Origin of the sequence: Stenotrophomonas sp. JAG2 (assembly GCF_041080745.1) — a bacterium.
GTDB lineage: Bacteria > Pseudomonadota > Gammaproteobacteria > Xanthomonadales > Xanthomonadaceae > Stenotrophomonas > Stenotrophomonas maltophilia_AA.
Window position 1 is genome coordinate 55,732 of record NZ_JBEUMH010000010.1, and the last position, 56,708, is coordinate 112,439.

The window sequence follows — 56,708 nt, forward strand, 5'->3', positions numbered from 1 at the left end:
CAGCTGCTGCTGGCGCGTGACGAGGCGATGCAGGTCACCGTGGTCTCGGCGATGAAGGGCGTCACCGATGCGCTGATCGCGGTGGCGACGTTGGCGGCCGACGATGGCTCGGCCTGGCGCGAGCAGTGGCATGCGCTGCGGGCGCGCCATCGCGGCGCGGCGGTGGCCCTGCTGGGGGAGCACGCCGGCACGACGGTGGAGTGGCTGGATCAGCGCTTCGACGCGTTGGCCGAGGTGCTGGGCGCGCTGGCGGTGATCGGTGGCTTGCCCACCGAGGTGCTGGACCGCGTGCAGGGCATGGGCGAGGTGTATTCGGCGCAGCTGCTCGGGAAGTACCTGCAGACGCTGGGGGAAGACTGCGCGGTGCTGGATGCGCGCGATGTGCTGGTGATCGAGCGCGGTGAACTGGGCGTGGATGTGGACTGGGTGCGCAGCGCCGAACGCCTGGCCCAGTGGCGCCTGCAGCACCCGCAGGTGCGCATCGTGGCGACCGGCTTCGTCGCCCGCGACCGCCAGGACCGCATCACCACGCTCGGCCGCAACGGCAGCGACTATTCCGGTGCGATCTTCGCCGCGCTGTTCAACGCCGATGAGCTGCACATCTGGACGGATGTGGACGGCGTGCTCTCGGCCGACCCGCGGGTGGTGCCCGAGGCGGTCCAGCTGGAAGCGCTGAGCTATGACGAGGCCTGCGAGCTGGCGTACTTCGGCGCGAAAGTGGTGCACCCGCAGACGATGTCCCCGGCGATCGAGCGTGGCCTGCCGATCATCATCCGCAACACGTTCCATCCGGATCATCCGGGGACGCGCATCACCGCCGAGCGCACCGTTTCCGGCCCGATCAAGGGGCTGACCCTGAGCCCGGACCTGGCCGTGCTCAATCTGGAAGGCACCGGTCTGATCGGCGTGCCGGGCACGGCCGAGCGCGTGTTCGCGGCGTTGCGCAATGCGCATGTGTCGGTGGTGATGATCTCGCAGGGCTCCTCCGAACATTCGATCTGCTGCGTGGTGAAACAGGCCGAGGCTGTGCGTGCGCGCGAGTCGCTGCTGCAGGCCTTCGCCCACGAGCTGAGCCTGGGCCAGGTGCAGCGCGTGCAGCTCACCGACAACGTCAGCGTGCTGGCCGCGGTGGGCGATGGCATGGCCGGGCAGCCCGGCGTGGCCGCGCGCCTGTTCGAATCGCTGGGCCGCGCACAGGTGAACATCCTGGCGATCGCGCAGGGCTCGTCCGAGCGGAACATCTCCGTGGCCGTGGACAGCCGTCACGCCACCAAGGCCCTGCGTGCGGCGCATGCCGGCTTCTGGCTGTCGCCGCAGACGTTCTCGGTCGGTGTGATCGGCCCGGGCAACGTCGGTGCAGCGCTGCTGGACCAGCTGCAGGCGGCGCAGGGGCAGTTGCTCGGCCGCGCCAACGTGGATCTGCGCCTGCGCGCGGTCGCCTCGCGCACGCGGATGGTGCTGGACGAGCGCGGCCTGAAAGGCGACTGGCGCGCGGCGCTGTCCGGTCCTGCGCAGCCGAGCGATCTGGACGCATTCACCGAACACCTGCTCTCCGCACATCTGCCGCACGCGCTGATCATCGACTGCAGCGGCAGTGCCGACGTGGCCGACCGCTATGCCGGCTGGCTGGCGGCGGGCATCCACGTGGTCACCCCGAACAAACAGGCCGGTGCCGGTCCGCTGGAGCGCTATCACGCGATCCGCGAGGCGGCCGCCGGCAGCGGCGCGCGCTTCCGCTACGAGGCCACGGTGGGTGCCGGCTTGCCGGTGATCACCACGCTGCGCGACCTGGTCGATACCGGCGATGAAGTGCTGGCGATCGACGGCATCTTCTCCGGCACGTTGGCGTGGCTGTTCAACAAGTACGACGGCCAGGTGCCGTTCTCCGAGCTGGTCAGCCAGGCGCGGGGCATGGGCTATACCGAGCCGGACCCGCGTGATGACCTGTCCGGCGTGGATGTGGCGCGCAAGCTGGTGATCCTGGCGCGGGAGGCGGGCCGTGAGCTCAGCCTGGAGCAGGTACGCGTGGAGAGTCTGGTGCCTGAAGCACTGCGCCAGGCCAGCGTGGACGATTTCATGGCCGGCCTGTCGCAGATCGATGAGGTGTTCGCCGAGCGCCTGGCAGTCGCCAACGCGGACGGCGCGGTGCTGCGCTATGTGGCGCGCCTGACGCCGGACGGCGCTGAAGTCGGCCTGGTCGCGCTGCCGGCCGGGCATGCCTTCGCCAACCTGCGCCTGACCGACAACGTGGTGCAGTTCACCACGCGCCGCTACTGCGACAATCCGCTGGTGGTGCAGGGCCCGGGCGCCGGGCCGGAGGTCACCGCCGCCGGCGTGTTCGCCGATGTGCTGCGCGTGGCAGTGGGCGAAGGAGCACGCCTGTGAGTGACGGCAGCATCGTTGAAGCACGTGCGTTCGCGCCGGCCTCGGTCGGCAATGTAGGAGTGGGATTCGACATCCTCGGCCACGCCATCGAGGGCGTCGGCGATACGGTGACGGTGCGGCGTATCGCGGCGCCCGTGGTACGCATCCACGTGATCCGTGGCACCACGGTGAATCTGCCGGGGGTGGCCGAGGACAACACCGCCGGCGCCGCGTTGATCGCGCTGCGCGCCGCGCTGGATCTGCCGTTTGGATTCGAGCTGGAGATCGACAAGGGCATCGCGCTGGGCTCGGGGATGGGCGGTTCGGCCGCCTCGTGCGTGGCGGCGCTGGTCGCGGCCAATGCGCTGTTGCCGCAGCCGCTGGCGCGTGAGGCGCTGTATCCGTTCGCGTTGACTGGCGAGGCGGTGGCCAGTGGTGGCCGCCATGGCGACAACCTCGGCCCGATGCTGCTGGGTGGCTTGGTCTTGAGTACCGCCGATCGCCTGGTGCCGGTGCCGGTCCCGGCGGCGTGGCACAGCCTGCTGGTGCATCCGGATGCGGTGCTGGAGACGCGTCGCGCACGCGCCGCGCTGCAGGGGCATTACGCCCTGGGCGAATTTGTTGCGCAGAGCGCGAACCTGGCGCTGGTGCTCAGTGGCTGCTACACCGCCGACGCCTCGCTGGTCCGCGCCGGCCTGCGTGACGTACTGGTCGAGCCGCGTAGGGCAGGTCTGATCATTGGATTTGCGGCCGCGCGCGATGCGGCACTCGCTGCCGGGGCGATGGGCGCCAGCATCTCCGGCGCGGGGCCGAGCGTGTTTGCCTGGTTCGAGCGGCGTGATGCTGCGCTTGCTGCTCAAGGCGCGGTCCAGCAGGCGTTCGCAGACGCAGGCTTCGCGAGTCAGGGCTGGGTGTCGCCCTTGAATGCCCCCGCCGCGCGCCTGCTGTGACGCTTCCACTCTTTCTACGTTGGGATATCCGATGAAGTTCGTTTCCACGCGTCACGCTGCACCCGCCGCTTCGCTCAGCCAGGCGCTTGCCGCCGGACTCGCCCCGGACGGCGGCCTGTATGTTCCCGACCATCGCCCGCAGCTGCAGAGCTGGTCAGCGCAGGGATCCTTCGCACAGACCGCCGCGGCGGTGCTGGCCCCGTATTTCCATGACGATGCCTTGGAGAAAGCGCTGCCTGAACTGTGCGGGCAGGCATTCGATTTCGATGCGCCGCTGCGTCCGCTGGCGACGGCCGATGACCATGTCCTCGAGCTCTTCCATGGCCCGACGGCGGCGTTCAAGGATTTCGGTGCGCGCTTCCTGGCCGCATGCCTGGCCCGATTGCAGCAGGGGCGCGAACGACCGCTGACAATCGTGGTCGCCACCTCGGGGGACACCGGGGCCGCCGTCGCGGCCGCGTTCCACCGCCAGCCCGGGATCCGCGTGGTGGTGCTGTACCCGGATGGCCGGGTCTCGCCGCGGCAGGCACATCAGCTGGGCTGCTTCGGCGACAACATCCATACCCTGCGTGTGGCCGGTTCCTTCGACGATTGCCAGGCGATGGTGAAGCAGGCGCTGGGCGATCGCGAGCTGCAGGACCAGGTGCCGTTGAGCTCGGCCAACAGCATCAGCCTGGGCCGCTGGCTGCCGCAGATGAGTTACTACGCGCATGCGGCGCTGGTGCACCAGGCGCAGACCGGCCACGTGCTGAACCTGGTGATTCCCACCGGCAACCTCGGCAATGCGATGGCGGCGATCCTGGCGCGCGCGATGGGCCTGCCACTGGGTCAGATCGCGTTGGCCACCAATGCCAACGATGTGTTGCCGCGCTACTTCCACGGCGAGCCCTACCAGGCGCGGACCAGCGTGGCGACGATCGCCAATGCGATGGACGTGGGCGCGCCGAGCAACTTCGAGCGGCTGCGCTGGCTGTACAACGAAGATGATGTGGCGCTCCGCGCCGCGTTCACTGCCGAGGCGGTGGATGATGCGGCGATCCGCGAACTGATCCGCCGCCGCCATGACCTGCATGGCGAAGTCTTCTGTCCACATACGGCAACCGCAGTGGCGCGCCTGGAGCATCTGCGGGCCGCGGGCGCGCAGGGGCATTGGGCGGTCGCGGCAACGGCGCATCCGGCCAAGTTCGAGTCGGTGGTGGAGCCTCTGATCGGGAAGCCGCTGGAGGTGCCGCCGGCACTGGCCGCCTTGCTGGAGCGGCCCGCGACCGCCGAGGCATGTGCGCCGGAGTATGGCGCGCTGCGCGAGGTGCTGTTGCGCGGGTGAGGCGGCTGACGCGCGGAACGCCGGAACAGCCGGGCAGCGCCCGGCACGACTAGTAGGATTCGTCGGCCGAGAGTTTCTGCAGGCCGGCTTCGTCCAGGATCTCGACGGTGTTCAGATGGGGCAGGGCGATCAGGCCCTGCTGGCGCAGCTTGGTGAAGGTGCGGCTGACCGTTTCCATGGTCAGGCCGAGATGGTCGGCGATGTCGCCACGGCCCATCGGCAGCGTCACGCGCAGGCCGGGTTCACCGAGCAGTGCTTCGCGCGCGGCCAGGCGCAGCAGGAAATCGGCGACTTTCTCGGCCGGCTGCAGTCGGCCCAGCGCCATCGCGGCGTCCTGGGCGGCATCCAGCTCCTGGCAGGCGCGCTGCAGCAGCTTGCGTTCCAGGTGCGGGAAGCGCGAGCGCAGGTCCTTCATCTGCGGCAGGGCCACGCGGCAGACGCGGCTGTCGGCGATGGCTTCGATATCGTAACGGTGATGATCGCTGCCGCTCAGTCCCAGGAAATCGCCGGGCAGCACGAAGCCGCTGATCTGGCGCCGGCCGTCGGCCAGCGTGCGGACCAGGCGCAGCGCACCGGCCGTAATCGTATAGACATGTTGGCGCGGCTCACCGGCACGGGCCAGGGTGGAGCCCAGCGGCAGTGCCAGGGAGACGGTGACCCGTTCCAGCGCCTGCACTTCATCCGGCGACAGCGCCGAGCAGACCGCCAGGTGCCGCACCGAGCAATGCATGCAGTCGCGCAGGGGCGAGCAGCCGGGGGCGGCGGGGTCTTCAACAGCGGAAAGCGCGGTACCGGGGTGAGGCCGGGTCATGTCAGGTCAGCAAGCGGGGCCTGCCCATGATACTTCATGCCGCCCTTGGCCCGGCTCCCGGCGCCCGGATGCGGCTCGTTGCGCCGGCTGCGGCTAGAATATGCCGCTCGCTCATCCCCCCGTTTCCGCAGGAGTCCCGCAAGTGATCAAGCCCCGTACGCCGCCCGGCATCATGGAATTGCTGCCGCGTGAGCAGATCGCGTTCCAGCGCATGCTGGACGTCATCCGCCGCAACTACGAGCGGTTCGGGTTCCTGCCGGTGGAGACGCCGGTGTTCGAGCTGTCCGATGTGCTGCTGACCAAGTCCGGCGGCGAGACCGAGCGCCAGGTGTATTTCGTGCAGTCCACCGGTGCGCTGGCCAACGCCGCCGAAGCGGAAGAGAAAGCGCTGCCGGAACTGGCCCTGCGCTTCGACCTGACCGTGCCGCTGGCACGCTATGTCGCCGAGCACGAGCATGACCTGACCTTCCCGTTCCGCCGCTACCAGATGCAGCGCGTGTACCGTGGCGAGCGCGCGCAGCGTGGCCGCTTCCGCGAGTTCTACCAGTGCGACATCGATGTGATCGGCAAGGACACGCTGAGCACCCGCTACGACGCCGAAGTGCTGGCGGTCATCCATGCGGTGTTCGCTGAACTGCGTATCGGCGATTTCTCGGTGCAGCTCAACAACCGCAAGTTGATGCGCGGCTTCTTCGAAAGCCTGGGCGTGGCCGATGGCGAGCGCCAGCTGGCCGTGCTGCGGGAAGTGGACAAGCTGGACAAGCGCGGTGCCGATTACGTGCGCGAGACCCTGGTGGGCGAGGGCTTCGAGATTCCGGCCGAGCAGGTCGAACGCATCCTGGCGTTTGTGGCCGTGCGCTCGAGCAGCCATGCCGATGCGCTGGCGCAGCTGGATGCGCTGCTGGTTGATGGCGCTGCCAGCGAAACGCTCACGCAGGGCGTGGCCGAACTGCGCGAAGTGCTGCAGCTGGTCAAGGCGCTGGGGGTGCCGGAAACCGCGTACTGCCTGAACTTCTCCATCGCGCGCGGCCTGGATTACTACACCGGCACCGTCTACGAGACCACGCTGACCGACCACCCGCAGATCGGCTCGATCTGCTCGGGCGGCCGTTACGAAGACCTGGCCAGCCACTACAGCAAGTCCAAGCTGCCGGGCGTGGGCATTTCCATCGGCCTGACCCGCCTGTTCTGGCAGCTGCGCGAAGCCGGCCTGATCGCCGGTATCGAGGACAGCAGCGTGCACGCGCTGGTGGCCCTGATGGACGACAACGGCCTGCCCGAGTCGCTGGATATCGCCCGTCGCCTGCGCGTCGGTGGCATCAATGCCGAAGTGCAGATGGAGCCGAAGAAGATCGGCAAGCAGTTCCAGTACGCGGCCAAGGCGGGCATCCGCTTCGTCGTGCTGGCCGGTGAGGACGAACTGGCGCGTGGCGTGGTCGCGGTCAAGGACCTGCTGCGCGAGCAGCAGTTCGAGGTCGCCCGCGACGAGCTGGCCAGCGCGCTGCAGGTCGAGCTGGAGCAGGCCAAGGCGATGGCATGAAGCAGGCCGCCGCAGGGGCAGTGATGCTGCTCCTGCTCGCCGGCTGCCAGAGCGACCCGCAACTGCGCAGCAAACGGATCGGCCCCGGGCATTACCGGTTGACGGTGGACCGCTGCCATGTGATCAGTCGGGAACAGCTTGAGCGCGATCTACGCGAGCTGGCCAGCACCCAGTGTTCCGGCAGCGCCGGCGTCCTGGAGGCCATGGAGTCGCTTCCCAGCCGCCAGGGCAGCCTGTTCGGCGAATGCCTGCGCAGCGGTGCCCTGCGCGCCGAGGTCCGCTGCCGGTAGCTGCCGACCCGGTAGCTGCCGACCGTTGGTCGGCACGTTTCCTTGGATACCCGGAACAACGCCCGCCCATGCGGGCGTTGTTCGTTTCCGGACCCTGAACACTTCTGGTCCGCTCACTGCAGCGGTTTGACCGTGCCCCTTGCTTGGGCTAATGTAATAGCACGCTATTACATTGATACGATGAAACTACGTCCGATCCCCCGTGAAAAAGACGCCCAGGCCGATCTGGCCTCGCTGGCGCGCGCCTTTGCTGCCCTCTCCGATCCCGGGGCGGTGACCGCGTTCCTGCGCGACCTGTGCACGCCGGCCGAGCTGGAGGCGCTGTCCGACCGCTGGAAGGTCGTGCCGCTGCTGCAGCAGGGCGTGCCGTATCGCGAGATCCATGAGTTGACCGGGGTCAGCGTGACCACCACCGGGCGCGTGGCGCGCTCGCTGGACCACGGCCACGGCGGCTATGCCGCCGCCATCGCCGCCACGCCGACCTCCCCCGAATCCGAGTAGAGACCTCCCCCATGAGTGCAACCCAGACCGCCCCGGCACGTGACCGGCTGCGTATCGCCATCCAGAAGAACGGGCGGCTGGCCGAGCCTGCGCGCAGCCTGCTGACCGCCTGCGGGCTGAGCTGGCGGCAGAGCCGCGACAAGCTGTTCTGCTACGGCGAATCGCTGCCGGTGGACCTGCTGCTGGTCCGCGATGACGACATTCCCGGCCTGATCGCCGACGGTGTGTGCGATTTCGGCATCGTCGGCCGCAATGAGCTGGACGAGCAGGGCGCTGCGCGCCGCCGGATCGGTCTGCCGGACGCCTACCAGGCGCTGCGCGGCCTCAACTTCGGCCAGTGCCGCTTGATGCTGGCGGTGCCGGAGGAGTGGGAATGGACGGGCGTGGAGCAGCTGGCCGGCAAGCGCATCGCCACCAGCTACCCCGCGATCCTGGCCGACTGGCTGGCCGAGCGCGGCGTGGATGCGCAGGTGGTCGAACTGTCCGGCTCGGTCGAGATCGCCCCGCGGCTGGGCACCGCCGATCTGATCTGCGATCTGGTCTCCAGCGGCGCCACCCTGGCCGCCAACCAGCTCAAGCCGGTCGAAACCCTGCTGGAAAGCGAGGCGGTGCTGGCCGGTCCGGTACGCACGCCCGATGATGCCCGCGCCGGCCTGATGGCCATGCTGCTGCGTCGCCTCGACGGCGTGGTGAAGGTGCAGGACAGCAAGCTGCTGATGTTCCGCGCCGCGCTGGACCGGGTCTCCGAGCTGACCCGCCTGCTGCCCGATGCCGATCCGCTGGTGCAATTGCCCGATGACGGCGGCCACCTGCGTTTGCAGACCATGTGCCACGGTGCGTTGACCTGGCAGCGGTTGGAGGATCTGGAGCGCGCGGGTGCGCAGGGCTTGATGGTGTTGAGTGTGGAGCGGTCGCTGGCATGAATCGTTTGACGTGGTCCCAATTGGATGCCGGCGCCCAGGCGCAGGCGCTGCAACGCCCGGTCCAGGCCGTGGCGGCGCGCACCCGTGAGTCCGTCGCGGCCTTGATCGCGGCCGTGCGCGACGGCGGCGATGACGCACTGCGTGAGATCACCCTGCGCTTTGACGGGGTGGCGCCGGAGAGCTTCCAGGTCAGCGAGGCGGAGTTCGCCGCCGCCGAACAGGCCGTTTCGGCCGAACTGCGCCAGGCGATGATCGATGCCGCCGCGCGCATCCGGACCTTCCACCAGGCGGGCATGAGCGAGGGCTATGCGGTCGAGACCGCGCCTGGCGTGCGTTGCGAGCGCATGGTGCGCCCGATCGGTCAGGTGGGTCTGTATGTGCCGGCCGGCAGCGCGCCGTTGCCGTCGACCGCGTTGATGCTGGGCGTGCCCGCACAGCTGGCCGGCTGCCGGGAGGTCGTGCTGTGCACGCCGCCGCGCAAGGACGGCAGTGCCGATCCTGCGGTGCTGGTGGCCGCGCGCCTGACCGGCGTGCACCGCGTCTTCAAGCTGGGCGGCGCGCAGGCGATCGCGGCGATGGCGTACGGCACCGACAGCATCCCGGCCTGCGACAAGCTGTATGGCCCGGGCAACAGTTACGTGACCGAAGCCAAGCAGCAGGTGGCCCAGGACGGCGCTGCAGCGATCGACATGCCGGCCGGGCCGTCGGAAGTGCTGGTCATTGCCGACGCCGGCGCCAATCCCGCGTTCGTCGCGGCCGATCTGCTCTCGCAGGCCGAGCACGGTCCAGACTCGCAGGTGCTGCTGCTGACCGACGACGCAGGGATGGTTGACCGTGTTGAAGCGGCGGTTGAAGCGCAGCTGGCGCGGCTGTCGCGCGCGGAGATCGCCGCGCAGGCGCTGGCGTCCTCGCGCCTGATCCTGGTCGATTCGCTGGATGATGCGTTCGCGATCAGCAACCGGTATGCGCCGGAACATCTGATCCTGGCGCTGCGCGATCCGCGCGCGTGGCTGGAGAAGGTGGAAGCGGCCGGCTCGGTTTTCCTCGGCGACTACACCCCCGAAGCGTTGGGCGATTACTGCAGCGGCACCAACCACGTGCTGCCGACCGCGGGCGCCGCGCGCGCCTACAGCGGCGTCAGCGTGGCCAGTTTCCAGAACCTGATCAGCGTGCAGTCGGCCACCGCCGCCGGCATCGCCGCGATGGGCGAGTGCGCCCGCGTGCTGGCGCGCGCCGAAGGCCTGGATGCGCACGAGAATGCCGTGACCCTGCGCATGGAGGCGGCGGCATGAGCACCGGCTCCCTTCTGTCGCTGGTCCGCGAGGACCTGCAGGCGTTCACCGGGTACTCCTCGGCGCGCAGCAGCGCGCTGGTCGGCGATGTCTGGCTCAACGCCAACGAATCGGCCTGGGCCAATCCGGCTGATGTCACCGGTGGCGCGCGCCGCTACCCCGATCCGCAGCCGGCCGCCCTGCGCGATCGGCTGGCCGAGCTCTATGGTTGCGCACCGGAGCAGCTGTTGATCGGCCGTGGCAGCGACGAGGCCATCGATCTGCTGGTGCGGGCGCTGTGCGAGCCGGGTCGCGATGCGGTCGTAACTACACCGCCCGTGTTCGGCATGTACGCCGTCTGCGCCCGCCTGCAGAACGCGCCGGTGATCGAGGTGCCGCTGGTTGAGCAGGGCGATGCGCTGGTTGCCGATATCGATGCGGTGATCGCCGCTGCGCTGTCGGGCAACGCCAAGCTGGTGTTCCTGTGCTCGCCGTCCAATCCCGCTGGCAGCGTGATCACGCTGGCCGAGATCGAGCGCGTGGCCACCGCATTGCAGGGCAGGGCGCTGGTCGTGGTGGACGAGGCCTACGGTGAGTATGCGGAGCAGGCCTCCGCCAGCACGCTGCTGGGCCGCTACGAGAACATCGCCGTGCTGCGGACGTTGTCCAAGGCGCATGCGCTGGCCGCCGCCCGCATCGGCAGCCTGATCGCCGATGCCGCCCTGATCCAGGTACTGCGCCGCTGCCAGGCCCCGTATCCCGTGCCCGCACCCTGTGCGGAGCTCGCGTTGGCAGGCCTTGGCCCCGAGAACCTCGCGGTGACCAGCCAGCGCATCGTGCAGATCAAGGCCGAACGCGCGCGGCTGCAGGCCGGCCTTGCCACGCTGCCCGGCGTGCTGCGTGTCTATCCCTCGCAGGGCAACTACCTGCTGGCCCGCTTCGCCGACGCACAGGGCGCGTTCGATGCGCTGCTCGCGGCCGGTGTGGTCGTGCGCGACCAGCGTGCCGCGCCGCAGCTGGGCGATGCGCTGCGCATCACCCTCGGCAGCCCGGAACAGAACGACCGCGTACTCGCTGCCCTGACGGCCCGGAGGGCTGCCGCATGACCCCGATTCTGTTCGTCGACCGCGACGGCACCCTGATCGAAGAGCCCGCCGATTTCCAGATCGACGCCTACGAGAAGCTGCGCTTCGTGCGCGATGTGATCCCGGCGATGCTCAAGCTGCGCGATGCCGGCTACCAGTTCGTGATCGTCAGCAACCAGGACGGCCTGGGCACCGAAGGCTATCCGCAGGCCAGCTTCGACGGCCCCAACGACCTGATGCTGCAGATCTTCGCCAGCCAGGGCATTAGCTTCCGTGACGTGTTGATCGACGGCACCTGGCCGCAGGACAACGCGCCGACCCGCAAGCCGGGCATCGGCCTGATGCTGCCGTATCTGCAGGACCGCAGCATCGACTGGGCACGCTCGGCGATGGTGGGCGACCGCCTGACCGACATCCAGTTCGCCGAAAACATGAAGATTCGTGGCTTCCAGCTGCGCACCGAACAGTTCGGCGGCGACTGGGACTGGACCTCGATCGCGCACGAGCTGGCCGATGCACCGCGCCGGGCCACCGTGCAGCGTAATACCAAGGAAACCAGGATCCGGGTCGAGGTCGATCTGGATCGCACCGCCGAACCGCAGACCCACACCGGGCTGCCGTTCTTCGATCACATGCTGGAGCAGATCGGCAAGCACGGCGGCTTCGCCCTGAGCGTGCAGGCCGAGGGCGACCTGCACATCGATGAGCACCACACCATTGAAGACACCGGCCTGGCGCTGGGCCAGGCCCTGCGCGAGGCGCTCGGCGACAAGCGCGGCATCGGCCGCTACGGCTTCACGCTGCCGATGGATGAAACCCTGGCCAGCGCCGCGCTGGATTTCAGCGGCCGCCCGTATTTCGTGTTCGAAGGCGAGTTCAAGCGCGAGCGCGTGGGTGACATGCCGACCGAGCTGGTGCCGCACTTCTTCCGCTCGCTGTGCGATGCGGCCGGTTTGAACCTGCACCTGAGCGTGCGCGGCGACAATGATCATCACAAGGTCGAAGCCTGCTTCAAGGCGCTGGCGCGTGCGCTGCGCCAGGCCCTGCCACGCCAGGGCACCGCGCTGCCGAGCACCAAGGGGGCGCTGTGACCGAGGTTGCGCTGATCGATGCGGGCGGCGCCAACCTCGGCTCGGTCCGCTATGCGCTGGAGCGGCTGGGCGTGCAGGTGCGGCTGGTCCGCGATGCGCAGGGCCTGGAGGGCGTCTCGCGGGTGATCCTCCCTGGCGTCGGCGCGGCCCCGCACGGCATGGCACGCCTGCATGCACAGGGTCTGGTCCAGCCGCTGCGCGACCTGCAGGTGCCGCTGCTCGGCATCTGCCTGGGCATGCAGCTGCTGTTCGATGGTTCTGAAGAAGGCCATGTCGAATGCCTCGGCCTGTTGCCCGGGGTCGTGCGCCACCTGCGCCCTGCAACCGGCATCCGCGTGCCGCACATGGGCTGGAACCGGCTGCTGCCGCTGCGTGAGTCGCCGCTGCTGGCCGGCGTGCCGGCACGGGCGAGTGCCTACTTCGTCCACAGCTACGCCGCGCCACTGGGCGAAGACACCGTGGCCGCCTGCGATCACGGCGGGCTGTTCGCGGCCGTCGTGCAGCGCGGCCGGCACAGTGGCGCCCAGTTCCATCCGGAGCGTTCGGCCGATACCGGCGCGCGCATCCTGCGCAATTTCATCGAGAATGAGCCGACATGAGTTTCATCGTCTATCCCGCCCTGGATATCCGCGAAGGCCGCGTGGTGCGCCTGCTGCAGGGCGACTACGCGCAGCAGACTACCTACGGCGATGACCCGCTGCCGCGCGCGCAGGCGTTTGCCGCGGCGGGCGCGAGCTGGATGCATCTGGTGGATCTGGATGCGGCCCGTGCGGGTGGTTACACGCTGGCACCGCTGCTGTCCTCGATCGCGGCGCAGACCGGCCTGCAGGTGCAGACCGGCGGCGGCGTGCGCTCGCGCGATGACGTTGCGCGCATCCTCGATGCCGGTGCTACCCGCGTGGTGGTCGGCTCGGTATCGGTCCGTGCGCCGGACACGGTGATTGGCTGGCTGCGCGAATTTGGCCCTGAACGGCTCACCATCGCGCTCGACGCGCGCCAGGCCGAGGATGGTCGCTGGCTGCTGCCTGTGCATGGCTGGACCGAGACCGCCGAGGACACCTTGGACGTGCTGGCGCAGCGTTACGCCGAGGCCGGCATGCGGCACCTGCTGTGCACGGATATCGCCCGCGACGGCATGCTCTCGGGGCCGAACATCGATCTGTACCAGCACTTGGCGCGCCTGCTGCCGGGCGTGGCGGTACAGGCCTCCGGTGGCGTGCGCGATGCCGACGACGTAGCCCAGGCCAAGGCCGTCGGCTGTGGCGGCGCGATCCTCGGCAAGGCGCTGCTGGAAGGGCGCATGACCCTGGAAGGAGCGCTGGCATGCTGAGCCGCCGCTTGATCCCGTGCCTGGACGTCCGCGATGGTCGCGTGGTCAAGGGCGTGCGTTTCCGCGACCACGTGGACATGGGTGACATCGCCGAGCTGGCGATGCGCTATCGCGACCAGGGCGCGGACGAACTCGTGTTCTATGACATCGGCGCCAGTCCGGAGGGGCGCGCCGTGGATGTCGCCTGGATCGAGCGCATCGCGCGCCTGATCGACATCCCGTTCTGCGTGGCCGGCGGCATCAGCGATGTCGAGACCGCGCGGTGCGTGCTGCACGCCGGCGCCGACAAGATTTCGATCAACTCCCCCGCGCTGGGCCGGCCGGAGCTCATTGAAGAACTGGCCGATGCGTTCGGCGTGCAGTGCGTGGTCGTCGGCATCGATTCGGTGCGCGAACCGGATGGCGAATGGCGGGTGCGCCGCTTCAGTGGCGACCCGGACAAGACCCAGGCGGTGGCGGTGCGCACTCTGGACTGGCTGGTGGAGGCACAGCGCCGGGGTGCCGGCGAGATCGTGCTGAACTGCATGGACAGCGATGGCGTCCGCCGCGGTTACGACGTGGCCCAGCTGCGTCAGGCGCGCGCGCTGTGCCAGGTGCCGTTGATCGCCTCCGGTGGCGCCGGCGAAATGCAGCACTTCGCCGATGTATTCGACCAGGCCGACGTCGACGGCGCGCTTGCCGCCAGTGTCTTCCACAGTGGTGCTATCGCCATTCCCGCGCTCAAGCAGTTCCTGCGCGAGCAGCAGATCGAGGTTCGAGATGTCTATTGAAGTGCATTCCATCGACGTGCGCCCGTCGCGCGCAGCGCTGGCGCAGCTGGACTGGGGCAAGGGCGATGGCCTGCTGCCGGTGGTGGTGCAGGATACGGACACGCTGCGCGTGCTGATGCTCGGCTACGCCAATGCGGCTTCGCTGGAGCAGACCCTGGCCACGGGCCACATGACCTTCTACAGCCGCAGCAAGCAGCGGCTGTGGACCAAGGGCGAGTCCTCCGGCAATGTGCTGGCGGTGACCGCCGTGCGGATCGACTGCGACAACGACACCCTGCTGGTCAGTGCGCGCCCGGCCGGGCCGACCTGCCACACCGGCAGCGAGAGCTGCTTCCCGCAGGCGCCGGGCAACTTCCTGGGCCGGTTGGATACCGTGGTGCGCGAACGTGAGCAGCAGCGCCCGGCCGGCAGCTACACCACGTCGTTGTTCGACGGGGACATCCGCCGCATCGCGCAGAAGGTGGGCGAGGAGGGCGTCGAAACCGCGCTGGCCGGGGTCGTCCAGGACGATGACGCGCTGCTGGGTGAGGCGGCCGATCTGCTGTTCCATCTGACCGTGCTGCTGCGTGCGCGTGGCCTCTCGCTGGACGACGCGGTGGCGGTGCTGGCGGCGCGCCACGCGGGGTAAGCCCGGGCGGGACATCGTTTAACGTCGGTGAAACGCGGTGCAGGCGATGATGTGCGGCTCTACAATTCCCCACCCCCGATCGGACCGCCCTCGATGACCCGTACTGCCGCCTGGCTGGCTTGCCTGCTGTTGATGACTTCGCCTGCCTGGGCTGCCGGCACGACGATTACCGGCAAGGTCTATCAGGAGCGCGACGGCAAGCCGGGACGCGGGCCGACCGATCCCGGCCTGGCCGGCGTGCAGGTGTCCAACGGGGAAACAATCGTGCGCACCGCCGCCGATGGCAGCTACAGCCTGCCCGTGCGCGAGGGGCAGACCGTGTTCGTGATCAAGCCGGACGAGTACCGCTTCCCGGCCGCCGCCAATGGGCTGCCCTCGTACTGGCGCCACTATGCGCCGCAGGGCTCGCCGAAGCTGAAATACGACGGCATCCACGCCACCGGCGGCGCGACCCGCAACTGGGATTTCGCGCTGGAACCGGCCAAGGGCACGGACGCGGCGCGCAACGGCTTCGAGATGCTGGTCTTCACCGATTCGCAGACCGCCAGCCGCCAGGACATCGGCTACTACCAGCGCGCCATCGTCGATCCGATCATCGGCAAGCATCCGGCGCGCCTGGGCACCACTCTGGGGGATATCGTCAATGACGATCTGAGCCTGTACCCGGACATCAACAAGGTCACCGCGCAGCTGCAGGTGCCGTGGTTCCACGTGCCGGGCAACCACGACCTGGACATGGATGCCGGCAACGACGCGCATTCGCTGGACAGCTGGCGCGCCGTGTACGGCCCGGACACCTACGCGGTGGAAGAGGGCGGGGCGAGCTTCGTCTTCCTCGATGACGTGGTGTACGACCCCAAGGCCAAGCCGAGCTACGTCGGCGGCCTGCGCGCGGACCAGTTCACCTTCCTCGGCAACTATCTGAAGGGACTGCCGCGCGATCGGCTGATCGTGCTCGGCATGCACATCCCGCTGTTCGATGCGGCGCCGGGCCGCGAGACGTTCCGCCATGCCGACCGCGCGCGGCTGTTCGCGCTGCTCAAGGACTTCCCGAACGTGCTGGTGCTCAGCGGCCACAGCCACACCCAACAGCACTACTACCACGGTGCCGTCGAAGGCTGGCAGGGCAGCAGGCCGCTGCACGAGTACAACGTGGGCGCGGCCTGCGGGGCGTTCTGGTCGGGCGTGAAGGACAGCAGTGGCATCCCCGATGCAACCATGAGCGATGGCACCCCGAACGGCTATGCGGTGCTCTCGGTCAAGCCCGGTGGTGACTATGGCCTGCGCTATTACGTGGCGCGCGCACCCGACGATTACCAGATCGCCCTGCACGCGCCGAAGGTGCTGCGCCAGGGCGCGTACCCGGCCTGGGGCGTGTACGCCAACGTGTTCATGGGCCAGGCCGATTCGCTGGTGGAGTACCGCGTGGACGACGGCGCATGGCAGCCGATGAAGCGCGTCGAACAGCCGGATCCGCGCCTGCTGCAGGAAAATGTCGCCGACGATACCGCCGAGCGCCTGCGCGGTTTCGACCGTTCGCCGGAAGCCACGCCATCGCCGCACCTGTGGCGCGGCGCGCTCCCCACCCACCTTGCCGTGGAGGAGCACAAGGTGGAAGTGCGTGCGGTGCAGGGCGATGGCCCGACCGCGATGGCCAGCACCAGCTACCGCCTGCAGACCGCCAAGCCCTGATCACGCCGCAGTCGTTTCAGTACGGCGCTGTATGGCAGGCGTGGCTTTGCATTCCCCCGGCGATGCCTGAGAATCGCCGGGATTCAATCGATTCAACCAAGGCAAGCGAGTGAGCGCAGCGGTACCGGTTCCGGCTCAACCTGAGGTGTCGCGGACGGCGGCCCCGCGGGATTCCCACTCTGACACGCTGATCGTGGCCGATGTCGGCGGCACGTTCGCCCGCGTCGCGCTGGCCACCGTATGCGCGGGCGCTGCGCCACGGCTGAGCGGCCTGCGGCGTTATGCCTGCGCTGATCACCCCGGCCTGGCCGCGATCCTGGCCGACTTCATCGCCAGCCTGCCCGCAGCGCCGGACAGTGCCGTGGTCGCGATCGCCGGGCTGCTGGACGGCGATCATCTGGTCAACACCAATCTGCCGTGGCCGGTGTCGGTCGCGCAGACCCGTCACGATTCGGGGCTGGTGTCGCTGGCGCTGATCAACGATTTCGAAGCGGTCGCCTATGCGATCCCGCACGTGGCGCCGGAAACCATGGTGGCCCTCAACGGCGAACCCGGCGTGGGCCCGCGATGGCCCGCGCTGGTGCTGGGCCCGGGCACTGGACTGGGCGCGGCGCTGCGTTTCGAGGGCGGCGAGCGTCCGGTGCTGGCCAGCGAAGCCGGCCACGCCGCGTTGAACGCCTGCAATCCGCTGGAACTGGAGGTGCTCTCGCGCCTGCTGCAGCGCTGGGAGCACGTGGACAACGAGCGCGTGCTGTCCGGGGGCGGCCTGATGAACCTGTATCCCTGCCTGTGCGATATCCGTGGCGTCACCCCGCACTGGACCAGCACAGAAGCCCTGATCGCGGCCGCGCACGAAGGCGACGATCCGGTGGCGGTCGAGACGCTGGAGGTGTTCTGTGCTTGGCTGGGCAGTCTGGCCGGCGATCTGGCCACCACGTTCGGCGCGCGCTCAGTCTATCTGGCCGGCGGCATCTCCACGCGCGTGGACCGCTTCCTGCGCGATGGCCGCTTCCGCGAGCGCTTCCTGGCCAAGGGCGTGATGCAGGAGGTGCTCCGCCAGGTGCCGATCTGGCGCGTGGACCACGGCGAACTCGGCGTGCTCGGCGCGGCGGTCTGGCATGCGGAGCATCGCTGTATCGTCGCGTAGTTCTTTCATTGTCCGATAACTGGAGACGTATCCATGACTGACCGCAGGCGATTTCTCCAGGCCAGTGCCCTGGCGGCCGGCGCCCTCGCGCTGCCGACGCTGCAGGCACGCACCGCCACCGGCGCGCGCGTCGTGTCCACCTGGGATTTCGGCGTGGGGGCCAACCAGGTGGCCTGGAAAACCTTGTCGGCCGGCGGTTCCGCGCTTGATGCGGTGGAAGCCGGCGCACGTTGGGCCGAGAGCGACCTGTGCAACCCCACGGTCGGGCGCTGTGGCAATCCGGATCGCGATGGGGTGCTGAGCCTGGACGCCAGCATCATGGACGGCGATGGCCGCTGCGGTTCGGTGGCGGCGCTCAGCGATATCGCGCACCCGGTCTCGGTGGCGCGGCGGGTGATGGAACAGACCCCGCACGTGATGCTGGTAGGCGAGGGCGCGCAACAGTTCGCCGTGCAGCAGGGTTTCGAACGCAGGAAGCTGCTCACCCCGGAAGCCGAGAAGGCGTGGCGTGAGTGGCTCAAGACCGCGCAGTACACCCCCGAGATCAATGCCGAGCGACGCAGCCGCCCCGGCGACAGCAGCAACCACGACACGCTGGGCATGCTCGCCATCGATGCCCAAGGGCGTCTGGCCGGTGCCTGCACCACCAGTGGCATGGCGTGGAAGATGCACGGCCGCGTGGGCGACAGCCCGATCATCGGTGCGGGCCTGTACGTGGACAACGAGGTCGGTGCGGCAACGGCCTCGGGCGTGGGTGAGGAAATGATCCGCAATGCCGCCTCGTTCCTGGTGGTCGAGCTGATGCGCCAGGGCCGATCACCGGCCGAGGCCTGCCGCGAGGCGATCGCGCGGGTGGTGCGCAAGCGGCCTGAGGCAAGCAAGACCCTGCAGGTGTGCTTCCTCGCGTTGAATAAGCACGGTGAGGTCGGCGCCTATGCGCTGCATCGCGGCTTCGTCTATGCAGTCTGCGACAAGGACCGGCAGGACGATCTGCGCGATTCCGCCTCGGTCTACACGAGCGAGCAGACGTGAGCGCGCGGCGGCGGGTGCTGGAGATCGCCTCGAATTCGGTGGCCTCCGCATTGGCCGCCCAGCAGGGCGGCGCGGACCGGATCGAGCTGTTCGACAACCTGGCCGAGGGCGGTACCACGCCGTCGCAGGGCAGCATCGCGGTCGCCCGTGACCGCCTGCAGATTCCGTTGTTCGTGCTGATCCGGCCGCGTCCTGGCGATTTTCTTTACACCGCACTGGAGACCGAGATCATGCTGCGCGATATCGCGCACTGCCGTGCGCTCGGCTGCGATGGTGTGGTGATCGGTGCCCTGGATGCCGACGGTGGCATCGACATGGCGTTGTGCCGTGAACTGGTGGCCGCAGCAGGTCCGCTCGGCATCACGTTCCACCGCGCCTTCGATGCCGCACGCGATCTGCCGGCGGCGCTGGAGCAGATCGTGACGCTGGGCTGCCAGCGCATCCTGAGTTCGGGAGGGCAGGCCAGTGCCCTGGCCGGTGCCGATGTTCTGGCCGCTCTGGTGGCGCAGGCTGGTGACCGGATTTCGCTGATGGCCGGCGCCGGGATCACTGCGGCCAACGTCATGAAGGTGGCTGACCGCAGCGGGTGCGTTGAACTGCACGCCTCGGCGAAGGCGACGCAGCCGTCGGCAATGCGTCACCACAATCCCGCGTTGACCGGGTTGTCGCCGGGCTGGACCGTCACCGATACAGCGCAGGTCAGAGCACTGCGCGCGGCGCTTGATAATAGGGACGGAGGTAGCTAATCCGCGACGTACGTCCGCAATTAACTACCTCCGTCCCCATTAAAAAACGGCAGCCGCCTGTAAAAGCGCAGCTGCCGTGGAGGACCGTTGCCCCGCCCGGAGGCGAGGCGGGTGATGCTTAGAACTTCCAGTTCACGCCGAAGTACAGCTGGCGGCCGGCGTAGATGTTGGACAGCAGGCGGGCTTCGCTGTCACCGCCGATGTAGCTCTGCAGCTCGGACTTGGTGGCGTTCAGCACCGAGGCGGTGACCGTCCAGTCCGGGGTGATGTTGTACGCCACGTTGAGGTCGAGCTGGTCGTAGGGCTTGGTGTAGGTGGTCAGGCCGTTGTTCAGGCCGCCCACCACTTCGCCACGGCGGTTGTACGAGGCGCGGGCCAGGATTGTGTCGTTCTCGTAGAAGATCGTGACGTTGGCCTGGTTCTTGGCGCTGCCCACCAGCGGCGATGCACCGATTTCTTCGCCATCCAGCACGATCGAGGCGAGGTTGGTGTCGTTGTAGGTGTAGTTGGCCTGTACGCCGAAGCCCATGTCGAACGTGTACTGGCCGTACACCTCGACACCCTGCGAGACGCCATCACGACCGTTGGCTTCCGTGGCGTACTTCTGCACGGTGACCGTCTGGCCGCCGACCGTCATCTGCTGGTCGCGCACCACCGGCACCGTGAAGTTGTCCACGTTCTTGCGGAACAGCGCCACACCCGCGGCGGAGCCCGGCTTGAAGTACCACTCCACGCCGAGGTCGAACTGGATGGCTTCGAACGGCTCCAGGTTCTTGTTGCTGCCGGAACCGTACCAGCCCGGGGTGTCAGTACCACCGGCCACGCGGCGGTCGTTGCTGTATTCCTCGCTGATGTAGTTCAGGCCGCCCGGGTAGGCGATGCTGGTATAGCCCGGACGTGCGATGACCTTCGACGCTGCACCGCGCAGCACCAGGCTGTCGGTGATGTCCCAGGCGATGTTGAAGCTCGGCAGGAAGTCGGTATAGGTCTTGTCGAGCGAGCTGAGCGTGTAGACCTTGTCGCGGACCTGGTTGTCCGGCAGGCGCACGAAGCCACCCTGGCAGCGCAGGGTCGGATCCGCGGCCGGATCATCGCAGCTCATCGGCGAGCCGTTGGCGTTGTCGACGAAGTAATCGTTGAAGCGCTCGACCGAATCGCTGGACTGGGCGAACTGCTCGGTACGCACCACGCGCACGCCGACGTTGCCGCGCAGGCGTTCGGTACGGAAGTTGGCCTGGAAGTAGCCGGAGTAGATCTTCTCGTTGACGTCGTAGACGAAGTCTTCTTCGGTGCGGTTGTGCGAGCCGCCGTAGGTCTGGTTGAGGTAATTGATGTAGGCCGGGTAGTTGATGCCCGGGAACACGTTGGCGTTGAAGCCACCCGCGATGTTGCTGATCGGGTTGGACAGGAAGAAGCCCGGCTGCGCATCGCCGGCGGTCGAATCGCAGCCGGCCTGGTAACGGTTGTTGTCGTAGTCGGCCGGGTCCAGGCCCTGGCACACCCAGTAGGTGTTGCCGGTGTTGCGGTGGACCTTGCCGTCACGGTACTTGGTGCCGAACTGGATCGAGTCCAGCCAGCCCGTTTCGAACAGCTTGGTGAAGTCGGCCTGGAAGTAGTTCTGTTCGACTTCGGTCTGCATCCACGACGAGTCGGTCGAGCCGGTGTCGACTTCGGCGATACCGGCCATCAGCTGCTGCTGCAGGTCCGGCGAGAACTGGACCGACGGCGTGCCGGTCAGGTCCCACGCGGTGTACTGATTGCCCGACAGGTAATCCGCACCGACCTTGCGGCGCGGCTTGGCGGACATGCGGAAGTTCATCGACGGGCCACCTTCGGACCACGTACGGCCACCGGTGAAGGACGCCTTCCACAGCGGGCTGATGTCCCATTCGACGGACAGGTCGGCGGTCTGCGAAAGCGCCTTCTCCTTGCTGTAGCCACCGGTCAGCTGCGGGGTGGGGAGGGTGCAATCGTCCGGACCCCAGCCGCCCGGCGCCAGGCCGGCCGCTGCGGCCTGCTCTTCGCTGCAGATGTAGGCCTTGCCCGGCAGCTTCTCGAACTGCGCGCCGGTCACGATGCTGCCGCTGGGATCGAAGTCGAGCCCGTTGAGCAGCCGGCCGCCGGCCCAGTTACCGTCGCCGTTGAAGCGGGCCATGCTCCACTCCGGCACCTTGAGCATGTTCTGGGTGTAATCCCCCTGCAGCTCGAAGCGGAAGTAGTTGGCGGTCAGGGTCAGGTTGTCCAGCGGCTTGAACTGGAAGGTCAGCTGGCCGCCCTTGCGCTCGCGCTTCTCTTCCTTCACGGCGAAATTCACCGAGGTCGGCATGAAGAAGTCGCTGTAGTTGCCGCCGGTCTGGTTGTTGAAACCGGACTGCCCCCACCAGTAGTGGATGCCATCCTGCGGCAGCGCGTTGCCGTTGGCATCACGCGCGTCGCCGGCGCCATACCACTGATAGTCCTCGGTGCTGGCTTCCATGGTGCGGCTGGTGCGCTTCTGCTGCGTCACGCCCACCAACACACCGAAGCGTTCGTCCTTGCTGTGCCAGGAGTAGAGCGCCGAGGCCTGCGGATCGATGTCGTGGCTGGTGTCCGACGAGGTGCCTTCCAGGTTCACGTACCCGGAGTTGGCTTCCATATCGAGCGGACGGCGGGTGTGCAGGATCACCGTGCCGCCGATGCCGCCTTCGTCGATGCGCGCTTCCGGCGATTTGAACAGCTCCGCGCTGGACAGCATGTTCGACGGCAGCAGCGTGTAGTTGAACGAACGCGACGCCTCGTTGTTGGTTTCCGAGGTGGCGACGTAATTGCCGTTCAACTGGGTGAGGGTCAGGTCGGGCGCGAGGCCGCGCACGCTGACGCTCTTGCCTTCGCCGCCGCTGCGCGTGATCACCACGCCGGGCACGCGCTGCAGCGCGTCGGCAACGTTCTTGTCGGGGAACTTGCCCACGTCCTCGGCGGTGATCACTTCGACCACGGCGTTGGCGTCGCGCTTCTGCTGCAGGCTCTTTTCGATGGCGTAGCGGTAGCCGGTGACGGTCACGCTGTCGAGCGTGGTTGCATCAGGGGTACCGGTCGCGGCCGGGGTCGTTTGTTGCGCGAACGCGCTGGCGGGCATGACGGCCGCGGCCAAGGCGCTTGCGATGGCCGCGGACAACGTAACGCGGCGGTGCATGCGTGACATCTTCATTCCACTCTCTCCCTCTCCTGGATTGAAACGGTGGCGATACGAATTCTTTGAATCGATCTAATGTTTGAAGCCCATTTTCCAGAGCGTCGAGTTGCCTGGCGCGTCCCGCATGCATCGCGTGGGGCAGTCCCCCGGCTCCCCACTTCCGGCAATCGTGACCGTTTTAAGTTGGATCGATCTAAACGATTGGCGGGGGATTTTTAGCACGACCGCGCGGGCGAAGCATGCTGCTCCGCAATATGGATTCCCGGGCAGCTTTCGCTTGGCGAGGGCACGATCCCCGGCGGCACAGGCCGGACCGCCTCCGCCCGGTGGGTGGGCCGCTGACCATGGATCGGAGTTGCCACCCGGGGTGCCCAGGTGAGAGTGCGCAGCCGCATGGGCAGTGAATGGCCGCCCCAGGCAGGCTCATGTTGCAGCGCAGAATGCATCGCCTGAAATTCCCGTGCTTTACTTAAATCGATCTAAATTCACCGGGGTGTGGATTGGGTCGCCCAGTCCAGGGAACCCGCGGCGCCCACCGCCAGAGGTTCGCGCTGCCGCCACGTCCGCCAAGGAGTCCGTGTCCGTGACCCGTTTTTCCAACCGTCCTTCCGTTGTTCCCGCCGCCCATGCCGTCCCGGCCCGCCGCCGCCCGCTGGCCGGCCTGGCCTGCCTGCTGGCGCTGAGCTGCGCGCCGCTGTTGCTGCAGGCCGCGCCCGCTGCACTGGAGCGTGAGGTCAACACCTTCATCGGCAGCAAGGACGATGGCAATACGTTCCCGGGCGCCTCGGCGCCGTTCGGCCTGATCCAGGTCAGCCCGATCGGCGAGCACTACGCCGGCTGGCGCTATGACGATCCCAAAATCCGCGGCTTCGGCCACTCCTTCCTGTCCGGCGCGGGCTGCTGGGAGCAGGGCGGCCAGGTTTCGGTCCTGCCGGTGACCGGCAGCATCGGCCCGGGCGGTGACTTCAACACCGACGACGCCAAGAGCTTCGACCACAAGCGCTACGCTTCCGGCTATACGCACGACGGCGAAGTGGGGCAGGCCGGCTACTACAAGGTGCGCCTGACCAATTACGGCGGCATCGATGCCGAGGCCACCGCGCGCACCCGTGCCGCGGCCGAACGCTACACCTTCGCCGCCGATGCGACGACCGGCCACGTGCTGGTCAACCTTGGCCAGGCCAACGAGCGCCATTCGGTGATTGGCAGCGTGGTCGACGTGGTCGGCGACCGTGCCGTGGAAGGCAAGCTGGTCACCAAGAGCTTCTGCGGTGGGCATCAGTACACCACCTGGTTCCGCATCGAGTTCGATCGCCCGTTCAAGGCGTTCGGTACCTGGGGCGAGGGCGGCGGCCTGCCGGGCGCACGCCATGGCATGGAGGGCGAACTCAAGCCCAGCGGTGCCTGGCTCAGCTTCGACCTGGCCAAGGGCCGCGCCGTGACCGCGGTCAGCGCGATCTCGCACGTGGATGCCGAAGGCGCGCGTGCCAACCTGCGCAGCGATGGCATGCAGGGCGAGCACCTGCTCGGCTTCGACCAGATGCGGCAGATGGCGCAGCAGCAGTGGCGCAGGGAACTGGCCGCGGTGCGCGTGCAGGGCGGCAGCAACGATGACCGCACCGTGTTGTACACCGCGCTTTACCACGCGCTGCTGCAGCCGATGACCGGCAGCGATGCGGACGGTCGCTACCGTGGCTACGATGACACCATCCATCGTGCCGATGGCTGGACCTATTACGAGTACTTCTCGCTGTGGGATACCTACCGCGCTCAGAACCAGTGGCTGGCGCTGACCAAGCCTGAGGTGGCGCGCGATATCGGCCGGACCCTGCTGACCATCGATGCGCAGGGCGGCTGGTTGCCGCGCTGGGGCTATGCCAACTTCGAAACCAACATCATGACGGGTGATCCGGTCACGCCGTTCCTGGTGGACCTGTGGCGCTTCGGCGCGCTCGCCGGCCGCGAAGGCGAGGCCTACACCGCGCTGCGCAAGAATGCGTTCGAGGTACCGCCGATGAACTCGCGTCATGCGGGCCGTTCGGGCAACCCGAGCTACCTGGCCAACGGCTACGTGCAGTACGACCGCGCGTTCCCCTCCAAGGGCATGGACGTGGATCCGCACCACGGTGGCTCGGCGACGCTGGAATATGCGCTGGCCGACTGCGCGCTGGCACAGATGGCCGATGGCCTCGGGCATGCCGCCGATGCCGGCGTGCTGCGCGAGCGCGGCCGCAACTGGCACAAGGTGTGGGACCCGTCGGTGCGGGACGAGGAGGGCGACTTCAACGGCTTCCCGCGGCCGCGCATGGAAGATGGCGCGTGGTACCTGCCGGCCGACGGCAAGTACAGCCCGCGCTCGCACCATGGTTTCCATGAAGGCACCGCGTGGCAGTACCAGTGGCTGGCGCAGCAGGACGTGCCCGGCCTGGTCCAGGCCATGCACGGTCGTGAGCAGGCGGCCCGCCGTCTGGATACGTTCTTCGCCTATGACGCACTCGTGAAGTCGCCGCTGACCGCCGCGCGCAAGGAATGGGTGGTCGGGCCGTACAGCTATTACAACCAGTACCGCTACAACCCCAACAACGAGCCCGACCTGCACGCGCCGTGGATGTATACGCTGATCGGCCAGCCGTGGAAGACCGCGACCGTGGTGCGTGCCGCGCAGCAGCTGTTCACCAATGCGCCCAACGGCGTGACCGGCAACGATGACCTGGGCACGATGTCGGCGTGGTACCTGTTCAGTGCGCTCGGTCTGTATCCGGCGGTGCCGGGCAGTGGCGAGTTCCTGCTGCATACGCCGCGCTTCGCCCGTGCCGAGATCGATCTGGGCCAGGGCAAGACACTCACCTTGGAGGCGCCGGGCGCCGATGGCCGCCAGCTGCAGTACGTCCAGAACGTCCAGGTCGACGGCCGCGCGCATGCGCCCGTGTGGCTGGACTGGGCGCAGCTGCAGCGCGGTGGCACCATCGCCTTCGCGCTGGGCAGCACCGCCCCGGAGAACGGCTGGGGCACGCAGGCCGAGGCGCTGCCGGCCTCGTTCTGCGCCACCCCCGGCGCAGTGCTGGAATGAGCGGCGCGCCCGCCTGCGCCGAGGTCGTCCCCCCGGGGCTGACCGCCGGCACGGGCGCGGACCACTGGCCAATGCGATCGTTTAGGCTTGCACCTTGCTTGAGGAACCCGACGACCCGATGAAAGACAAGGCCACCCCCGCCGGCAAAGGCACGCGCGCGGTCACCGTGACCGACATCGCCGAAGCAATCGGCGTGTCGCGCGCGACCGTGTCGCTGGTGCTGCGTGGCAGCCCCCTGGTGAACGTCGACACCCGTGCCAAGGTGGAGGCCGAACTGCGGCGCCAGCGCTACGTCTACAACCGCGGCGCGGCCAACCTGCGTCGTCGCACGTCCTCGAGCGTGGCCCTGGTCATCAACGACCTGTCCAACCCGTTCTTCGCCGAATTCGCCTCCGGGGTGGACGAAGCGCTGGGCGGCAAGGGCTTCGTGACCCTGCTCGGCAGCACCGGTGAATCGCCGGAGCGGCAGCAGGCCGTGCTGACCACCTTGATGGAGCACATGCCGGCCGGGCTGATCCTGTCGCCTGCCGAAGGCAGCGATACCGGACAGCTGCGGCAGGTGCTCGGCCATGCCAACGTGCTGCTGTTCAACCGCGAACTGCCCGGCGCCGAGTGGGACTTCCTGACCCTGGACAACCAGCAGGGGGCCTACCTGGCCACCCGCCATCTGATCGAACAGGGCCACCGCCGCATCGCGTTCTATGGCGGCCATGCGGTCTCCAGTTCGTGCCATCAGCGTCGTACCGGGTATGCGCAGGCGCTGGTCGAGGCCGGCATGCCGGTGCAGCCGGCGTGGCTGATCGAAACCTCGCCCAGTCGCCTGGATGCAGCCGCGCGGACCGGCGAGCTGTTCGCGCTGGGTGACGTGCCGACCGCAGCGGTCTGCTACAACGACAGCGTCGCACTGGGCCTGATGCTGGGCCTGGCCTCGCGCGGCGTGCAGCCGGGCCGCGACTTCGCGGTGACCGGTTTCGATGACATTTCCGAGGCCTCGGTGGCATCGCCGCCGCTGACCACGCTGACCGTCAACCCGCGCGAGCGCGGGCGGCAGGCAGCCGAACTGCTGTTGCTGCGTCTGGACCATCCCGACGCTGCGCCGGCCCGTACCGTTGCACCGGTCCAGCTCCGCGTTCGCGAGAGCAGTGGCGCGATGACCGTCTGATGGTTCCCCCAATCACCTGCTCGCGCACTGAGGCGCGTACCTGAATGCCCATCTCTCCTACGCCCCGCCTCCCATCCTCGTCCTCCGCTGCGCCCCCGGTGAACACGCGTGTCGCGCTGGCCGTGGCGACCACCATCTTCTTCATGTGGGGCTTCCTCACCTGCCTCAACGACATCCTGATCCCGCATCTGAAGGCGGTGTTCGAACTGAACTACGCCCGCGCGATGCTGGTGCAGTTCACTTTCTTCGGTGCGTACTTCCTGATGTCGCTCCCGGCCGGCCGGCTGGTCGCGCATCTGGGCTACAAGAAGGGCATCGTGGCCGGCCTGGCGATTGCCGCGGTCGGTGCGCTGGGCTTCTGGCCGGCGGCCGAACTGCGCGTGTATGAAGCCTTCCTGGGCGCCCTGTTCGTGCTGGCCACCGGCATCACCGTGCTGCAGGTCGCGGCCAACCCGTACGTGGCGCTGCTTGGCCCGGAGCAGACGGCCTCCAGCCGCCTGACCCTGGCCCAGGCGCTGAACTCGCTGGGTACCGCGATCGCGCCGATCTTCGGCGGGCTGCTGATCCTGGGCAACACGGTCAAGAGTGCCGACGAGATCGGCGCGCTGCCGGCCGCCGAGCAGATCGCCTATCGCGTGCAGGAAGCGCAGTCCGTGCAGGGCCCGTACGTGGGCCTGGCCGTGGCGCTGTTCCTGCTGGCGGTGTTCGTCTATCTGTTCCGCCTGCCGGCGCTGACGGAGACCACCGAGCAGGCCGATACCAGCAAGCACACCCTGATGGATGCGCTGCGCCATCGCCACGTGCTGTTCGGCGTGCTGGCGATCTTCTTCTACGTGGGTGCGGAAGTGTCGATCGGCAGCTTCCTGGTCAACTACCTGTCGCTGCCCAACATCGGCGGCTTCACCGAGAAGGAAGCCACCCATTACGTCTCGGCGTACTGGACGCTGGCGATGATCGGTCGTTTCGCCGGCTCGGCGATCATGACCCGGTTCTCGCCGCGCGTGCTGCTCACCCTGTTCGCGGGCATGAACGTCGCACTGCTGGCGCTGACCATGCTCAGCCAGGGGCAGGTCGCGCTGTATTCGATCGTGGCGGTGGGTCTGTTCAATTCCATCATGTTCCCGACCATCTTCGCGCTGAGCATCGAACGCCTGGGCACGCTGACCAACAAGGCCTCCAGCCTGCTGATCATGGCCATCGTCGGTGGCGCGGTGGTGCCGTACCTGCAGGGCCTGCTGGCCGACAGCATCGGGCTGCATGAGTCCTTCATCCTGCCGCTGCTCTGCTACGGCTACATCATCTTCTACGGCCTGTCCGGTTCGCGCCCGGCCGTCGGATTCCGCCAGGGAGCTTGAGGCCACGATGTCCAAGATTGTTTGTTTCGGCGAGATTTTGATCGATCTACTTGCCCAACCGCCGGCCACCCCGGACACCCCGCGTGCCTTCCTGCAGTACGCCGGTGGCGCACCGGCCAACGTTGCCGTGGCGGCCGCAAGGCTCGGTGCGGATACCCATTTCGCCGGCATGCTCGGCCAGGACATGTTCGGCGACTTCCTTGCCGAGAGCCTGGCCAGTGCCGGCGTGGCGACCGACTGCATCGTGCGCACCGACGCGGCCAAGACCGCGCTGGCGTTCGTCGCGCTGGATGCCAGCGGCGAGCGCAGTTTCAGCTTCTACCGCCCGCCGGCGGCCGACCTGCTGTTCCGCAGCGCTCACTTCCACCCCAATTGCTTCGACGGTACGCGCAGCTTCCATGTGTGCTCCAACAGCCTGACCGAGGCGGAGATCGCCGATGCCACGCTCGAGGGCATGCGTCGCGCCCGCCAGGCCGGTGCGATGGTCAGCCTCGATCTCAACCTGCGCCCGGCGCTGTGGCCGACCGGTGTCGACCCGCTGCCGCGGCTGTGGGAAGCGCTGTCGCTGGCCGACCTGGTCAAGCTCTCGCGCGAGGAACTGGAGTACCTGGCGGCCTCGGTTCCCGGCGGTGATGCGGCGGTGGTCGAGCGCCTGCTCGCCGCGCAGGCCCAGGCGGTGGTGATCACCGACGGCGCCGCACCGATCCGCTGGCATACCCGCCACGCCCACGGCGTGCTCACCGGCTTCCGCGTCACCACGGTCGATTCGACCGCGGCCGGCGATGCCTTCGTCGGCGGCCTGCTGTTCGGGATCGGTGAGCGCGGCGGTGACGGCGCGGGCTTCGCCGCGTTCTGCCAGGACCCCGCCGGGTTGGTCGAGGCGATCCGCTTCGGCGCGGCCGTCGGGGCATTGGCCGTGACCCGCAAGGGCGCTTTCGCCGCGATGCCCAGCCTCCATGAAGTCCAGCAACTGCTGCAGCAACAACAGGATGACGCCGCATGACCACGCCGGTTCCGCCGACCCCCGACTTCCGCTCGCCCGCGTTCCTGCGCGCCCACATCGCGCAGACGATGGCGTTCTACCAGCCGCATGAAATCGACCCGAACGGCGGCTTCTTCCACTACTACCGTGACGACGGCAGCGTGTATGACGCCAGCCACCGTCATCTGGTCAGCAGCACCCGCTTCGTGTTCAACCATGCGATGGCCTACCGCGAATTCGGCAAGCCCGAGGACCTGGCGGCGGTCGAGCATGGTCTGCGCTACCTGCGCGAGGTGCATCGCAACCCGGCGACCGGCGGTTATGCATGGACGCTGCGCGATGGCGTGGTCGAAGATGCGACCAACCACTGCTATGGCGTGGCTTTCGTGCTGCTCGCCTACAGCTGCGCGCTGAAGGCCGGGATCGGCGAAGCGCGGTCGTGGATGGACGAGACCTGGCAGCTGCTGGAAGCGCGCTTCTGGGAACCGGCGTTCGGCCTGTACAAGGACGAAGCCGACGCCGACTGGCACTTCAGCGACTACCGTGGCCAGAACGCCAACATGCATATGTGCGAGGCGATGCTGGCCGCGTTCGAGGCGAGCGGTGAGCAGCGCTATCTCGATCGTGCGCTGCTGCTGGCCGATCACATGACCCGTCGCCAGGCGGCGCAGGGCGATGGCCTGGTGTGGGAGCACTACGACATCCAGTGGCAGATCGACTGGGACTACAACCGCGACGACCCCAAGCACCTGTTCCGCCCGTGGGGCTTCCAGCCGGGCCACCAGACCGAGTGGGCCAAGCTGCTGCTGATCCTGGACCGCCACGTGCAGGCCGACTGGCTGGTACCGACGGCGCGGCATCTGTTCGATGTGGCGGTGGAACGCAGCTGGGACGCCGGGCGCGGCGGGCTGTATTACGGCTTCGCGCCGGATGGCAGCGTCTGCGATGACGACAAGTATTTCTGGGTGCAGGCCGAATCGCTGGCCACCGCCGCGCTGCTGGCCAAGCGCACCGGCGACGCGGTTTACTGGGACTGGTACGACAGATTGTGGGGCTACGCCTGGCAGCACATGATCGATCATCGGCATGGCGCCTGGTATCGCATCCTGGATGCGGACAACCGCAAATACAGCGACGAGAAGAGCCCGGCGGGCAAGACCGATTACCACACCATGGGCGCCTGCTACGAAGTGCTCAACGTGGTGCGTTGATCGGCGGATCGCCAGTGGATGTCTGAACGTGCCGGCCCCGGGCCGGCCGGCATAAGCGGGTCAACAACGAGGCAGGCTGCCATGCGTCATTTCCGTGTCGTCCGTGCGGCCTGCTGGCTGCTGTTGGTGCTGGTGGGATCGTGGGTGCTGCCGGTGACGGCAGCGCCGCTGCAGGCCCAGTGGAGCTTCCGCCTGTTGCCCGGCGATGCCCAGCTGCGCGCCCATCCACAGTTGGCCGGGTGGCGCACCGCGCAGGTGCCTGGCGCGGTGCATACCGACCTGCTGGCACAGGGACAGATTCCCGATCCGTACTTCGGCGCCCCCGAGGCCGGCCTGCAGTGGATCGGCCTCGCCGACTGGGAATACCGTGCGCAATTCGATGTAGATGCGGCGACGCTGGCGCGCGCGCATGCCGAGCTGGCGTTCGAAGGCCTGGATACGTTCGCGACCGTCACCCTCAACGGCCAGCCGCTGCTGCAGGCGAACAACAGCCATCGCACCTGGCGTGCGCGGGTCGACGGCAGGTTGCGCGCCCGCGGTAATGAACTGCGCATCGTGCTGCGCTCGCCGATCCGCACGCTGCTGCCGGACGTGCAGGCGATGCCGCACACGATCGCCGGCAACTATCCCTCGCCCTATGGCGATGAACCCAAAGACGCGATGGTCGGCAATTTCGTGCGCAAGCCGGGCTACCACTTCGGCTGGGATTGGGGCCCGCGTTACGTGACCGCCGGCATCTGGCGGCCGGTGCGGCTGGAGAGCTGGGACGCACAGCGGCTGACCGCGGTGGCCGTGCAGACCCGTGCCCTGGATGCGGCCCGCGCGGACCTTGAGGTCGCGGTCGCGGTGGAGAGTGCGGCGGCGGGCACCGCCGCGGTGCAACTGGAGGTACTCGATCCGGACGGTAAGCGAGTAGCACGCATCGACCGCACGGCGATGCTGCAGGCGGGCGACAACCGCATCACGATCCCGGTGACGCTGCAGAAGCCGCGACGCTGGTGGCCGGTCGGGCAGGGCGAGCAGGCGCGCTATACCGTGCGCGCCACCCTGCCAACGGGGACCGCCGATGCGTCCCGCATCGAGCAGCGCACCGGCCTGCGCACCGTCGAACTGCGGCGGGAGGCGGACCGCAACGGCGGCCAGGGCTTCGCGTTCGTGATCAACGGCGTGCCGATCTTCGCCAAGGGCGCCAACGTGATTCCGTTCGACATGTTCCCGGCGCGCGTGGACGAGGCGCGGATCCGGCGCGAGCTGACCGCGGCGCGCGATGCCAACATGAACATGCTGCGCAACTGGGGCGGCGGTTACTACGAAGACGACGTGTTCTTCGACATCGCCGACGAGCTGGGCCTGCTGGTCTGGCAGGACTTCATGTTCGGGGGCGGCATGCAGCCTGGCTACGATCCGGCGTTCCGCGCGAACGTGGTCGGCGAAGCGCGCGACAACGTGCGGCGCCTGCGCCATCACCCCAGCGTGGTGCTGTGGTGCGGCAACAACGAAGAAGAGACCGCGTGGAAGGACTGGGGCCACGGCCGTGACCTGACGGCGGCGGACCCCGTGTTCGCCGCGAAGGTCTGGCAGGGCTACGTGGACCTGTTCGGCAATGATCTGCGCCAGGTGGTGGCCGAGGAGGGACTGGGCGTGCCGTACTGGTCGAGCTCACCGGGCAACGACCTGGACGAAAAGGCCAACGATTCCACCCGCGGCGACAAGCACTACTGGCAGGTGTGGGGCAATCCGGCGCTGCCGGTGACCGCCTACCTGCGCGAAACGCCGCGTTTCATGTCCGAGTACGGGCTGCAGGCCTGGCCGGTGCTGCGCACGCTGGACGGCATCATTCCCGCCGCCGAGCAGCAGGTCGACAGCCCGACGGTGCGCGCGCACCAGAAATTCATGGCGGGCGAGGGCAACCAGCGCCTGCTCAAGTACATCGAGGAGGAGTACGGCACGCCTCGCGACTTCCCGGCATTCGTGTACCTGAGCCAGGTGATGCAGGCCGACGGCATCCAGCTGGCAGCCCTGCATCACCGTGCCTCACGGCCGTACACGATGGGCTCGCTGTATTGGCAGCTCAACGATGTGTGGCCCGGAGCATCGTGGTCGAGCATCGACTACGCCGGGCGCTGGAAGGCGCTGCATTTCCACGCCCGGCGCTTCTTCGCCGACCACGCGGTGGCGGCGCTGCGCGACGACGGCATGACCCGGGTGAGTCTGCTCAATGATCGCCAGCAGGGTCTGCAGGCGACATGGCGGCTGCGCGTGATCGATCTCGATGGCGCGCTGCGCAGCGAGCAACGGCATACCGTGGCCCTGCCGCCGTTGTCCGCGTTGGAGGTAGGGCGATTTGCCGATGCCGACCTGTTGAAGGGGGCCGATCCGACACGCACCGTGGCGGTGGTCGAGCTGTTCGACGGCGGGAGACTGTTGTCGCAGCAGGTGGTGTATTTCGTGCCGGCCAAGGCCTTGGCGCTGTCACGGCCGGCCATCGACAGCGCACTGCGCGCCGACGGCCACGGCTACGTGTTGACGCTGCGCTCGGCCACGCTGGTGCGTGCGCTGTGGATCGCGTTCGATGGGCGGGATGCCACGCTCGACGACAACGCACTGGACCTGGTGCCGGGCGAGACGGTGACGATCCGGCTGCGCGCGGATGCCGATCTGGCGACGCTGCAGAAGGCGCTGAGGCTCACCTCGTTGGTCGATACAACCGCCGCCCTGTAGCGGCGGGAGCTGGTCAGCGCTTACGGTTGGTGAGCTATCCTCCATCGTATCGTTGAACAGGCCACGCACGTGTTTTCAGCAGACCAACGCATCATCCAGAGCAGGTGGCAGGAAGAAGCGTATCCCCGTCGGAATTCACTTGCTTTCGCGAATGGATTTTACTGCCTGTTCGAAACGTCCGAGCAGCACCCGGGGGTGATGGAGAAGACATGGATTCCGGCGTCGGATGCGTGGCAGGTGGGCGCCCATGGTTGTGAGGGGCTGGCAATACTGAGTGCCATCACGCTGTCGACAGACACGCTGATCACCTGTGGCGAGTGCTGCGCCGCAGGTGAAGATGGCTTCATCGCAGTGAGCGAGGCCGCGACCAATCGGCTGATCTGGCTGCTGGTGCTGAGCCGAACGGACCCGTTCGTCGCCCTGGCGCTGGAGGACGATCGCATCCGCGCCACCTCGTCGAGCGGCACAACGATCCTCATCCTGTTGCACCGCCCGGACCAGCTATCCATCGCTTGGGGATGAAGAGGCTGGGTGCCGCAATCGCGCGGAAGGCATCCACGCATGAATCATGCTACGTGCCCGGCGGCAGCCGCTCTGCGCATGGCGATCCGTTCATTGGATTGGCGCCCCATGGAGCCGCGTGGATCTACCCGGTTACAGCGTGATCTGCTGGAAATTCTCAACGCGGTCGTGGCCGTGCGTGGCTTCACCACTGCGCGGCAACGGGTAATCCTCAAGCCGATCCAGCAGACGGGTCTGCAGGCCCGCCTCGCGGGCAGCATCCAGCTCTTCCACCACATCGGACAGGAACAGGATCTGCCCGGGCGGCACGCCGATCGCCTCGACGATGTGGCGGTAGCTGTCCGCCTCGCGCTTGCCGCCGACTTCGGTGTCGAACCAGCCCGAGACCAGCCCCGTCAGGTCACCGGCCTCGCTGAAGCCGAAGAACAGCTTCTGCGACGGGACCGAACCGGAGGAATAGACGTACAGCGGCTTGCCCTCGGCATGCCAGCCCTTCAGCACGGCGGCCACTTCCGGGTAGAAGTGCGCTTTGTAATCGCCGTTGCGATAACCAGCTTCCCAGATCATGCCCTGCAGCGCCTTGAGCGCGGTGTGCTTGCGGTCCTGGTCGATCCAGCCCTGCAGCGTCTCCACGATCAGGCTGTCCTGGCAGGCGCCGCCGATCTCCACCGCCACCGCGTCCAGCCAGCGGCGCACCTGCGGCTCCTGGCCATGCGCGGCGACGAACGCCGGCAGCGCCTTGCGCGCATACGGGAACAGCACGTTCTTGACGAACGAAATGCTGCTGGTGGTGCCCTCGATATCGGTGAGGATGACGGTCGGATGCGGCATGGATCAATCGGCCTGGTGCTGTGCGGGGTGGTAACGCGGGAAGGTCTGGGCGATGTCGCTGCCGGTGAAATGGCCGACCCAGCCATCCGGCTCGGTGAAGAAGCGGATCGCCACGAAGCTCGGCTCCTCGCCCATGTCGAACCAGTGGGTGATGCCATCGGGCACGGCGATCAGGTCGTTCTTGACGCACTCGATCTCGTAGACCTTGCCGTCCACGTGCAGGGTGAACAGCCCCGACCCGGCAACGAAGAAGCGGACCTCGTCTTCCTTGTGGAAGTGCTCGTCCAGGAACTTCTTGCGCAGCTCGGCGCGGTTCGGGTTGTCCGGCGCGATCGACGCGACGTCCACGCTCTTGAAGCCGTGCGTGGCAACCAGCCGGTCGATATCGACCTTGTAGGCGGCGAAGACCTCGTCCTGGCTGGCGCCCGGCGCGACTTCATGGGCCGCCTGCCAGCGCTCGAAGGTGACGCCGATCGGCTTGAGTTCGGCGGCGATCGCCTCGCCATCCCGGCTGTCGAACAGCGGGACATCCGGGGCGGTGTCATCAAATATGCGGAGTCGGCTCATGGCGGCGGCATCGAGGCGAAGAGGGGAAGGAAAGGGTACCAGTGCGGCGCCGGGGTGGGGGCGACGCACTGATGCCGAAGCGCGGAATACAGATTCTCTTCAGGAATCTGAGCGCGATCAGCCGCGCAGCTTGCGCAGCTCCAGCTCACAGTGCAGCAGGAATTCGAAGGCTTCCATGTGGCGGCGCGCCTCGGCCATGGTGCGGCCCCACGCGTACAGGCCGTGGCCGTCGATCAGGTAGCCCCACAGCGGCTGGGTGTCGAGCAGGGCATCGACCTGGGCCGAGAGCACGTCCATGTCCTGGGTGTTGGCGAACACCGGCACATCGACCGCCATCTCGTGGGTGCTGTTGCCGTGGAAGGCCTTCAGCAGCTCGTAGCCTTCCAGCCGGATGTGGCCCTGCGGCGCATACAGCCGCGAGGCGATGGTCTGCACCGGCGAATGGGTATGCAGCACGCAGCCGATCTCCGGGAAACGGCGGTACAGCTGGGTGTGCAGCAGGGTCTCGGCGGAGGGGCGCAGCGGGCGGCCGACGGCCTTGCCGTCGAAATCCACCACCATGATGTCGTCCTCCACCAGCCGGCCCTTGTCCTTGCCGGAGACGGTGATCGCGGCATGGCGGTCATCCAGCCGGTGGGAGAAGTTGCTGCTGGTGGCCGGGGTCCAGCCGGCGTGGGCCAGCTCGCGGACGTTGTCGATCAGCAGCTGGGCCAGTTCGCTCAGGCGCGCGGTGTCGTACGGGAAGGTGGGGGTGCTCATGCCGGTCATTTTAGCTAGGTCAAACGCTAAAAGCAGGTCTGGCGATTGGGCCGGACGGGGTGGGGTTTGCGGGGGACGCCGCAAGTACGTCCCTGTAGCCTCCAGGGATGGATTCACGGCGTCCCCCGCGAACCCACACCACCCCGCCAAACCGACCGAAACAGGACAGCTGACGCTTCGGCCGGTGCGTCGGCCGTTGGCTTAGGCGTGATCCTTACTTCCCGCGCAAGCGGCTATGGCGATAACCGTAGCTGAAGTAGATCGCGAAACCACCCAGCGTCCAGAAGCCCATCAGCATCCAGTTGTGCGCCGTCATCGCCGTCAGCAGCGCGATGCAACTGAGCACGCCCAGACTGCAGATCAGCCACGCCATCGGCATCCGGAACGGACGCGGCAGGTCCGGCTGGGTGCGGCGCAGGATCAGCACGCCCGCGCAGACCGCCGCGAACGCGATCAACGTGCCCATCGAAGTCAGCTCACCGAGGACGTCGAGCGGGAACACCGCTGCCAGCAACGCGATGCCGATGCCCGTGATCACCGTGTTGATGTGCGGCGTGCGGTACTTGGGGTGGATCTTGGTGAACAGCGGCGGCAACAGCCCGTCGCGGCCCATGATCATGAAGATGCGCGGCTGCGCGATCACCATCACCAGCACCACCGAGGACAGCCCGATCAGCGCGCCGATCTCCACGACCACGCGCAGCCAGCCCAGCTGCGGATGCGCCGCCACCGCGGTCACCACCGGCTCGTCCGTGCCCAGCAGCTGGTACGGCACCAGCCCGGTCATCACCGCCGCCATGGCGATGTACAGCACCGTGCAGATCACCAGCGAGAGCATCATGCCGATCGGCATGTCGCGCTGCGGCTTGTGCGATTCCTGCGCGGCCACCGAGACCGCCTCGAAACCGATGTAGGCGAAGAAGACCATCGCCGCACCGCGCAGCACGCCATCGAAGCCGTACTTGCCCGGGCCTTCGTTGTCCGGAATGAACGGCGTCCAGTTGGCCGGATCCACGTACTTCCAGCCCACCACGATCACCAGCAGGATCAGCGCGGTCTTGAGCACCACCATCGCCATGTTCATGGCCGAGGATTTGCTGATGCCCACGTAGCACAGCCAGGTCAGCAGCAGCACCAGCACGGCGGCCGGGATGTTGGCGATGGCGCCGGTCGGGCGCAGCTGGCCATCGAGTGGCGCACTGACCAGCGCGGCCGGCAGATGGATGTCGAAGTGACTGAGCAGGCTCAGGAAATAGCCGGTCCAGCTGACCGCCACCGCCGAGGCGGAAACGCCGTATTCCAGCACCAGCATCCAGCCGATGAACCAGGCCGAGAGCTCGCCGAACGTGGCATAGGTATAGGTGTAGGCACTGCCGGAGACCGGCACCATCGCCGCGAACTCGGCATAGGCCATCGCGCAGAACGCGCAGCAGATCGCGGCCAGTACGAACGACAGCATGATCGCCGGGCCGGCATGGTTGGCCGCGGCCTGGCCGGTGATCACGAAGATGCCGCCGCCGATGACCGCGCCGATGCCCAGCGCGGTCAGGCCCCAGGGGCCGAGGGTACGGCGCAGGCTCAGGCCGTTGGCGTCTTCATGGGCGGCGTGCGGATGCTTGGTGGCCCACAGTTGCTTGAACATGGTTTGGAATTCTTCTCAGGCGCGACGTATCAAACGACCGCGCCGGCACTGGGCCGGCCCGGCAGCATTCAGGCGGACTTCTTGTTCAGCTTGCTGTGGCGGATGCCGTAGCCGAAGTAGATGCACAGGCCCAGCAGGGTCCAGGCCACGAACAGGTGCCAATGCACCACGAACGCCTGGTAGAACAGGAACAGACAGGCGAGCGCGCCTACCGGGCAGATGATCCACACCAGCGGCACACGGAACGGCCGTTCCAGCTCCGGGCGCGTGTAGCGCAGGATCAGCACGCCGATGCATACCGTGGCGAACGCCAGCAGGGTGCCCATCGAGACCAGCTCGCCGAGCACGTTCAGCGGCACGGTGCCCGCCAGGGTGGCGGCGATGGCACCCACCACGATCGTGCTCCAGTACGGGGTGCGGAAGCGCTTGTGCACCTTGCCGAAGATCTTCGGCAGCAGGCCGTCGCGGGAGATCGTGTAGGCGATGCGGGTCTGGCCCATCATCATCACCAGCACCACCGAGGACAGGCCGGCGATCGCACCGATTTCCACCGCGGTCTTGAGCCAGGACAGGGTCGGGTAGGGCTCCAGCGCGGTGGCGACCGGCTTGTCGGTGCCCAGCAGGTGGTACGGCATCATGCCGGTGAGTACGGCGCAGACGATGATGTAGACGATGGTGCACACGGCCAGCGAGCCGAGCAGGCCGATCGGCATGTTGCGCTGCGGATCCTTGGTTTCGCCGGCAGCGGTGGAGACCGCATCGAAGCCGATGTAGGCGAAGAACACGATGGTCGCCGCACGGAACACGCCGCTCCAGCCGAACTCACCCGGCACGCCGGTGTTCTCCGGAATGAACGGGGTCCAGTTGGCCGGGTCCAGATGCGCCGCACCGAAACCGATGAACAGACAGATCACGGTGACCTTGATCGCCACGATGATCGCGTTGACGAAGGCCGACTGGGTCACGCCGACGTACAGCAGGCCGGAGACGGCCGCCACGATCAGTACCGCCGGCAGGTTGAACAGCTTGCCGGAGGAGATGAATTCATGGCCGGTCCAGGCGATGGGCGCGGCGCTCAGCGCATCCGGGAACGGCATGTTGAGCGTGGTGGTGATGAAGCTGATCAGGTACGCCGACCAGCCCACCGCGACCGAGGCCGAGGCGAACAGGTACTCCAGCACCAGGCACCAGCCGATGAACCAGGCCATGCCCTCACCGAGAGTGGCGTAAGAGTAGGAGTAGGCGCTGCCGGAGACCGGCATCATCGCCGCGAACTCCGCGTAGCACAGGCCGGCCAGTGCGCAGGCGAAGCCGGCAAACACGAACGACAGCATCACTGCAGGGCCGGCGTGGTTCGCCGCGGCCTGGCCGGTGAGCACGAAGATGCCGGCACCGATCACCGCACCGATGCCGAGCAGGATGAGGTGTTTCGCTGTGAGGGTCCGTTTCAGTGTGGGCTCGCCGTCCAGGCTGCCTTCGATGGGCTCGCCGGCATCGACGTGCGGTGCCGGTGCGACCGGTTTGACCCTCAACAGAGACTTCAGCATGCAGTGCTTCCCTAAATGAACAAAGGTGAGGCGCGCGGTACATTGCCGCACGCCCTGATGGCGACTGGGCGCCCCAGCGGTGCGGGGCCCGCTGTACCTTAGCCAAAGCTGAAGCCGCTGTACAAGCACAAATGCAGCATGGCCGAGCGATAATCGGCCAAATCCGCACGATGCCCGCGCCTGCCATGTCGTTGAACCCCGAATCCATTGCCATTCCTGACGCTGCCCTGCGCAGTCAGCTTGACGCCTACGCCCGCCGACACCCCGGGGACGCGGCGCTCGCTGACGAATTCAGCACATTGCTGGACGATCCGGAAAACCCGTTCCTGCGCGAGCGCCTGGCCGGGCACTTCACCGGCAGTGCGTGGCTGGTCAGCGCCGACGGGCAGCGCGTGCTGCTGACCCACCACCGCAAGCTGGACCGCTGGCTGCAGCTGGGCGGCCATGCCGACGGCGAGCGCGATCTGGCCCAGGTCGCGCTGAAGGAGGCCGAGGAAGAGTCCGGGCTGACCGCGCTGGTGCTGGAGGATGGCGAACTGTTCGACATCGACAAGCACTGGATCCCCGAACGCAGGGACGTGCCCGGGCATTGGCATTACGACGCCCGCTACGTGGTGCGGGCGCTGGGCAGCGAGCAGTTCGCGGTCAGCGAAGAGTCGCTGGCGCTGGCCTGGCGCGATATCCGTGACGTGGCCAACGCGGCGATCGAGACCCCGGATGGGGACGATTCGCTGCCGCGCATGGCCAAGCGCTGGCTGGCGCGTTAATAAAGCACACGGGTGCGCAGCGTGCCCGGGATGGCCGCCAGCTCGTCGCGCACGGCGCCGGCCTGGGCTTCGCTGGCGGTGATGTCGATCACCACGTAGCCGACCTTCGGATCGGTGCGCAGGAACTGGCCGTCGATGTTGACGTTGTGGCGCGAGAAGATCTCGTTGACCTTGGACAGCACGCCCGGCACGTTCTGGTGGATGTGCAGCAGGCGCAGGCTCTCGGCATGCTCGGGCAGGGTCACCTCCGGGAAGTTGACCGCCGAGAGGGTGCTGCCGTTGTCGCTGTAGCGCACCAGCTTGGCCGCCACTTCCACGCCGATGTTGTCCTGCGCTTCCAGCGTGCTGCCGCCCACGTGCGGGGTCAGGATCACGTTGTCGTGGGCCGTCAGCGGGGAGACGAAGGCATCGCCGTTGCCCTTGGGCTCGACCGGGAACACGTCCAGCGCCGCGCCGCCGAGATGGCCCGAGCGCAGCGCCGCATCCAGCGCGTCGATGTCGACCACGGTGCCGCGCGCGGCATTGATCAGGTGCGCGCCGGGGCGCATCCGCGCCAGTTCATCGGCGCCGATCATCCACTGCGTGGCCGGGGTTTCGGGCACGTGCACGGTTACGATGTCGGCGCGCGCCAGCAGGTCGTCCAGGCTGATCGCCGCCCGGGCATTGCCCAGTGAGAGCTTGGTTTCCACATCGTGGAAGATCACCTGCATGCCCATCGCCTCGGCCATCACGCCGACCTGGGTGCCGATATGGCCATAGCCGATGATGCCCAGCGTCTTGCCGCGCACCTCGTGGCTGCCCGCCGCTGATTTGGACCAGCCACCGCGATGGCACTCGGCGTTCTTCTGCGGGATGCCGCGGGTGAGCATGATCGCCTCGGCGATCACGAGCTCGGCCACGCTGCGGGTGTTGGAGTAGGGTGCGTTGAACACCGGGATGCCGGCCAGTTCCGCCGCCTCCAGGTCGACCTGGTTGGTGCCGATGCAGAAACAGCCGACCGCCATCAGGCGCTTGGCATGCACCAGCACATCCGCGCTCAGCTGGGTGCGCGAGCGGATGCCGACGATGTGGGCCTCGGCGATCCGGGCCTTGAGTTCGTCTTCGGGCAGCGCCTTGCTGTGCAGTTCGATCTGCGAATAGCCGGCCGCGGTGAACACGTCGATCGCGGTCTGGCTGACCCCCTCGAGCAACAGTACGCGGATATCCTGCTTCGGGAACGAGGTCTTTTTCGGCGACATGGGCGGCGTGCGACGTGTGGCGGCGGGAGCCCCCAACTATGCCAGAAGCCAGCGCCGATGGTGCGGTGCGCCAATCGCTGGCCTGACAGTTTCAGATGCACCTATTTGGGTAGGGCTGGCGAGGGCGATCGACGCCCCGGCGACTGGACGCGGCCCGTAGCGGCTGGCAGGCTTGCGGGCTCCCCCGGCACTGCCAGACGCCCCATGACCGATCCGCGCCTTGATTCGCTGCTGCACGATTGCCCCGGGCTGCGCCTGAAGACCGATCCGGCCGATCTGGAGCACTACGGCCGCGACTGGACCCGCCGCTGGACGCCGGCGCCACTGGCGATCGCGCTGCCGGGCACGGTCGAGGAGGTGCAGGCGATCCTGCGCTGGGCCAGTGCCCGCAACGTGGCGGTAGTGCCTTCCGGCGGCCGGACCGGCCTGTCGGGTGGCGCCGTCGCAGCCGATGGGGAACTGGTGCTCAGCCTGGAACGGATGAACAAGCCGCTGGCCTTCGATGCCGTCGACCGCACCCTGACCGTGCAGGCCGGCATGCCGCTGGAGGCGGTGCACAACACAGCGCTCGAGCACGGGCTGATCTATCCGGTGGATTTCGCCGCGCGCGGGTCGTGCTCGATCGGCGGCAACATCGCCACCAACGCCGGCGGCATCCGCGTGATCCGTTACGGCAATACCCGCGAGTGGATCGCCGGCCTGACGGTGGTGACCATGGCCGGGGAGCGGGTGGAGCTCAACAAGGGCCTGATCAAGAATTCCAGCGGCTACGACTTCCGCCAGCTGCTGATCGGCTCGGAAGGCACGCTGGGCGTCATCGTGGAAGCGACCCTGAAGCTCACCGACCCGCCGCCGGCGAGCAACGTGATGCTGCTGGCACTGCCCTCGTTCGAGGTGCTGATGCAGGTGTTTGCCGCGTTCCGCGAACGGCTGCAGCTGCAGGCCTTCGAATTCTTCACCGACCGCGCGCTCGAGCACGTGCTGGCGCACGGTGCGCAGGCGCCGTTCGATGAGGTCCATCCGTATTACGTGGTGACCGAGTTCGCTGCGGGCGATGAGGCCCAGGAAGCCGCCGCGATGGCCGCCTTCGAAGACTGCATGACGCACGGCTGGGTCAGCGATGGCGTGGTCAGCCAGAGCGATGCGCAGGCCGCGCAGCTGTGGCGGCTGCGCGAAGGCATCACCGAGGCGGTGGCGCGCTACAAACCCTACAAGAACGACGTTTCGGTGCGGATCTCGGCGATGCCGGCGTTTCTCGCCGAAACCCAGGCGCTGATCGGGCAGGCGTACCCGCAGTTCGACGTGGTCTGGTTCGGACACATCGGCGACGGCAACCTGCACATCAACGTGCTCAAGCCGGACGGCACCGCGGATGCCGAGTTCCTGACCCAGTGCGAGCATGTCACCAAGCTCCTCGCTGGCGTGTTGAGCCGGTTCGACGGCAGCATTTCGGCCGAGCACGGGATCGGCCTGGTCAAGAAAGGCTATCTGGACAGCACCCGCAGCGCCGCGGAAATCGCCTTGATGAAGGCGGTCAAACGCGCGTTTGATCCCCAAGCGCTGCTGAATCCCGGCAAGGTCTTCGACCTCTGAGACAAGACAGGATTTCACGCAGCCTATACGCTCTGTGCTTTCCACCACGAACGACACCCTGATGATGCGTCCGATCCTGCTTCTTGCCGTGCTTGCCCTGCCGCTGTCTGCGATGGCGTCCAGTTTTGCCGGCAGCTCCGCCGGCTCCGCATCGGGCGCATCCTCGGCCGGTTCGTCCAGCTCGGGCGATGACAAGATCGTGCTCGATGCGCGTGATGACGCTGCGGCCTTCGTGGCCAGCGACGGCGCCATCCGTGGCGCACGCCTGGAAGCGGCGCTGCTGCACCTGCGCGAGCAGGGTGCTGCGCAGCAGGCCAGTGACATGGCGCTGGCCAGGACCCTGCTGGCACGCTGATGCAACCCGCCGGTCAGGTCCGCCGCTGGCGCTGGGCGGTCCTGATCGCGTGGCTGGCCGCGCCTTGGGCGCACGCCGCGCTGCAGCTGGACCTGCAACCGCAGGGATTGAACACGGCGCAGATCGTCGCCGCCGAGCGCACCCTGCAGCAGGTACGCACGCGCCTCCCTTCCGGGTGGCAGGAACGGTTCCAGCAGCCGGTCCTGGTCCGCTGGTCGGACACGTTGCCTGCCCACGTGCACGGCCGTGCCCACAACGGCACGATCACCCTGCAGCGCGCGCTGCTCGACACGGTGCAGGAGGATCAACCATTGCCGCGCCCGCTCGAGGCGGCACTGATCCATGAACTGACCCACGTGCTGGACCGTTCGCCGCAGGGCGGCTGGTCACGCGACGCGCGCCTGCGCGATCTGGCCGGCTGGCAGCGACGCCCGTGGAAACTCGGCCGCACCGGCAACGCCTTCAGCGGGCGCAGCCCCGATGATTACGAGCGTGCCAGCCCGGCCGAGTTCCTGGCGGTCAACGCCGAGCACCTGCTGCTCGATCCCGGGTACGCCTGCCGTCGACCGGCCGTCGCCGCGTGGTTCTCCAACCACCTGGGGCCGATCGCGCACGCGGTCGACTGCGACACCCGTCTGCCGTTGATGCAGGCCGAAGAGGAGGCGGGCGCTGCGACGCTGCTCGAGCTGGATCCAGCGCGGGTTTACGGCGTCGACTACCTGCTCGCCGAGGGCAATGACCAGCTGATGAGCCGCTGGGGCCACAGCATGCTGCGGCTGGTGATCTGCGCGCCGGGGCGGCCACGCGGGCCGGCCTGCCGGATGGACCTGTCCCATCACCGCGTGCTGTCCTACCGCGCCTTCGTCGGCGATGTGCAGATCTCCAGCTGGCGCGGGCTGACCGGTGCCTATCCCTCGCGTCTGTTCGTGCTGCCGCTCAACCAGGTCATCAACGAATACACCCAGCTCGAGCTGCGGGGGCTGTCCTCGGTGCCCTTGGCGATGGATCAGCAGGACATCGCCGGCCTGCTCGAGCGTGTCGCGCAGGTTCACTGGAGCTACGACGGGCGCTATCTGTTCGTCAGCAACAACTGCGCGGTGGAGACCGGCAAGCTGCTGCAGGAAGGCGTGCCGCGCCTGGCGTCGCCCGGTTTGAACCGGCTCACCCCGCGCGGCCTGCTGACCCGTCTGGAGCGCCTGGGCGTGGCGGATGCCAGCGTGCTGGCCGATCGCGGGCAGGCGACCCGGCAGGGCTATTACTTCGCGTCGGCGGAAGCGCATTACCAGCAGCTGTTCGATGTCGCCCGCCGGCAGCTGCCGCTGGGCACGGCGAACGTCGGCGACTGGTTGCGGCAGCCGGCCAGTGAGCGGGCGCGCTGGGTGGAGCAGGGCGATCTGCGCGCCACGGCGGCCCTGTTGTTGCTGGAGCAGGCGGCACTACGCCGCGAGGAACTGCGTGCGCGCGATGTCCTGAAGCGGCTGCTCGGCGATCCGGACGCGGGCGATGCCGCAGCGCGCGACAGGCTGCGCGCGTTGCTCGAGGACACCGGGCAGCTGGTCAGCCCGGCCGCCCTGGTGAAGGGGGGAGGCTACGGTCTGCCCTCCGCCGATGAGCGCGCGATGGCCGCCGAAGCTGCAATGCAGCTCAGTGCGCAGGGCGCGCCGGCCTGGAAGGCGCTGCAACGGCAGTTGAAGCAACGCCTGCCGGTGCGGCAGCAACGCGAGCTGGCCACGATCGACAGCTCGCTGGTCCGGCTCGGCGCGCGGATGCGCGAACTGGCCCGGGAAGACGGCGTTACTGCCGCGGCAGCTCGATGACGAAGCGCGCGCCGCCCAGCGTGCTGGCTGTGCAGGCGACGCGGCCGCCATGCGCATCGGCGATTGCCTTGACCACCGCCAGCCCCAGCCCGCTGCCACCGCGCTGACGCGAGCGCGAGCCATCGCCGCGCAGGAAAGGATCGAAGATCTGCTCACGCAGCGCCGCATCGATGCCGGGCCCTTCGTCGTCGATGGCGATCTGTACGTGGGTGGCGCTGTCGTGCACGGCGATGCGGACCCTTCCGGGCGTGGCGTAGCGCCGCGCATTCTCCAGCAGCGCCATCAGCGCCTGGCGGACCCGGGTCGGGTCGCAATGCGCCGGATGCTCCTCGCGCGAGGTTTCCAGCTCCAGCACGAAGCCGCTGCTGCGGAAGCCCGGGTCGACCAGGGTCATCACCGACTGCACTTCCTGCACCACATCGTTGCGGGCGCGGCGGACATCCAGGCGGGCGCTGTCGGCCAGGCCCAGCACGCGCAGGTCCTCGATCAGCCGCGACAGCCCTTCGACCTGGGCCAGCAGGCTGCGGAACTGGCCTTCATCCGGGGCGAACACCCCTTCGGCCAGGCCCTGGAGGCGGCCGCGCAGGATGGTGACCGGCGTGCGCAGCTCGTGCGCGATCGCCGCGTGCCACATCACCCGGTCGGCCTCGATGTTCTGCAGCCGGCGCGCCATCGCGTTGAAGTCGTCCACCAGCAGCGCCACTTCGCCGAGCGAGCGATCACTGACCGCGGCGCGCGCGCCCAGGTCACCATCGGCAAGCCGGCCGATGCTGTCCACCACCGCATTGAGCGGGGTCAGGATGCGCTGGGACAAACGTACCGAGGCGGCGACGGCCAGGGTCAGCCCGATCAGGGTCACGCCCACCATCCAGACCAGCTCGGGGCCGCTGGGCACCCAGCTGACCGGCTCCTCGGCGCCACCGGGGTAGAACGCCACCAGCACGGCATACAGCAGGTAGGAGCTGAGGATCACCATCACGATGACCGCCAGCACCATCATCGACATCGACAGCACGATGTGCCGGCTCAGGCCCGAGCGGCGCATCAATGGTCCGCCGCCAGCCGGTAGCCGACGCCGCGCACGCTGGCCGGCACGTTGGCCAGGCCGACATCATCGAGTTTGCGCCGCAGCTTGCTGACGTGGCTGTCCACGGTGCGCTCCAGCGCTTCGCTTTCCGGCAGGCACGCGTGCATGAGTTCGCTGCGGCTGAAGATGCGCATCGGTGCCAGCGCCATGCAGTGCAGCAGTTTGTATTCGGTCAGGGTGAGCAGCAGTTCGTGGCTGTAGCCATCGCCTTCGACATGCACGGCGTGGTGCTCCGGATCGATCACCAGGCTGCCCACGCGCAGGATCTCCGGTGCGCTGGGGCGCGGCGCATTCAAGGTTCGGCGCAGCACCGCACGCACCCGCGCGGCGACTTCGGCCGGGTTGAAGGGTTTGACCACGTAATCGTCCGCGCCCATCCGCAGCGCGGTGAGCTTGTCCAGGTCCTGGTCCAGCGCGGTCAACATGATCACCGGCGTATCGCCGCGCTGGCGCAGCGTATTGAGCACGGTCCAGCCGTCCATGCCCGGCATCTGCACGTCGAGCAGGACCAGGTCCGGCCGCGCGCTGCGATGCAGGGCGAGGGCGCTGAGGCCGTCCTGCGCGCGCAGCGTGCGCAGGCCTTCGCGGGCCAGGTAGGCCGCGACGATGTCGGCGATCTCGGGTTCGTCCTCGACGATCAGGACCAGGGCGTTGAGCGAATGATCCCAGCGCGCGGTGGGGGCGCCGGGTGAATCGGAGGCGGGCATGCAGGGCAGGGCCGGAAGGTGCTTGTGCTCCATCGTATCTCCACACTTCCTCCATCGAAACCCCACTGAGCCCGCGCAGACTGCGGCCATCGTGATTTCAGCCGGTGTTCCGGCCCTGTGCTGCGGATGAAGAACTCCAGATGGATGGCCGCCCTTGGGGCGGCGAAAGAGGCGCGGCGCGTGCGCGGCGGGCGCGTGACGCTGCGACGATGGCGGGTGCACACATGAACGCGCTTCTGCAACCGGCACACGTCGAGGCAGCCGAGGCGCGGCTCTGGGATGCGCTGGTCCAGTGGCAGCCGCAGCAGTTGCGTGCGTTGCTGTCGCCGGCACTGTTCCTGACCGACCACGCTGGCCACCGCCAGGATGCGTCCCCGCTGCTGGCGGGCTGGAACGCACGGCGCATCCGCATCGCCGCGATCGAGCGGCAGCAGACCGAGCAGCTCGCCTGCGGCGCGATGGTGCTGGTCACCGGCGAGCTGCGCATCCACCTCGATGGCGAGCACGGCAGGCGCCTGCACACGATGCGCCTGCTGCGGGTCTGGACGCGCAGCAGCGCCGCGCCGGGCGTGCATCTGCTGTCGATGTGCGTGCTCCCTGCATCGCCACCGCTGCACTGAACCGCGCGTTCAGCAGGGCGGGCGGGGTCAGCGCCGCTTCACCTGTTCTCACGGCGCGGCAGGTACGATCAAGTGTTGTCGACGTTATCGCAAGGAGTTCCTCATGCGCGCATCTCCCTGGTTGTTGAGCCTGGCCGTTACCGGCGTACTCGCCGCCTGCCAACCGGCCACCGAGAGCAGCCCCGCCGCCGACGGCAGCGAAGCGCCGCCCCCCCTCGATGCCTCCACGGCCGATGAGCGCAGCTACGCCTTCCGCTGTGGCGAGCTGGAAGTGCATGCCACCTACCGCGGCCAGGATTCGGCGACGGTGGTGGTGGGCGACCGCACCTTCCCGATGTCGTCGCAGCCGGCCGCATCCGGTGCCAAGTATGGCGATGGGCAGGGCAACGAATTCTGGACCAAGGGCACCACCGACGGGATCCTGATCCTCAAGGGCGAGCCGGATCGCACCTGCACCGGCACCGGCGAGCAGGGCGGCGAAGCACCGCCGGCCAACCCCACGGCCAATGCGGATGCCGATGCGGCGGACGGGTTCCGCGCGACCGGCAACGAGCCCGGCTGGCTGGCCCAGGTCGGTGCGGGTGCGACGCCGGCGCTGCACATCGAGATGGATTACGGCGAGCGCAAGCTCGAGATTCCCAGCCCCACGCAGGGCCGTGATGGCTGGTCCGGTACCGCCGCCGATGGCACCCCGGTCAAGCTGACTTTCCAGCGCACGGTGTGCCAGGACGATATGAGCGGCCAGGCCTTCGGGGCCACCGCGATGCTGACGGTCGGTGCGCGCCAGTACCATGGGTGTGGCGATTTTGCCGGTGCGCCGTCGCTGGCAGCCAAGCCCTGATCGATCCGTCGTCACCGGATGCGCGCGTGCGCGTCCGGTGAGGCATCACATGCCGCGCGGGCAGGGATTGGGCAGCGCGCGGCTGCGCGTATCCAGGACCAGTTCGTTGCGGGTGCCGAGCAGCATCAGCTCGGTGTGCACCAGGCAATTGTCCGCATGGCGCTGCAGAAGCTGGTTGAACAGCCCGGCGCGGTCGTCGCAGTACTCATGGATCGCATACGCCAGTTCGCGGGCGCGGTCCTCGTCGTAGGCTTCTTCGCCGGCGAAGTGCTGGCACGCGCTTTCGCGGCCCAGGAACGCCTGCACGTCGCCCGGCATCGCGCAGTACATGCGGATGTCTTCGGCCACGAACAGCTCGGCAGGCACGTCGCAGCGTGCATTGCCGGTGGTATCGACCGCTGCCGCGGCGGCCGCGGCTTCGGGGTCCAGCGTCTCGCTCTCCACCGCCCGCGGCGAGCACGCCGCGAGCAGCAGGAGCAGGACGGTCGGAGCGGACCGCTTAGTCGGCACGGCCGGCGAATTCACCGGTGGTGGTGTTGACCAGCACGCGCTCGCCGTTGGCGATGTACTCCGGCACCATGATCTCGATGCCGGTGCTCAGCTTGGCCGGCTTCGGGCGCTTGGTGGCGGTGCCGCCCTTGAGCTCCGGCGGGGTCTCGACCACTTCCAGCACCACGCTGGTCGGCAGCTGTACGCCCACCGGGGTCTCGTCGATCACCTGCACGTAGATGCCGGTCAGGCCATCGGTGATGTAGCCGGCGTCATCGCCGAGCACGTCCGCGTCGACCATGTACGGGGTGTAGTCCTCGTCGTCCAGGAAGACGAAGGCGTCGCCGTCCATGTACGAGTAGGTCGCCTGGCGGCGCAGCAGTTCGACTTCCGGCAGGTTGTCGTCGGCATCGAAGCTGGAATCGAGCTTGTTGCCGCCGGGCACGCTGTACATGATGAAACGGAAGCGGACATTGCCGCCGCGGCCCTGCGGGGAGCTGCGTTCGATGTCGCGGATCTGGTAGACGCCGTTGTTGAATTCGACGACGTTGCCTTTCTTGATGTCGCTGGCTTTCATGGGAATGAAGGTCGGTTCGTGGAGGTGGCGGGTGCCGGAACCGGGCACCCAGCGGGTTGCGTGCTCGCTTACTTCGGCGCCAGACGCACGGCGCCGTCAAGGCGGATGGTCTCGCCGTTGAGATAGGTGTTGCCCAGGATGTAGGCGACCAGGCCGGCGAAATCGTCCGGCTTGCCCAGGCGCGGCGGGAACGGGATGGAGGCGGCCAGCGATTCCTGCACGGCCGGCGGCATGCCGTCGACCATCGGGGTCCAGAAGATGCCCGGGGCGATGGTCATCACGCGGATGCCGAAGCGCGACAGCTCGCGGGCCATCGGCAGGGTCATGCTGACCACGCCGCCCTTGGAGGCGGCATAGGCGGCCTGGCCGATCTGGCCCTCATAGGCGGCCACGCTGGCGGTGTTGATGATCACGCCGCGCTCGCCGTCCTCGCCCGGGGTGTTGTGCTGCATGCGGTTGGCGGCGGCCTTGGCGACGTTGAAGCTGCCGACCAGGTTGACCATCACCGTGCCCTGGAAGTTGGCCAGCGGCATCGGCGCTTCTTTGCCCAGTACGCGGCCGGCGCCGAGGATGCCGGCGCAGTTGACCGCCACGTTCAGCCCGCCCAGGAAGTCGCAGGCGGCCTCGATCTGCGCGGCCACGGCGGCTTCATCGCTGACGTTGGTGCTGTAGTAGCGCGCATTGGCCTGGCCCAGTTCGGCCACGGCGGCGGCACCCTTCTCGTCATTGAGATCGAACAGGGCCACCTTGGCGCCGTGAGCGACCAGGTGCTGGGCCACGGACAAGCCGAGGCCGGAGACACCGCCGGTGATGACGGCGCGGACAGAAGACAGCTGCATTGCACGATCCCGCTGGTTCAAGAACCGCCGATTCTAACGGAAGCGGTCGCGATCACTGTTGTGCACTGCCCACGGCGACCCTCGCGCGCAGCGCCAGCCGCCGGGCGAACTCATCCGGTGCCAGCCCCGGCGCGAACAGGAAGCCCTGGCCGACCGACACCCCCAGGGTCTGCAGGAACTGGCGCTGGGCCTCCGATTCGATGCCCTCGGCCACCAGTCCCAGCCCGAGGCTGCGGGCGATCCCGCACACGGCTTCGCAGACGGCGACATCCGAGCGGTTGCCCGGGACCCCCTCGACGAACAGCTGGCTCAGTTTGAGTCCGTGGATCGGCAGCCGGCGCAGGTAGTTCAGCGCGCTGTAGCCTTCGCCGAAGTCGTCGATGGTGAGCAGCACGCCCATCTCGCGCAGCTGCGCGAAGGTGCGCAGGGTGTCCGGCGCGTCCTCGATCAGGACCCGTTCGGTGAACTCCAGCTCCAGCGCGCTGCCGGGCAGGTGGAACTCATCCAGCACCGCGCGCACGTGCCGGGCCAGGTCTTCGCCGACGAACTGCCGGTAGGACACGTTGACCGCCACCCGTACGATGCCGAGCCCGTCATCCTGCCAGCGGCGTACCTGCCGGCAGGCCTCGCGGAGCACCCACAGGCCGATCCGGACGATGTCGCCGGTGTTCTCGGCATGGCCGATGAAGATATCCGGACGCAGCTCGCCCAGCTGCGTGTTGCGCCAGCGGATCAGTGCCTCGGCGGCGATCAGCTGGCCGCTGTGCAGGTTGACCTGCGGCTGGTACACCAGATGGAACTCATCGTCGTCCAGCGCGCGGTGCAGGCGGCTCTCGATCTGCAGGCGATCGTGCTGGCGCTGGGCCAGCTCGGGCGAGAATACCTGCCAGCCGTTGCGGCTGCGCCGCTTGCAGTCGTACATGGCGATGTCGGCGTTCTGGATCAGCTGCTGGGGGCGCAGTCCGTCCTGCGGCGCGCGCGCGATGCCGATGCTGGTGGTCACCGGAAACTCGTCGGCGCCGAAACGGAACGGTGTGCTGAAGGCGCGGGTGATGGCCTCGGCCAGCTGCTCGGGCTGGTCGGCCTGGTCGCGGGTATCGCAGACCACCAGGAACTCGTCGCCGCCGAACCGCGCCAGCAATCCTTCGGTGCCGATCGCCGTGGCGATGCGGCGGGTGGCATCGATCAGCAGTTCATCGCCGGCGTTGTGGCCGAGCAGATCGTTGACGATCTTGAACCGGTCCAGATCGATGTACAGCACGGCAACCCGGCAGTGCGTCGGGTTGGCCATGCGCGTGGCCAGATCATTGAGCACCGCGTCGCGGTTCATGATCCCGGTGAGGGGATCGGTGCGCGCCTGGATGCGCAGTGTCTCCTCGGCCTGCTTGCGCGCGGTGATGTCCTGCACGGTGCCGGCGATGCGCGCGGCATCCACATCCCCGGCCTCGGCCTCGCCGATCATGCGCACCCAGAACGAGTGGCCGTCGCTGCGCTGGCCCTGCAGTTCCAGCTCGAAGGAGACCTGTTTGTCGATCACGTCCAGCAATGCCTGCTGCAGCTGCGAACGGTCATCCAGGCGCAGGCATTCGAGCAGCTCGGCCATGTCGCGCATCGGCAGCGCCTGGCCGAGGATGCGGGTCGCCTCGTCGGTCAGGTACAGGCGCTGCAGGCCACGGTCCCACTCCCAGCCGCCGATGTGCGCCAGTGACTGCGCGCGGTCGAACAGGGTGTTGTTCCGTTTGAGTTCGGTGATGTCACTGAACAGCGCGAACACATGGTCCGGTGCATCGCGCCCGTTGCCGTACACCGGCACGTTGGTGGTGGAGATCCAGATCATCCGCCCGCGCGGGCGATGGTACAGGCCGACGATGGTGCTGCGCACGATGCGGCCGCTCTGCAGCGAAACGCTGGCCGGCCACTGCTCGCGGGTGAGCGGGTGACCGTGCTCGTCCACGCTGATCCAGTCTTCCGGCGCCAGCATCGCCTGCAGGCTGCCGCCATTGCCGGCCGTGCCGAGGATGCGGTGCGCGGCCGGGTTGGCCGAGACCACGCGCAGCTGGCGGTCGAACAGGATCACGCCCTTGTCGATCGATTCCATCAGCAGCCGGTAGCGCGATTCGGCCTGCCAGCGGCTGCTCAGATCCCGGGCCACCGCCACGATGCAGTGCTCGCCCTGGTGTTCGAAGCCGGCCGAATGCACCTCGACGGGAAACCGGCTGCCGTCGCCGCGCATGTTGGTGACTTCGATGACATAGGTTTCGCCCCGGTGCAGGGCCTCCCAGACCGGGTCCAGATGGTCGCCGGGCAGGTCGGGGTTCAACAGCTCGATCGGCTGCCCGACGATCTCCTCGCGGGGGCGGCCGTAGGCGCGCACGCCGGCCTTGTTGAGGTCCAGCACCACGCCGCTTTCGCTGAGGATGCTGACCGGGTCCGGGACCGCATCGAACAGCGCGGCATAGCGACGCAGGGCCAGCTGGCGCTCGTCCATGGCTTCCTGCAGGGCCTGCTGGACATTCTCCAGCAGGCCGCGCAGCTCACCCGGCGAGCGGGCCAGTGCATGCTCCAGGGCGGCCAGCGCGTGGACGTGGGCGGTGAGGTGATCACCGACCGCAGCGTCCTTGCGCCGGCCGCCGCTTTTCATGTCGCCGCCAGCGCCTTGCCAGCCTTGCTGCCGGTCTCGCGCCCGAGGCGCGCGGCAAGCCAGCGCCCCGTGGCGGCCAGTGCCGGCAGATCGATGCCGGTGCGCATGCCGATGCCGTGCAGCATGTAGACGACGTCCTCGCTGGCGACGTTGCCGCTGGCGCCCTTGGCATACGGGCAGCCGCCCGCACCGGAGACGGCCGAGTCGACCACGCGCACGCCTTCTTCCAGGCAGGCATCGATGTTGGCCAGCGCCTGGCCATAGGTATCGTGGAAGTGCACGGCCAGCGCGGCCATCGGCAGCTCGCTGGCGACGGCCTTGAGCATCGCGCGTGCCTTGCGCGGGGTGCCGACGCCGATCGTGTCGCCGAGCGAGATTTCGTAACAGCCCATCTCGTGCAGCGCACGGGCGACGCGCACCACCCCGCTCACCGCGACCTCGCCCTGGTATGGGCAACCGAGCACGGTGGACACGTAGCCACGCACCTTGACCCCATCAGCCTTGGCCCGCTCCAGGATCGGCGCGAAGCGCGCCAGCGACTCTTCGATGCCGGCGTTGGTATTGGTCCGGTTGAACGTTTCCGAGGCGGCGGTGAACACCGCCACTTCCTGGACACCCACCGCGCGGGCACGGTCGTAGCCCTGTTCGTTGGGCACCAGCACCGGGTAGTCGATGCCGGGAAGGCGGTCGATCCCGGTATAGACCTCGGCGGCGTCGGCCAGTTGTGGCACCCAGCGCGGGCTGACGAAGCTGGTGGCCTCGATGGTGCGCAGCCCGGTGAGCGAGAGCTGGCGGATCAGCTCGATCTTGTCGGCGGTGGCGACCGGCTGGGCTTCATTCTGCAGCCCGTCGCGCGGGCCGACCTCGACGATGCGGACGAAATCATCCATGGGCCAGTCCTCCGCGAACGGAGCGACGGACGACCAGCAGGGGGCGGGGCGGGGTAGAGGTCACGGAGATTCCTGTCAGACGAAAGGCGGCCCACGGTCCCCGGCAGGCCACGAAAAAGGGATACGCGGGATGGGCGACAAAGCGGCCATCCCGCCGGCGTGGGGCGGTCAGCCGGGGTGGTGGCAGACCGCTTCGATGTTGTTGCCGTCCGGGTCGAGCACGAAGGCCCCGTAGTAATCGGGGTGGTAGTGCTCGCGGATGCCGGGGGCGCCATTGTCGGTGCCGCCGGCCGCCAGTGCGGCGCGGTGGAAGGCGTCCACGTCGGCGCGGCGGCCGACGCTGAAGGCCACGTGCACGCCCCCGTGGGCACCGGGCGCGTTGCCGATCCAGAAGTCCGGCTTGCCCGTGCGGCCGAAGCCGGCATGGTCGTGATCGCCGGTCTGGGCGGCCGACACCTGCATCACCACCGAGATGCCCAGCGGGGCCAGGGCCTGCTGGAAGAACGCCAGGCTGCGCGCGAAATCGGCGCAGCGGATGCCAACGTGGTCGAGCATGACGCTTTCCTCAGTCCTGGGTGACCCAATGCGGGGCGCGTTTGTCGAGGAAGGCCCCAAGGCCCTCCTGGCCTTCGGCCGAGACCCGCAGGCGGGCGATCAGGGCCGCGTTGTCGCGGTCGGTGGCATCGCGGTCGCGGCCCAGCGCGACCCGGCGGACCAGGTCCTTGGCCGAGGACGAGGCCACCGGGCCGGCCTTGTCGAGCAGGCCAAGCTGGCGCTGGACGGCCTCGTCGATCCGTTCCGGCTCGATCAGCTGGTGGACCAGGCCGATGCGCAGGGCGGTCTCGGCATCGAAATGCTCGCCGGTGGCGAACCAGCGACGCGCCTGGCGGGGGCCGATCGCATCGATGACATAGGGCGAAATCACCGCGGGCAGCAGGCCCAGGCGGCTTTCGGTCAGCCCGAAGCGGGCGCTGGTGCTGGCGATGGCGATGTCGCAGCAGGCGACCAGGCCGACCCCGCCACCGAAGGCGGCCCCCTGGACGCGGGCAATGGTTGGCTTGGGCAGCTCGTCCAGGGTCCGCATCAGGCGGGCCAGCGCCAGCGAGTCCTGGCGGTTGTCTTCCTCGCTGGCGGCGGCCATGCCACGCATCCACTGCATGTCCGCGCCCGCCGAGAACGAGGCGCCTTCGCCGGCCAGCACCACCGCGCGGACGTGGTCGTCGCGGCCGGCGGCCTCCAGGGCGGCCGTCAGCTGAGCGATCAACGAGGCGTCGAAGGCGTTGTGCAGGGCCGGGCGGTTCAGCCACAGGGTCAGCACCGAGGCGCTGCGTTCAATCCGTAGTGCATCACTCATGGGTCGGCTTGCTCCGTTACATGTACAGATCATAGCGGGCCATGGGTCACGGGCAATGCCGCGGCGCGTCGATGGTAGAATTGATAACCATTCCTATCATCGAGAAGGCGCTCCGTGACGTTGTCCGATCTGGCGCTGTACAGCTCCGCCGTGGTGGAGTCCGTGCAGGAACTACACGCAAACGATGCGATCGCCCGCCGACTGAAGGAGCTTGGCTTCGTCAAAGGGGAAGAGGTGCGTCTGGTCGCCCGTGGGCCGGTCGGCGCCGAGCCACTGCTGGTGCAGGTCGGGTTCACGCGCTTCGCGCTGCGCCGCAGTGAGGCCGCCCGTATCGTGGTCACCGCATTGCAGGCGCGGGAGGCCTACGCATGAGCACCGCGACCAACGCCCTGCGCATCGCCCTGGTCGGCAACCCCAACAGTGGCAAGACCGCGCTGTTCAACCAGCTGACCGGCAGCCGCCAGAAAGTGGCCAACTACACCGGCGTCACCGTCGAGCGCAAGGAAGGTCGCCTGCGTGCGCCGTCCGGCCGCGAGTTCGCCGTGCTCGATCTGCCCGGCGCCTACAGCCTGCAGCCGGCCAGCCTGGACGAGGCGATCACCCGTGATCTGTGCCGGGGCTTCTACCCCGGCGAGGCCGCCCCGGACGTGCTGCTGTGCGTGATCGATGCGACCAACCTGCGCCTGCACCTGCGCTTCGCGCTGGAGCTGCGCGAGCTGGGCAAGCCGATGATCGTGGCGCTGAACATGGTGGATGCGGCCGAGCGCCGCGGCATCAAGATCGACGTGCAGGCGCTGGAACAGGCGTTGGGCGTGCCCGTGGTGGAGACCGTGGCGGTGCGTCGCAATGGCGCGGCCAGGCTGGTCGAGCGCCTGGATGCGATGGTGCCGCACCTGCAGGCGCCGGTGGCAGTGCCCGCAGCCGAGACCGATTACCACGCCCAGGTGCGCGACATCCTCTCCGCCTCGGTGAGCATGCCGACGCGCACGGCGAAGATCGACGACGCGCTGGACCGCTGGCTGCTGCACCCGGTGTTCGGGCTGCTGACCCTGGCGGTGGTGATGTTCCTGATCTTCCAGGCCGTCTACGCCTGGGCCACCCCGGTCATGGACCTCATCGAGGCCGGGACCGCCGCACTGGGTGGGTGGATCGGGGGCGCGCTGCCGGAAGGCCCGCTCAACAGCCTGCTCACCGACGGCATCATCGCCGGCGTCGGCGGGGTGATCGTGTTCCTGCCGCAGATCCTGATCCTGTTCGCCTTCATCCTGGCGCTGGAGGAGTCGGGCTACCTGCCGCGCGCGGCCTTCCTGCTGGATCGCATGATGGCTGCGGCCGGCCTGTCCGGGCGCTCGTTCATCCCGCTGCTGTCCAGCTTCGCCTGCGCGGTGCCGGGCATCATGTCCACCCGCAGCATCCAGGACCCGCGCGACCGGCTCGCCACGATCCTGGTCGCTCCGCTGATGACCTGTTCGGCGCGCCTGCCAGTGTATGCGCTGCTGATCGGCGCCTTCATCCCGCAGAAGCAGATCTGGGGCGTGTTCAACCAGCAGGGCCTGGTCTTGTTCGGGCTGTACGCGGCCGGCATCGTCAGCGCGCTGCTGATGTCGTGGACGATGAAGAAGTGGCGCCGCGACAAGAGCGAGCATCCGCTGATGCTGGAACTGCCGTCCTACCGCATCCCGCACCCGCGCGATCTGGCGGTCGGGCTGTACGAGCGCGGCATGATCTTCCTCAAGCGCGTGGGCGGCATCATCCTGGCGCTGACCATCCTGCTGTGGGTCCTGCTGTCGTTCCCGGGGGCGCCGGAGAACGCCACGATGCCGGCGATCGACTACAGCTTCGCCGGCCAGATCGGTC

The 56,708-nt window shown here is 68.1% G+C and carries 50 protein-coding genes (2 of these 50 only partly in view); 33 read left to right on the plus strand and 17 right to left on the minus strand.

Annotated elements, in window-relative coordinates; genetic code table 11:
* The 3 genes in view from thrA to thrC are tightly spaced (at most 31 nt apart) and all read left to right on the plus strand, a layout consistent with a single transcriptional unit that may run on beyond the window.
* Positions 1-2,385, plus strand: the 3' portion of a protein-coding gene (thrA, locus tag AB9O74_RS13870) for a bifunctional aspartate kinase/homoserine dehydrogenase I (protein ID WP_369349649.1). The gene continues 138 nt to the left of window position 1, outside the view; only the last 2,385 of its 2,523 coding nucleotides appear in the window; its start codon lies beyond the left edge, outside the window; its stop codon occupies positions 2,383-2,385.
* A complete protein-coding gene (locus AB9O74_RS13875; RefSeq protein ID WP_369349650.1) occupies positions 2,382-3,314 on the plus strand; it encodes a homoserine kinase in 933 nt (310 codons plus the stop codon). The genes thrA and AB9O74_RS13875 overlap by 4 nt, the downstream gene beginning before the upstream one ends.
* A gap of 31 nt (positions 3,315-3,345) precedes the next feature.
* A complete protein-coding gene (gene thrC, locus AB9O74_RS13880) occupies positions 3,346-4,638 on the plus strand; it encodes a threonine synthase (protein ID WP_369349651.1) in 1,293 nt (430 codons plus the stop codon).
* A 49-nt stretch (positions 4,639-4,687) separates the two neighbouring features.
* Here the strand turns inward: thrC and AB9O74_RS13885 are convergent, their stop codons facing one another.
* The gene (locus AB9O74_RS13885) at positions 4,688-5,449 is read right to left on the minus strand and encodes a Crp/Fnr family transcriptional regulator (RefSeq protein WP_369349652.1); all 762 of its coding nucleotides are present in this window, start codon (positions 5,447-5,449) and stop codon (positions 4,688-4,690) included.
* A 142-nt stretch (positions 5,450-5,591) separates the two neighbouring features.
* Here AB9O74_RS13885 and hisS point away from each other — a divergent pair, with 142 nt between their 5' ends.
* From hisS to AB9O74_RS13960, 15 genes are all read left to right on the plus strand, one after another.
* A complete protein-coding gene (hisS, locus tag AB9O74_RS13890; RefSeq protein WP_354274376.1) occupies positions 5,592-6,989 on the plus strand; it encodes a histidine--tRNA ligase in 1,398 nt (465 codons plus the stop codon).
* Positions 6,986-7,279 carry a hypothetical protein gene (locus tag AB9O74_RS13895; protein ID WP_369349653.1) on the plus strand — a complete coding sequence of 98 codons (294 nt, stop codon included), beginning with the start codon at positions 6,986-6,988 and terminating at the stop codon, positions 7,277-7,279. Before hisS ends, AB9O74_RS13895 begins: the two co-directional genes overlap by 4 nt.
* A 180-nt stretch (positions 7,280-7,459) precedes the next feature.
* Positions 7,460-7,780 (plus strand): YerC/YecD family TrpR-related protein, encoded by a 321-nt coding sequence (locus AB9O74_RS13900; RefSeq protein WP_346488947.1) that lies wholly within the window; start codon positions 7,460-7,462, stop codon positions 7,778-7,780.
* Between the two features lie 11 nt (positions 7,781-7,791).
* Positions 7,792-8,703, plus strand: coding sequence for an ATP phosphoribosyltransferase (hisG, locus tag AB9O74_RS13905; protein ID WP_121036643.1), 912 nt, complete (start codon positions 7,792-7,794; stop codon positions 8,701-8,703).
* Positions 8,700-9,995: a histidinol dehydrogenase gene (hisD, locus tag AB9O74_RS13910; protein WP_369349654.1), complete on the plus strand. Its 1,296-nt coding sequence runs from the start codon at positions 8,700-8,702 to the stop codon at positions 9,993-9,995. The genes hisG and hisD overlap by 4 nt, the downstream gene beginning before the upstream one ends.
* A complete protein-coding gene (gene hisC, locus AB9O74_RS13915; RefSeq protein ID WP_369349655.1) occupies positions 9,992-11,080 on the plus strand; it encodes a histidinol-phosphate transaminase in 1,089 nt (362 codons plus the stop codon). The genes hisD and hisC overlap by 4 nt, the downstream gene beginning before the upstream one ends.
* A complete protein-coding gene (hisB, locus tag AB9O74_RS13920; RefSeq protein ID WP_369349656.1) occupies positions 11,077-12,150 on the plus strand; it encodes a bifunctional histidinol-phosphatase/imidazoleglycerol-phosphate dehydratase HisB in 1,074 nt (357 codons plus the stop codon). The genes hisC and hisB overlap by 4 nt, the downstream gene beginning before the upstream one ends.
* Positions 12,147-12,749, plus strand: coding sequence for an imidazole glycerol phosphate synthase subunit HisH (hisH, locus tag AB9O74_RS13925; RefSeq protein ID WP_176989876.1), 603 nt, complete (start codon positions 12,147-12,149; stop codon positions 12,747-12,749). The genes hisB and hisH overlap by 4 nt, the downstream gene beginning before the upstream one ends.
* Positions 12,746-13,480: a 1-(5-phosphoribosyl)-5-[(5-phosphoribosylamino)methylideneamino]imidazole-4-carboxamide isomerase gene (hisA, locus tag AB9O74_RS13930; RefSeq protein WP_369349657.1), complete on the plus strand. Its 735-nt coding sequence runs from the start codon at positions 12,746-12,748 to the stop codon at positions 13,478-13,480. The genes hisH and hisA overlap by 4 nt, the downstream gene beginning before the upstream one ends.
* On the plus strand, positions 13,474-14,250 hold the full coding sequence (hisF, locus tag AB9O74_RS13935) for an imidazole glycerol phosphate synthase subunit HisF (RefSeq protein WP_369349658.1): 777 nt from the start codon (positions 13,474-13,476) through the stop codon (positions 14,248-14,250). Before hisA ends, hisF begins: the two co-directional genes overlap by 7 nt.
* The gene (hisIE, locus tag AB9O74_RS13940; RefSeq protein WP_369349659.1) at positions 14,240-14,878 is read left to right on the plus strand and encodes a bifunctional phosphoribosyl-AMP cyclohydrolase/phosphoribosyl-ATP diphosphatase HisIE; all 639 of its coding nucleotides are present in this window, start codon (positions 14,240-14,242) and stop codon (positions 14,876-14,878) included. Before hisF ends, hisIE begins: the two co-directional genes overlap by 11 nt.
* 93 nt (positions 14,879-14,971) lie before the next feature.
* Complete coding sequence (locus AB9O74_RS13945; RefSeq protein WP_369349660.1) at positions 14,972-16,570, plus strand: calcineurin-like phosphoesterase C-terminal domain-containing protein; 1,599 nt, start codon at positions 14,972-14,974, stop codon at positions 16,568-16,570.
* Between the two features lie 145 nt (positions 16,571-16,715).
* Positions 16,716-17,717, plus strand: a complete 1,002-nt coding sequence (locus AB9O74_RS13950; protein WP_369349661.1) for a glucokinase — start codon at positions 16,716-16,718, stop codon at positions 17,715-17,717.
* 33 nt (positions 17,718-17,750) lie between these two features.
* On the plus strand, positions 17,751-18,749 hold the full coding sequence (locus AB9O74_RS13955; RefSeq protein WP_369349662.1) for a N(4)-(beta-N-acetylglucosaminyl)-L-asparaginase: 999 nt from the start codon (positions 17,751-17,753) through the stop codon (positions 18,747-18,749).
* Entirely contained in the window at positions 18,746-19,495 is a 750-nt protein-coding gene (locus AB9O74_RS13960; protein WP_369349663.1) for a copper homeostasis protein CutC, read from the plus strand. Before AB9O74_RS13955 ends, AB9O74_RS13960 begins: the two co-directional genes overlap by 4 nt.
* A 118-nt stretch (positions 19,496-19,613) precedes the next feature.
* Here the strand turns inward: AB9O74_RS13960 and AB9O74_RS13965 are convergent, their stop codons facing one another.
* Complete coding sequence (locus AB9O74_RS13965; protein WP_369349664.1) at positions 19,614-22,682, minus strand: TonB-dependent receptor; 3,069 nt, start codon at positions 22,680-22,682, stop codon at positions 19,614-19,616.
* Between the two features lie 655 nt (positions 22,683-23,337).
* On the opposite strand from AB9O74_RS13965, the gene AB9O74_RS13970 reads away from it, so the two are divergent.
* From AB9O74_RS13970 to AB9O74_RS14000, 7 genes are all read left to right on the plus strand, one after another.
* Positions 23,338-25,737, plus strand: coding sequence for a GH92 family glycosyl hydrolase (locus tag AB9O74_RS13970; protein WP_369349700.1), 2,400 nt, complete (start codon positions 23,338-23,340; stop codon positions 25,735-25,737).
* 118 nt (positions 25,738-25,855) lie between these two features.
* Positions 25,856-26,899, plus strand: coding sequence for a LacI family DNA-binding transcriptional regulator (locus AB9O74_RS13975; RefSeq protein ID WP_176989885.1), 1,044 nt, complete (start codon positions 25,856-25,858; stop codon positions 26,897-26,899).
* Between the two features lie 44 nt (positions 26,900-26,943).
* The gene (fucP, locus tag AB9O74_RS13980) at positions 26,944-28,254 is read left to right on the plus strand and encodes an L-fucose:H+ symporter permease (RefSeq protein ID WP_369349665.1); all 1,311 of its coding nucleotides are present in this window, start codon (positions 26,944-26,946) and stop codon (positions 28,252-28,254) included.
* Between the two features lie 7 nt (positions 28,255-28,261).
* Positions 28,262-29,257, plus strand: coding sequence for a carbohydrate kinase (locus AB9O74_RS13985; RefSeq protein WP_346478073.1), 996 nt, complete (start codon positions 28,262-28,264; stop codon positions 29,255-29,257).
* A complete protein-coding gene (locus AB9O74_RS13990) occupies positions 29,254-30,447 on the plus strand; it encodes an AGE family epimerase/isomerase (RefSeq protein WP_369349666.1) in 1,194 nt (397 codons plus the stop codon). Before AB9O74_RS13985 ends, AB9O74_RS13990 begins: the two co-directional genes overlap by 4 nt.
* A gap of 81 nt (positions 30,448-30,528) precedes the next feature.
* Positions 30,529-33,168, plus strand: coding sequence for a glycoside hydrolase family 2 protein (locus AB9O74_RS13995; protein WP_369349667.1), 2,640 nt, complete (start codon positions 30,529-30,531; stop codon positions 33,166-33,168).
* Positions 33,169-33,237: 69 nt separating this feature from the next.
* Positions 33,238-33,690: a hypothetical protein gene (locus AB9O74_RS14000; protein WP_369349668.1), complete on the plus strand. Its 453-nt coding sequence runs from the start codon at positions 33,238-33,240 to the stop codon at positions 33,688-33,690.
* Positions 33,691-33,822: 132 nt separating this feature from the next.
* Here the strand turns inward: AB9O74_RS14000 and mtnC are convergent, their stop codons facing one another.
* The 5 genes from mtnC to AB9O74_RS14025 form a co-directional block, all read right to left on the minus strand.
* Positions 33,823-34,521 carry an acireductone synthase gene (gene mtnC, locus AB9O74_RS14005; protein WP_369349669.1) on the minus strand — a complete coding sequence of 233 codons (699 nt, stop codon included), beginning with the start codon at positions 34,519-34,521 and terminating at the stop codon, positions 33,823-33,825.
* A 3-nt stretch (positions 34,522-34,524) separates the two neighbouring features.
* Positions 34,525-35,088 carry an acireductone dioxygenase gene (locus tag AB9O74_RS14010; RefSeq protein WP_346470538.1) on the minus strand — a complete coding sequence of 188 codons (564 nt, stop codon included), beginning with the start codon at positions 35,086-35,088 and terminating at the stop codon, positions 34,525-34,527.
* 117 nt (positions 35,089-35,205) lie between these two features.
* Entirely contained in the window at positions 35,206-35,847 is a 642-nt protein-coding gene (locus AB9O74_RS14015) for a methylthioribulose 1-phosphate dehydratase (protein ID WP_026069746.1), read from the minus strand.
* A gap of 214 nt (positions 35,848-36,061) precedes the next feature.
* A complete protein-coding gene (locus AB9O74_RS14020; protein WP_176989109.1) occupies positions 36,062-37,489 on the minus strand; it encodes an amino acid permease in 1,428 nt (475 codons plus the stop codon).
* Between the two features lie 68 nt (positions 37,490-37,557).
* Positions 37,558-39,036, minus strand: coding sequence for an amino acid permease (locus tag AB9O74_RS14025; RefSeq protein WP_346492115.1), 1,479 nt, complete (start codon positions 39,034-39,036; stop codon positions 37,558-37,560).
* A 185-nt stretch (positions 39,037-39,221) separates the two neighbouring features.
* Here AB9O74_RS14025 and AB9O74_RS14030 point away from each other — a divergent pair, with 185 nt between their 5' ends.
* Positions 39,222-39,803: an NUDIX hydrolase gene (locus AB9O74_RS14030; RefSeq protein WP_369349670.1), complete on the plus strand. Its 582-nt coding sequence runs from the start codon at positions 39,222-39,224 to the stop codon at positions 39,801-39,803.
* Here AB9O74_RS14030 and serA read toward each other — a convergent pair.
* A complete protein-coding gene (serA, locus tag AB9O74_RS14035) occupies positions 39,800-41,041 on the minus strand; it encodes a phosphoglycerate dehydrogenase (protein ID WP_369349671.1) in 1,242 nt (413 codons plus the stop codon). The two genes, AB9O74_RS14030 and serA, sit on opposite strands and share 4 nt — an antisense overlap.
* Before the next feature lie 204 nt (positions 41,042-41,245).
* Between serA and AB9O74_RS14040 the strand changes: the two genes are divergently transcribed.
* The 3 genes from AB9O74_RS14040 (at position 41,246) to AB9O74_RS14050 (ending at position 44,806) form a co-directional block, all read left to right on the plus strand.
* A complete protein-coding gene (locus AB9O74_RS14040; RefSeq protein WP_369349672.1) occupies positions 41,246-42,634 on the plus strand; it encodes an FAD-binding oxidoreductase in 1,389 nt (462 codons plus the stop codon).
* A gap of 61 nt (positions 42,635-42,695) precedes the next feature.
* Positions 42,696-42,989: a DUF2388 domain-containing protein gene (locus AB9O74_RS14045; protein WP_176989104.1), complete on the plus strand. Its 294-nt coding sequence runs from the start codon at positions 42,696-42,698 to the stop codon at positions 42,987-42,989.
* Positions 42,989-44,806, plus strand: coding sequence for a DUF4105 domain-containing protein (locus AB9O74_RS14050; RefSeq protein WP_369349673.1), 1,818 nt, complete (start codon positions 42,989-42,991; stop codon positions 44,804-44,806). The genes AB9O74_RS14045 and AB9O74_RS14050 overlap by 1 nt, the downstream gene beginning before the upstream one ends.
* Here AB9O74_RS14050 and AB9O74_RS14055 read toward each other — a convergent pair.
* Positions 44,784-45,851: an ATP-binding protein gene (locus AB9O74_RS14055; RefSeq protein WP_369349674.1), complete on the minus strand. Its 1,068-nt coding sequence runs from the start codon at positions 45,849-45,851 to the stop codon at positions 44,784-44,786. The two genes, AB9O74_RS14050 and AB9O74_RS14055, sit on opposite strands and share 23 nt — an antisense overlap.
* On the minus strand, positions 45,851-46,600 hold the full coding sequence (locus AB9O74_RS14060) for a response regulator (protein WP_354274397.1): 750 nt from the start codon (positions 46,598-46,600) through the stop codon (positions 45,851-45,853). The genes AB9O74_RS14055 and AB9O74_RS14060 overlap by 1 nt, the downstream gene beginning before the upstream one ends.
* A 224-nt stretch (positions 46,601-46,824) precedes the next feature.
* Between AB9O74_RS14060 and AB9O74_RS14065 the strand changes: the two genes are divergently transcribed.
* Both AB9O74_RS14065 and AB9O74_RS14070 read left to right on the plus strand, forming a co-directional pair.
* A complete protein-coding gene (locus AB9O74_RS14065; RefSeq protein WP_346488925.1) occupies positions 46,825-47,220 on the plus strand; it encodes a nuclear transport factor 2 family protein in 396 nt (131 codons plus the stop codon).
* A 103-nt stretch (positions 47,221-47,323) separates the two neighbouring features.
* Complete coding sequence (locus AB9O74_RS14070) at positions 47,324-48,061, plus strand: MliC family protein (protein ID WP_369349675.1); 738 nt, start codon at positions 47,324-47,326, stop codon at positions 48,059-48,061.
* 45 nt (positions 48,062-48,106) lie between these two features.
* On the opposite strand, the gene AB9O74_RS14075 is transcribed toward AB9O74_RS14070, so the two are convergent.
* The 7 genes from AB9O74_RS14075 to AB9O74_RS14105 form a co-directional block, all read right to left on the minus strand.
* Positions 48,107-48,571: a hypothetical protein gene (locus tag AB9O74_RS14075; RefSeq protein WP_369349676.1), complete on the minus strand. Its 465-nt coding sequence runs from the start codon at positions 48,569-48,571 to the stop codon at positions 48,107-48,109.
* Positions 48,561-49,127 carry an elongation factor P-like protein YeiP gene (yeiP, locus tag AB9O74_RS14080; RefSeq protein WP_121036675.1) on the minus strand — a complete coding sequence of 189 codons (567 nt, stop codon included), beginning with the start codon at positions 49,125-49,127 and terminating at the stop codon, positions 48,561-48,563. Before yeiP ends, AB9O74_RS14075 begins: the two co-directional genes overlap by 11 nt.
* Positions 49,128-49,195: 68 nt before the next feature.
* Positions 49,196-49,966 carry an SDR family NAD(P)-dependent oxidoreductase gene (locus AB9O74_RS14085; protein ID WP_176989098.1) on the minus strand — a complete coding sequence of 257 codons (771 nt, stop codon included), beginning with the start codon at positions 49,964-49,966 and terminating at the stop codon, positions 49,196-49,198.
* A gap of 52 nt (positions 49,967-50,018) precedes the next feature.
* On the minus strand, positions 50,019-52,607 hold the full coding sequence (locus AB9O74_RS14090; RefSeq protein ID WP_346479426.1) for an EAL domain-containing protein: 2,589 nt from the start codon (positions 52,605-52,607) through the stop codon (positions 50,019-50,021).
* Positions 52,604-53,497: a hydroxymethylglutaryl-CoA lyase gene (locus tag AB9O74_RS14095; protein WP_369349677.1), complete on the minus strand. Its 894-nt coding sequence runs from the start codon at positions 53,495-53,497 to the stop codon at positions 52,604-52,606. Before AB9O74_RS14095 ends, AB9O74_RS14090 begins: the two co-directional genes overlap by 4 nt.
* Before the next feature lie 168 nt (positions 53,498-53,665).
* Positions 53,666-54,052: a VOC family protein gene (locus AB9O74_RS14100; RefSeq protein WP_369349678.1), complete on the minus strand. Its 387-nt coding sequence runs from the start codon at positions 54,050-54,052 to the stop codon at positions 53,666-53,668.
* Between the two features lie 10 nt (positions 54,053-54,062).
* Complete coding sequence (locus tag AB9O74_RS14105) at positions 54,063-54,851, minus strand: enoyl-CoA hydratase-related protein (protein ID WP_319208088.1); 789 nt, start codon at positions 54,849-54,851, stop codon at positions 54,063-54,065.
* Positions 54,852-54,965: 114 nt separating this feature from the next.
* On the opposite strand from AB9O74_RS14105, the gene AB9O74_RS14110 reads away from it, so the two are divergent.
* Both AB9O74_RS14110 and AB9O74_RS14115 read left to right on the plus strand, forming a co-directional pair.
* Complete coding sequence (locus AB9O74_RS14110; RefSeq protein ID WP_369349679.1) at positions 54,966-55,223, plus strand: ferrous iron transport protein A; 258 nt, start codon at positions 54,966-54,968, stop codon at positions 55,221-55,223.
* Positions 55,220-56,708, plus strand: the 5' portion of a protein-coding gene (locus tag AB9O74_RS14115) for a ferrous iron transporter B (protein WP_369349680.1). The gene runs 371 nt beyond the window's last position; the window shows 1,489 of its 1,860 coding nt (coding positions 1-1,489); the start codon lies at positions 55,220-55,222; its stop codon lies beyond the right edge, outside the window. Before AB9O74_RS14110 ends, AB9O74_RS14115 begins: the two co-directional genes overlap by 4 nt.

Excerpts from the sequence above, each read along its gene's own strand:
- thrC (WP_369349651.1), top strand. The coding sequence starts at position 3,346 with ATGAAGTTCGTTTCCACGCGTCACGCTGCACCCGCCGCTTCGCTCAGC.
- AB9O74_RS13885 (WP_369349652.1), bottom strand. The coding sequence starts at position 5,449 with ATGACCCGGCCTCACCCCGGTACCGCGCTTTCCGCTGTTGAAGACCCC.
- AB9O74_RS13895 (WP_369349653.1), top strand. The coding sequence starts at position 6,986 with ATGAAGCAGGCCGCCGCAGGGGCAGTGATGCTGCTCCTGCTCGCCGGC.
- AB9O74_RS13900 (WP_346488947.1), top strand. The coding sequence starts at position 7,460 with ATGAAACTACGTCCGATCCCCCGTGAAAAAGACGCCCAGGCCGATCTG.
- hisG (WP_121036643.1), top strand. The coding sequence starts at position 7,792 with ATGAGTGCAACCCAGACCGCCCCGGCACGTGACCGGCTGCGTATCGCC.
- hisD (WP_369349654.1), top strand. The coding sequence starts at position 8,700 with ATGAATCGTTTGACGTGGTCCCAATTGGATGCCGGCGCCCAGGCGCAG.
- hisC (WP_369349655.1), top strand. The coding sequence starts at position 9,992 with ATGAGCACCGGCTCCCTTCTGTCGCTGGTCCGCGAGGACCTGCAGGCG.
- hisB (WP_369349656.1), top strand. The coding sequence starts at position 11,077 with ATGACCCCGATTCTGTTCGTCGACCGCGACGGCACCCTGATCGAAGAG.
- hisA (WP_369349657.1), top strand. The coding sequence starts at position 12,746 with ATGAGTTTCATCGTCTATCCCGCCCTGGATATCCGCGAAGGCCGCGTG.
- hisF (WP_369349658.1), top strand. The coding sequence starts at position 13,474 with ATGCTGAGCCGCCGCTTGATCCCGTGCCTGGACGTCCGCGATGGTCGC.
- hisIE (WP_369349659.1), top strand. The coding sequence starts at position 14,240 with ATGTCTATTGAAGTGCATTCCATCGACGTGCGCCCGTCGCGCGCAGCG.
- AB9O74_RS13945 (WP_369349660.1), top strand. The coding sequence starts at position 14,972 with ATGACCCGTACTGCCGCCTGGCTGGCTTGCCTGCTGTTGATGACTTCG.
- AB9O74_RS13955 (WP_369349662.1), top strand. The coding sequence starts at position 17,751 with ATGACTGACCGCAGGCGATTTCTCCAGGCCAGTGCCCTGGCGGCCGGC.
- AB9O74_RS13965 (WP_369349664.1), bottom strand. The coding sequence starts at position 22,682 with ATGAAGATGTCACGCATGCACCGCCGCGTTACGTTGTCCGCGGCCATC.
- AB9O74_RS13975 (WP_176989885.1), top strand. The coding sequence starts at position 25,856 with ATGAAAGACAAGGCCACCCCCGCCGGCAAAGGCACGCGCGCGGTCACC.
- fucP (WP_369349665.1), top strand. The coding sequence starts at position 26,944 with ATGCCCATCTCTCCTACGCCCCGCCTCCCATCCTCGTCCTCCGCTGCG.
- AB9O74_RS13985 (WP_346478073.1), top strand. The coding sequence starts at position 28,262 with ATGTCCAAGATTGTTTGTTTCGGCGAGATTTTGATCGATCTACTTGCC.
- AB9O74_RS13990 (WP_369349666.1), top strand. The coding sequence starts at position 29,254 with ATGACCACGCCGGTTCCGCCGACCCCCGACTTCCGCTCGCCCGCGTTC.
- AB9O74_RS13995 (WP_369349667.1), top strand. The coding sequence starts at position 30,529 with ATGCGTCATTTCCGTGTCGTCCGTGCGGCCTGCTGGCTGCTGTTGGTG.
- mtnC (WP_369349669.1), bottom strand. The coding sequence starts at position 34,521 with ATGCCGCATCCGACCGTCATCCTCACCGATATCGAGGGCACCACCAGC.
- AB9O74_RS14010 (WP_346470538.1), bottom strand. The coding sequence starts at position 35,088 with ATGAGCCGACTCCGCATATTTGATGACACCGCCCCGGATGTCCCGCTG.
- AB9O74_RS14015 (WP_026069746.1), bottom strand. The coding sequence starts at position 35,847 with ATGAGCACCCCCACCTTCCCGTACGACACCGCGCGCCTGAGCGAACTG.
- AB9O74_RS14020 (WP_176989109.1), bottom strand. The coding sequence starts at position 37,489 with ATGTTCAAGCAACTGTGGGCCACCAAGCATCCGCACGCCGCCCATGAA.
- AB9O74_RS14025 (WP_346492115.1), bottom strand. The coding sequence starts at position 39,036 with ATGCTGAAGTCTCTGTTGAGGGTCAAACCGGTCGCACCGGCACCGCAC.
- AB9O74_RS14030 (WP_369349670.1), top strand. The coding sequence starts at position 39,222 with ATGTCGTTGAACCCCGAATCCATTGCCATTCCTGACGCTGCCCTGCGC.
- serA (WP_369349671.1), bottom strand. The coding sequence starts at position 41,041 with ATGTCGCCGAAAAAGACCTCGTTCCCGAAGCAGGATATCCGCGTACTG.
- AB9O74_RS14040 (WP_369349672.1), top strand. The coding sequence starts at position 41,246 with ATGACCGATCCGCGCCTTGATTCGCTGCTGCACGATTGCCCCGGGCTG.
- AB9O74_RS14045 (WP_176989104.1), top strand. The coding sequence starts at position 42,696 with ATGATGCGTCCGATCCTGCTTCTTGCCGTGCTTGCCCTGCCGCTGTCT.
- AB9O74_RS14050 (WP_369349673.1), top strand. The coding sequence starts at position 42,989 with ATGCAACCCGCCGGTCAGGTCCGCCGCTGGCGCTGGGCGGTCCTGATC.
- AB9O74_RS14055 (WP_369349674.1), bottom strand. The coding sequence starts at position 45,851 with ATGCGCCGCTCGGGCCTGAGCCGGCACATCGTGCTGTCGATGTCGATG.
- AB9O74_RS14060 (WP_354274397.1), bottom strand. The coding sequence starts at position 46,600 with ATGCCCGCCTCCGATTCACCCGGCGCCCCCACCGCGCGCTGGGATCAT.
- AB9O74_RS14065 (WP_346488925.1), top strand. The coding sequence starts at position 46,825 with ATGAACGCGCTTCTGCAACCGGCACACGTCGAGGCAGCCGAGGCGCGG.
- AB9O74_RS14070 (WP_369349675.1), top strand. The coding sequence starts at position 47,324 with ATGCGCGCATCTCCCTGGTTGTTGAGCCTGGCCGTTACCGGCGTACTC.
- yeiP (WP_121036675.1), bottom strand. The coding sequence starts at position 49,127 with ATGAAAGCCAGCGACATCAAGAAAGGCAACGTCGTCGAATTCAACAAC.
- AB9O74_RS14085 (WP_176989098.1), bottom strand. The coding sequence starts at position 49,966 with ATGCAGCTGTCTTCTGTCCGCGCCGTCATCACCGGCGGTGTCTCCGGC.
- AB9O74_RS14090 (WP_346479426.1), bottom strand. The coding sequence starts at position 52,607 with ATGAAAAGCGGCGGCCGGCGCAAGGACGCTGCGGTCGGTGATCACCTC.
- AB9O74_RS14095 (WP_369349677.1), bottom strand. The coding sequence starts at position 53,497 with ATGGATGATTTCGTCCGCATCGTCGAGGTCGGCCCGCGCGACGGGCTG.
- AB9O74_RS14100 (WP_369349678.1), bottom strand. The coding sequence starts at position 54,052 with ATGCTCGACCACGTTGGCATCCGCTGCGCCGATTTCGCGCGCAGCCTG.
- AB9O74_RS14105 (WP_319208088.1), bottom strand. The coding sequence starts at position 54,851 with ATGAGTGATGCACTACGGATTGAACGCAGCGCCTCGGTGCTGACCCTG.